The following is a 41,750-nucleotide window of genomic DNA, read 5'->3' as shown; positions in this document are numbered from 1 at the left end:
AGTACTCGGCTACGAACCGAGCGGTCGGAGGTTCGAATCCTCCCGGATGCACCATATTCTCCTTAACTATCAGCGATGATAGCGCTTCAGAGAAAACAGTTTTCTCAGTAAGCACCAGGGGGGATAACGTTGCTTCAGCAACGGCCCGTAGGGCGAGCCTTCGGCGAGTAATCCTCCCGGATGCACCATCTTTATCAATGTTGCGGCATGATGAGTGACATTGAATCAGCAGTACCTTAGTTATTCCGATGCATCCGTAGCTCAGCTGGATAGAGTACTCGGCTACGAACCGAGCGGTCGGAGGTTCGAATCCTCCCGGATGCACCATCTTCTCCCTATCTGTCAGCAATGATAGTGCTTCAGAGAAAACAGTTTTCTCAGCAAGCACCAGGGAGGATAACGTTGCTTCAGCAACGGCCCGTAGGGCGAGCCTTCGGCGAGTCATCCTCCCGGATGCACCATCTTTATCAATGTTGCGGCATGATGAGTGACATTGAATCAGCAGTACCTTAGTTATTCCGATGCATCCGTAGCTCAGCTGGATAGAGTACTCGGCTACGAACCGAGCGGTCGGAGGTTCGAATCCTCCCGGATGCACCATCTTCTCCCTATCTGTCAGCAATGATAGTGCTTCAGAGAAAACAGTTTTCTCAGCAAGCACCAGGGAGGATAACGTTGCTTCAGCAACGGCCCGTAGGGCGAGCCTTCGGCGAGTCATTCTCCCGGATGCACCATCTTCTCCTCACCTGCCTTTCTGCTGTTCCCAAAATCCTGATCTTCTTTCAACCACTTGTTTCATATTGGCATCTTCCTCCTTCCAGGCTAATTTATATCTGTCATTCTTTTGTTTTCAGGTAGCAAGGAGAGAAATCCATGAAATGGTTCAAAGCTGTCTCTGCATTCTGTGCAGCCCTCATCGTTAGCGTATCTCTCGCAGGCTGTGCGGGATCCTCCACCAAGGAAAGCACCGGTGGCTACATTGACGACACCGTAATCACCACTAAGGTGAAATCCGCGCTGTTCAGCGACAAAGACGTGAAATCCTCAGAAATTAGCGTGGTGACCTTTAAAGGGCGCGTACAGCTAAGCGGCTTTGTCTCTTCGCAGAAAATTGCCAATCGTGCGGTGGAGATCACCCGTAACGTGACGGGCGTACGCGTCGTTGAAAACGACATGCAGGTGAAATAAAACCACTTGTTCAACGTCATAAAGGCACCTTTGGGTGCCTTTGTTGTTTTTAGCTGACGGCGACAATGATGACTTTTTTACGTTAAAATAACGTTTCGATATCCAGTGAGTGAGGACATGATGTACGAGCGTTACGCAGGGCTGATTTTCGACATGGATGGCACCATCCTTGATACTGAACCCACTCATCTGAAGGCATGGCATGAGGTTCTCGGCCGTTACGGCATGCGCTACGAAGCGCAGGCTATGGCGGCACTTAATGGCTCACCAACCTGGCGTATTGCGCAGTCGGTCATTGAAATGAACCAGGCCACGCTCGATCCTCACCAATTAGCGCGTGAAAAAACGGATGCGGTCAAGGCGATGCTGCTTGATACCGTGCGTCCTCTGCCGCTGATTGACGTCGTAAAAGAGTGGCATGGCCGTCGTCCTATGGCGGTTGGCACAGGGAGCGAAAGCGCGATGGCTGAAGCATTGCTGAACCATCTGGGCCTTCGTCAATACTTCACGGCCGTCGTTGCCGCCGATCATGTTAAACACCATAAGCCGGCTCCGGACACGTTTTTGCTGTGCGCCGAACTGATGGGTGTTGCGCCCGAAACCTGTGTGGTATTTGAAGATGCTGAATTTGGTATTCAGGCTGCAAAAAGCGCAGGTATGGATTTTGTGGATGTACGGTTGTTGTGAGTGATGCGCTGCCGCTCCTCTCCCTTTTTGCCAGCAGCTTTCTCAGCGCCACGCTGCTCCCCGGCAATTCAGAAGTTGTGCTGATAGGGATGCTGCTGGCGAGCGTCAGCCATCCCTGGCTCCTGGTATTAATAGCAACAATGGGTAATAGCCTTGGGGGGGTAACTAACGTTATTCTTGGGCGTTTATTTCCGCAGCGTGATAATTCACGCTGGCGGGAGAAAGCGGTGGGCTGGCTAAGGCGCTACGGGGCAGCCACACTGTTACTGAGCTGGATGCCGGTTATCGGCGATTTGCTCTGCGTCCTTGCAGGATGGATGCGTCTTTCCTGGGGACCGGTGCTTTTTTTCTTATGCCTTGGCAAAGCGTTGCGCTACGTGGCCATCGCCGCGGCAACGCTTCAGGGTATGACGTGGTGGCACTAATTGGACTGATTGTGACCTTTACTCGTCAACCATGACAATTATGCTTAATAAAATGATTTCGACAGGCGGGAGGTCAATTTGATCCCGGACGTATCACAGGCGCTGGCCTGGCTGGAAAAGCATCCTCAGGCAGTACAGGGCATTCAACGCGGTCTTGAGCGTGAAACCCTGCGCGTGAACGCTGATGGCTCATTAGCAACAACCGGCCATCCGGAAACGCTGGGCTCAGCCCTGACCCATAAATGGATTACTACAGACTTCGCCGAAGCGCTGTTGGAGTTTATTACGCCGGTAGACGGCGATATCGACCACATGCTGACGTTACTGCGCGATGTGCATCGCTGTACCGCGCGTCATATTGGTGACGAGCGTATGTGGCCGCTCAGCATGCCTTGCTATATTGCGCCGGGCCAGGATATTGAGCTGGCGCAGTACGGCAGCTCAAACGTCGGGCGCCTGAAAACGCTCTATCGCGAGGGATTGAAAAATCGCTACGGCGCGCTGATGCAGACTATCTCCGGCGTGCACTACAACTTCTCGCTGCCAATGGCATTCTGGCAGGCGAAGTGCGGCGTGGAAGATAAAGAGCAGGGTAAAGAGGCGATCTCAGCAGGTTATTTCCGCCTTATCCGCAACTATTACCGCTTCGGTTGGGTGATTCCTTATCTGTTCGGTGCGTCTCCGGCGATTTGTTCCTCTTTCCTGCAGGGCAAACCGACCACGCTGCCGTTTGAGGAGACCGAAGGCGGGATGTACTACCTGCCATACGCGACGTCGCTGCGCTTAAGCGATCTGGGCTATACCAATAAGTCGCAAAGCAATCTCGGTATTACGTTTAACGATCTGCACGAATATGTGGCAGGATTGAAGCGGGCGATCAAAACGCCGTCGGAAGAGTACGCGAAAATCGGCCTTGAGAAAGATGGTAAGTATCTGCAAATTAACAGCAACATTCTGCAGATTGAGAATGAGCTGTACGCACCGATTCGTCCGAAACGCGTGACCCGCAGCGGTGAAACGCCATCGGACGCGCTTCTGCGCGGCGGCATTGAGTATATCGAAGTGCGCTCGCTCGACATTAACCCGTTCTCACCGACTGGCGTTGACGAGCAGCAGGTTCGCTTCCTCGATCTGTTCATGGTCTGGTGCGTGCTGGCGGATGCGCCGGAGATGAGCAGCGACGAGTTACTCTGTACCCGTACCAACTGGAATCGCGTGATTCTGGAAGGACGCAAGCCGGGCCTGACGCTGGGCATAGGCTGTGAAACTGCGCAGTTCCCACTGGCAAAAGTCGGTAAGGATCTGTTTGCGGATCTGCGGCGTGTGGCGCAAACGCTGGACAGCATTGAAGGCGGGGAAGCGTATCAGAAGGTGTGCAATGAATTAGTCGCAAGCTTTGATAATCCGGAATTAACTTTCTCTGCCCGTATTTTGCGTTCTATGCTTGATACTGGCATTGGCGGTACCGGCAAAGCGCTGGGTGAGCAGTACCGGACGATGCTGCGCGAGGAACCACTGGAGATTTTAAGCGAAGCGGATTTTGAAGCAGAGCGGGAAGCTTCATGGGCTCGTCAGCGCCAGATTGAGGCATCAGACACCGAGCCGTTCTCTGAACTGGTTGCGCGTCACGCCTGACAGAAAAGAAAAAGGCCACAATCAATGTGGCCAAACTTTCATCTCTGAAATACAGGGATGATGATAACAAATGCGCGTCTTTCATATACTCAGACTCGCCCGGGAACAAAGAGTTCAGTTTATTTTAAAAAAAATCACACTCTTCAGCGTTTTTTCCTCGCGGCCCTGATGGCACAAGAGGAAGCGAAGAGTTCGGAGGAGACAAAATGCCGTTATTAGATAGCTTCACTGTCGACCATACCCGAATGGAAGCGCCTGCAGTTCGCGTCGCCAAAACCATGCACACGCCGCACGGTGATGAAATCACCGTATTCGATCTGCGCTTCTGCGTACCGAACAAGGAAGTAATGCCAGAGCGCGGTATTCACACCCTGGAACACTTGTTCGCAGGCTTTATGCGCGATCACCTGAACGGTAACGGCGTGGAGATCATCGACATTTCCCCAATGGGCTGCCGCACCGGGTTCTACATGAGCCTGATCGGTACGCCAGACGAAAGCCGCGTTGCGGAAGCATGGAAAGCGGCGATGGCGGACGTGCTGAAGGTGAAAGAGCAGAACCAGATCCCGGAACTGAACGTCTACCAGTGCGGGACATACACTATGCACTCGCTGGAAGAAGCTCAGGAGATCGCCCGTCACATTATCGATCGCGGCGTTCGCGTCAACAGCAACGACGAGCTGGCGCTGCCGAAAGAGAAGCTGCAAGAGCTCCATATCTAGCCACCCGGCGGTACTTTGTTTGCCAGGCCTACGGTTTCGGTAGGCCGGATAAGCGAAGCGCCACCCGGCAACAAATAAAAAAGCCAGTTCGCGATGAACTGGCTTTTTTGTCAGTGAGCGCCTCCGCCCCCGCCGCCCGCACCAAACGGTGGTTTGGCAAGCCAGATAAGCCCCAGCAGCACAATAAAGATCCCCGCAGACATCCAGAAGATCTCGTTCGCCGAGATAATCAGACCCTGGTTAGTTATCTGCTGCGCCAGCCAGCCGGAGGCCTGCTGCTGCGTCATCCCCAGACCCTGCAGCTGATCGTACATCTGCTGAGCGTTCGGGTTATATGGCATAACCGATTCGGTGAGCTGCGCGTGGTGCATCGCTTCGCGGTTCGTCCACATCGTCGTTGTAATCGACGTCCCGATGGAGCCAGCAAGCGTACGGGTAAAGTTTGAGAGGCTCGATGCTGCGGCCATTCGTTCCGGCGGTAAGCCTGAAAGCGTAATGGTGGTTAATGGCATAAAGAAGCATGCCACCGCAAAGCCCTGAATAAACTGCGGCCACGCCGACGCACCAAAGTCCATCCCCGGTTCGAAGGTGTAGGCACGCCAGTAGAAACATACCGCGTACATAATGAAGCTGAACGTCACCAGACGGCGCATATCGAGCTTATGCGCAAAGCGACCGATGATCGGCGACAGCACTACCGGCAGCAGGCCCACCGGTGCAGAGGCAAGACCCGCCCAGGTGGCCGTGTAGCCATAAACCTCCTGGAGCAGCTGCGGCAGCAGAACGATCGCGCCGAAGTAAAGCATGTAGGCAAGGCTGATACACAGGCAGCCGATAGTGAAGCTTCGCGACTTAAAGAGCGACAGGTCGACTATCGGGTTATCGTCCGTCAGCTCCCAGACAATCAGGAAGCTGATGGCAACCACCGCCACGATCGTCAGGACCACCACCTCAGTGGAGTTAAACCAGTCGAGCTCTTTCCCGCGGTCGAGCATCACCTGCAGGCTACCGATACCGATCACCAGCAGCGCCAGACCAACGCCGTCAATGCGGCGCTGTTCGGTGCGGGTTTCCCGGCCACGCAGGCTTTGCAGGGTCAGCATCACCACCAGTGCACCAATGGGAACGTTGATGAAGAAGATCCAGCCCCAGTGATAGTTGTCGCTGATGTAGCCGCCGAGGATCGGGCCACAAATCGGTGCGACGATCACCGTCATCGACCACAGCGCCAGCGCTATGGCACGTTTGGCTGGCGGATAGTTGTTCAACAACAGGCTCTGCGACAGCGGGATCAGCGGCCCGGCGACAATCCCCTGAATGACGCGGAAGAAAATCAGCATCGTCAGGCTGCTGGAGACGCCGCACGCCCAGGAGGCGATGGCGAAGGCAATCGTGGACCAGGTAAAGAGCTTTACCTCACCCACGCGCTTGGCAAGCCAGCCGGTAATTGGAATCGAAATGGCGTTCGCCACCCCGAACGAGGTGATTACCCACGTCCCCTGGCTCAGGGATGAGCCCAGGTTACCGGCAATCGTCGGGATAGCGACGTTGGCGATCGTCGAGTCCAGCACCTGCATAAACGTCGCCAGGGACAGCGCGATGGTCATAATGACCAGCTGCGCGCCCTCCAGCGGCTTCTGCGGTTGTTGCTGTTGCATTACGCTCACCCCTGATTAGTCGGCGTTAGCCTGCACGATGTCGTCAATCAGTTTGTTCACCGGATCGAGGTTGATCTCGCGGGCGTTACTTTCGTAAGCCGGGCTGTTACGTACCTGATTGGCCAGCATTTCACCGCCGCGGTCAGAGGTGTCCACTTTGACCAGCGTTGACAGACCGATGCGCAGCGGATGGTCGGCGAGCTGTTTCTCATCCAGCTCAATACGTACAGGCAGACGCTGAACCACTTTGATCCAGTTGCCGGTGGCGTTTTGGGCAGGGAGCAGAGAGAACGCGCTGCCGGTCCCCATATCGAGGCCGACCACTTTCCCGGTGTACTTCACGTCGTCGCCGTAGATGTCGCTGACAATCGTCGCTTTCTGGCCGATGCGCATATGCGCCAGCTGGGTCTCTTTGAAGTTAGCATCCACCCACAGATTAGTCGCCGGAACGACTGCCATCAGCGGTGTGGTCGGGCTAATTTGCGCGCCAGGCTGTACGGAACGGCGGGAGACGTAGCCGGTCATCGGGCTGACGATTTTGGTACGCTGCAGGGCAAGCCAGGCGTTACGGACTTCCGTCGCGGCCTGCTGAACGGCAGGCTGATCTTCCAGCTTCGTGCCCAGCACCATCGCCTGGTTGGCGTTGTACTGCTGCACGGCTACGTTCAGCTGCGCCTGTGCGCTGGCGACTGCGTCGCGGGCGTGTTGCAGCTCTTCACGACCAATCAGGTTGGCCGCGCCCAGTGGGATACGACGATTGAGGTCGGTCTGTGCCTGGTCGAGTGCGGTTTTTTTGACGTCGATGCTTGCCTGCAGCTGTTTGCTGTTGATCATCAACTGGCGGGTCTGACGCACGCTTGATGCCAGCGCCGTCTGCGCTTTTTCAAACGCCTGCTGCGCATCGGTCTGATCGAGAGTGACCAGCACATCGCCTTTCTGAATAAAGTCAGTGTTATCGGCCCAGACTTTCGTCACGCTGCCCGACACCTGAGCCATAATTTGTACCTGGTTTCCCGCCACGTAGGCGTCATCGGTATCTTCATAATGACGCAGTACTAAAAACCAATAAATCCCATATGCCACGGCAATAAAAATAAAGAGCAAAGTCAGCAGCAGAAGGGCACCTTTACGTTTGCCTTTTTTGCTGGCCGGTTGCTGCGGGGTTTGAGTCTCCGCATTCGCGCTCATGTTTTTCTCCACGATCTTATTATGTCACATCGGCTGAGCCGACCTGTTTGTCAGAAAGGCCAGCAGTTTGCGCTGCTGGCCTGTCGGTTTTATTTTTCTTAAATCAGGATGTTGAGCGATTCACTGCCTTAGCGCAGCGCATCCAGTACCACGCCATCTTCGTCCATCTGATCAAGACGGGTCAAAAGCTTGCGAGTGATCTGCTCAAGGCTTTCTTTTTCGGTAACGCTTAACGAAGACCAGAGCTGGTGCAGGCAGTTGTGCTGCGGCGGTAACACCTCGCGCAGGAACTGATGACCTTTCTCGGTGAGTTGCAGATGCAGGCAGCGACGGTCGTTGTCGCTTTCGCGGCGCTCAATCCAGCCGCGTTTTTCCAGCTCATCGGCGATACGGGTGGCGTTCGTACGGGAAGATCCCAGCGCGCAGCTCAGTTCAGATGGCTGAATACTGTGATTCTCCTGAGACTCCAGCGTGATGAGCGCCATAAATAACGTCTCATTAATCCCCTGAGCTTTCAGCATCTTATTGCGGTTTTCCAGCAGCTTGCCCTGCATGTGCATGCACAGGCGGGTCAGCAGGATCTCCTGATACGGAAAGTCCTCGTGGCGGCTGGCGCGAAATTTTAGCATTTGTTCAATGGGGGTAAACGAACTATCCATTTGGGCATGACCTCATTAATTACAGTCGATATAGTAACGACAGTGACAAATAATGTAAATGAATTAATTCTCCGAATTGATGTGGGGGAGGATTAAATTTAAAAATGCCGCTGGCAACGCGTGCGCTGCCAGCTTCCGGGAGATCTCAATGCGAGAGGGAATGGTTTAGCTCTGAAACTGTTGCCCGGCTAATCAGGTAGATAACCTTATCAGACAAGGGGAGGTCTTTATACCCCAAAGCCGCAATAAGGCCCTGAATGCATAGCCTTTTCAGACAGCGGCCTCCTGGCGGTGGAATCCTGCCCACCAGACCAGCAGGTTGAGTGCTGCCATTGTGGCTCCGGCGACGCAGACTCCGGTCCAGTTCCAGTGCTGCCAGGCATAGGCGGAGAGAAGCGAACCGGCCGCGCCGCCGATGAAGTAGCTGGTCATGTACCCGGCGGTTAAGCGGTTACGCGCTTCCGGCAGCACGCGGTAGATGACCGTCTGGTTGGTGATGTGAACGCCCTGCACCGTCAGATCCAGAATCAGGATGCCGACAATCAGCGGCAGCACCGCGATATGCCCAAACCAGATAGCCACCCAGGAGAGCAGCAGTAGCGTCAGGCCTACCGTTGTGGTGAGGTGCGATTTGCCTTTATCAACCAGTCCGCCCGCCGGACGCGCGCCCAGCGCGCCAGCCGCTCCCGCCAGGCCGAACAGGCCAATCATCGCTTCGGAAAAGTGGAAAGGCGCGCCTGCCAGCAAAAAGGCCATTGACGTCCAGAGAATGCTGAAGTTGGCAAACGTCAGACAGCCGAGCAGCGCGCGGGTACGCAGCAGCTTATCGCGAGCGAAGAGGCTGAATATCGAGCCCAGCAGCTGTGGGTAGTTCAGATGCGTTTCGTGCTTCACTTTCGGCAGCCAGCGCCACAGGGCAAGCGCCATCAGCGCCATCAGAACCGAGGCGACCCAGTAAACGGTGCGCCAGCCGCCGAGCGAGGCCAGCAGCCCGGAGACCGTACGGGCGAGAAGAATGCCGAGCAGAAGTCCGCTCATGATAGTGCCGACCACTTTGCCGCGCTGATTCGGGCTGGCAAGCGTAGCGGCCAGCGGTACCAGAATTTGCGCCACTACCGAAAATAGCCCGGTAAGCGCGGTCCCGACAATCATCATGCTGAGCGAATGGCTGGTGACGGTGATCAGCATTCCGCCTGCGGCAAGGAGCGTCATGCTGACGATCAGCGCCCGACGTTCGAACATGTCGCCGAGCGGCACGAGGAACAGCAGCCCGAAGGCATAGCCAAGCTGCGCGGCGGTGACGATAAATCCGGCCTGACCGGCGCTAATGGTAAACGCGCGGGCGATGGTTTCCAGCAGCGGCTGGGCGTAATAGTTGCTGGCAACAACAAGGCCGGTTGCCACCGACATCAATGCAATCAACGCGGGGCTGAGTTCATGGGGTTTTTGAGTCATGTGCAGATCGTTCATCGGGTGATTATTTGGCAGGGATGAATGATAGCGGCAAATGGGGGGGCGGGGGAATGATTGCGTAGCAGGCTGTGCTCATTCATCGAGAAAGCAGGCCCGGTAAGCGTAGCGCCACCGGGCAATAAATGCCGGATGGCGGCTGACGCCTTATCCGGCCTACAGTCAATCCAGATTTATTTCTGCGCCGCCAGCGCGTCTTTCACCCAGCCGTCAAACTGTGCCTGGTGGGCTGCGATCCAGCCGTCGACGTGGCCCTGAATGTCGGCCTCGGAGGCGTGACCTTCATGCATCATCGCGTTCTCGGCGTTGATATCCGCAATCGGCAGCTTCATCAGCGAGAACAGCTTCGCTGCCGCCGGGTTTTTCTCCGCCCAGGCTTTGTTGGCAACGATATGCATGGTGTTCACCGGGAAACCATAGTTGGCGCCGTTCGGCAGCTTAGTGTCGATATCTTTCTGCTCGCCTGGCATTGAGGAGAACGGCACCTGCAGCCAGACGACATCTTTACCTGGCTTCAGCACGTCGCTCACCCAGTACGGCGTCCAGGTGTAATAGAGCACCGGTTTGCCTTCTTTATAGCGGGTGATGGTATCGGCCATCATTGCCGCGTAGTTCCCCTGATTGTGAACCACCGTCTTGCCCAGGCCGTACGCGTCAATCTGGTGATTAATCACCGCTTCGCAGCCCCAGCCCGGCGTACAGCCCGTCAGGTCTGCTTTGCCGTCACCGTTGGTGTCGAACAGCTTAGCGATCTTCGGATCTTTCAGCTGATCGATTTTCGTAATGTGATACTGCTCGGCGGTTTTCTTGTCGATCAGATAGCCCTGCGCCGCACCGGTGACGAATACGCCTTCCCGGTAAAATTTCTTATCGCCGCCCGCAGCAGAGTACATATCGTCGTGCAGCGGCTGCCAGTTCACGGCGGTGAATGTCGCATCGCCGGAGGCGATCGAGGTGTAGCCGACGTTGTAATCGACTTCACTGGGTTTGTTGACGGTATACCCGAGTTTCTCCAGCGCGCGGCTAACCAGCAGCGTCTGGAAGGTTTCTTCAGAAATGGTGCTCTGGACTGGCTGCACAGAAATGCCTTTGCCCGGCAGGTCAGCAGCGATTGCGCTGGTGGAGACAAGGGTGGCAAACGCTGTGGCAAAAAGTACGCGATGTCGCATCGTTGTTCCTTTATTTGAGAGGTTTTGTAGGCCCGGCAAGCCTGGTGCCGCCGGGCAGAGGGAAATTATTTAACGAAAGGGCGGGTTAATAAACCCAACGGGCCCGTGGTATACCAGCGGCGGTTGCCGCGGCTACGGGAATCCTGCCCGACGGCCTGAGTCAGGCGGTCAAGAATAATGGCGAGGATCACGATACCCACACCGCCGACGCTCGCAAGGCCCATATCAAGACGGCCAATCCCGCGCAGCACCATCTGGCCGAGGCCGCCTACGGCGATCATCGAGGCAATAACCACCATCGAGAGCGCCAGCATCAGCGTCTGGTTCACGCCTGCCATAATGGTTGGCATCGCCAGCGGGAGCTGAACTTTGAACAGCATCTGGCGAGGGCTGGCACCGAACGAGCGTGATGCTTCGATAAGATCGGCTGGCACCTGGTTAATGCCGAGGATCGTCAGGCGCACGACTGGCGGTAGCGCGAAGATGATCGTTACCACCACGCCCGGCACGTTGCCGATACCAAACAGCATCACAATCGGTACCAGATAGACGAACGCAGGCGTCGTCTGCATGGCATCCAGCAGCGGGCGGATAATCTTCGATGCCCGCGGGCTGCGCGCCAGCCAGATACCGAGCGGCAGGCCGATGACCACGCAGAACAGCAGAGCGGTCAGCACCAGCGCCAGCGTCACCATCGCCTGAGACCACGCGCCAATCGCACCTATCAGGATCAGTGAAATCAGCGAGGCAATGCCCATACCCGCGCCGCCGATCTGCCAGGCAATCAGTGCAAATACCGCAATCGCCACGGGCGCAGGCATCCCCAGCAGCAACTGCTGGAAACCACCCAGAATGTAGTCCACCGGAATGCGAATACCCTGGAACACCGGGCGGAAGTGCAGTACTACCCAGTCGATCCCATGCGTCACCCAGCTGTCGAGCGGGATCAACGTCTTGTGGAACGGATCGAGAATGTCAAAATGCTCCGGCTTGGGTGCCGGGGCGCTGTTCAGCCAGTCGGCTCCGCCGCTGGTGGTGGGCGCTGACGCCGGTGTTCCCCATGCGTCAGCCGACTGTGCAGCGCTGTCTGTGGCGGGCGCGCTGGCCCACGGGTTTGATTGATCAGCCATTGATGGTGGTCTCCCTGTCTAAAGCCTGAAGCAGCATGCTTTTGGAAATGATGCCGACGTACTGTTGTGCTTCGTCAATGACCGGCACGGCGCAGGACGCCTGGCCGACATGCGAGAGCAGCTCGCTGAGCGCGGTCTGCGCATCCACGCTTTGCGGTGCGTCAAGCAGCGCGGCGTCAATGCCCTGACCTTCGGCCAGCGCGACCTTCAGGGAATCAATGGAGACAATACCGACAAACTTATTTCCACGCTCAATGACGTAACCGTATTCGCGGTCTTCATCCTGCAGCAGCTTAAGCGCAGAGCGGGGGCCAAAACCGGGAGTTTTGCGCAGCAGCCCCTTCGGTGCCCGGCGTGCGATATCTTTAGCGCTGAACACCTGGCTGATATCCACGCCACGGAAGAACGTGCGTACGTAATCATTCGCCGGGTTATTCAGAATTTCATCCGGCGTACCGACCTGCACCACTTCGCCATTCTGCATAATGGCAATCCGATCGCCGATGCGCATCGCTTCGTCGAGATCGTGGGAAATAAAAACAACGGTACGCTGTTGACGCGACTGTAATTTCACCAGCTCATCCTGCATCTCGGTACGAATTAAAGGATCGAGTGCAGAGAAGGCTTCATCCATTAATAAAATATCCGGGTTAATGGCTAATGCACGGGCAAGCCCGACGCGCTGGCGCATCCCGCCGGATAATTCATCCGGATAAGCCTGAGCATAATTTTCCAGTCCTACCTGACGCAGCGCGTCGAGTGCTTTTTCCTGCCGTTCTGCCGGAGCAATACCCGCTAATTCCATACCGAAAGCAGTATTATCCAGCACGTTCATGTGAGGCATCAGCGCAAATGACTGGAAGACCATCGCAATTTTCTTACGACGCACTTCACGAAGTTCGGCATCGGATATTTTGGCAATATCGATGCCGTCGATAAGTACCTGCCCGCGGGTGGGTTCAATCAGGCGATTGAGAAGGCGTACCAGGGTGGATTTTCCTGAACCGGATAACCCCATGATGACAAAAATCTCGCCTTCTTCAATGGCCAGACTGGCGTCAATAACGCCAAGTGACAGCCCGGTCTTTTCCAGAATATGTTCTTTGGAATGCCCTTTCTCGATATATTTGAATGCACGCTGTGGGTGCTCGCCAAATATCTTATAAAGATTTTTAACTTCTAATTTAATTGCCATGCAATAAACAAATTCCTGTTATTTGATTATGTCGATATGCTACCTGATGAAAATAATTGACTGGCCATACCCTAACATACTCAGATTCTGGGGCAACCCTTAATGCTCTGCTGAGACAGGCATTTCATGCAGTCAATTACGCTGAGCCTCCCATGATATAAGGGCTGGGCACAGGCAAAAAAACAGAGATATTTTTTGTCAGCGAAGCGGAAATTGAGTTGAATCAGGTGGATTCACCTGACTGGAGTGATGAAATTATCGAAATCACTGAAAATAATATTTGGTGTGAAATGATGGGCATCAGGAAGGAATATCCGCGAAGGAAATAAGGATATATTTCCTCCGCGAAAAAGATCAGAAACTCCAGTCTTCGTCCTCGGTTTCCACCGCCTTGCCCATCACGTAAGAGGAACCTGAACCGGAGAAGAAATCGTGGTTCTCATCGGCGTTAGGTGAGAGTGCCGAAAGAATGGCCGGGTTCACTTCCGCCATCTCCGGCGGGAAAAGCGCTTCGTAACCAAGATTCATCAGCGCCTTGTTGGCGTTGTAGCACAGGAAGGCTTTCACATCGTCTTCCCAGCCCGTTCCTGCATAAAGCGCTTCGGTATAGGCGAGTTCGTTGTCGTATAAATCCATCAGCAGATCGAGGGCAAAGTTTTTCAGTGCCTCACGCTCAACCATGCTGACGCGCTCCAGCCCTTTCTGGAATTTATAGCCGATGTAGTACCCGTGTACCGCCTCATCACGAATGATAAGGCGGATAAGATCCGCAGTGTTGGTGAGCTTGCCCCGGCTGGAGAAGTACATCGGCAGCCAGAAGCCGGAATAGAACAGGAACGATTCCAGAAACACGCTGGCGATTTTCTTCTTCAGCGGCGCATCGGCGGCGTACTGTTCGAGCATCAGCGCAGCTTTACGTTGAAGCGGCGGGTTTTCTTCACTCCAGGCATAGGCGGCATCCACGTCTTTGGTCTGGCAGAGCGTCGAGAAAATCGAGCTGTAGGAGCGGGCGTGGACCGCTTCCATAAAGCTGATGTTCGACATGACCGCTTCTTCATGGGGCGTCAGCGAATCCGCCATCAGGGCCGGGGCGCCGACGGTGTTCTGAATGGTGTCGAGCAGCGTCAGCCCGGTAAACACGCGGATGGTCAGCTGTTGCTCCGCCGGGCTTAGCGACTGCCACGCCGGAATGTCGTTCGACAGCGGCACCTTTTCCGGTAGCCAGAAGTTGCTGGTTAAGCGGTTCCAGACCTCCAGATCTTTGTCGTCCTCAATCTTGTTCCAGTTAACGGCGCTGACTCGTGATAAACGGTTCATCCTTTTCTCCTCACAGCGCGCAGGACACGCAGCCTTCGATTTCGGTGCCTTCCAGCGCGAGCTGGCGCAGGCGAATGTAGTAGAGCGTCTTGATACCTTTCTTCCACGCGTAAATCTGCGCTTTATTGATGTCGCGGGTGGTGGCGGTATCGGGGAAAAACAGCGTCAGGGACAGCCCCTGATCGACGTGCTTAGTCGCTTCTGCGTAGGTGTCGATGATTTTCTCCGGGCCGATCTCGTAGGCATCCTGATACAGCACCAGGTTGTCGTTGGTCATAAACGGCGCCGGATAGTAAACGCGGCCGGTTTTGCCCTCTTTGCGGATCTCAATTTTCGACACGATCGGGTGAATGCTCGACGTTGCGTGATTGATGTAAGAAATGGAGCCAGTTGGCGGTACCGCCTGCAAATTCTGGTTATAGATACCGTGCTCCATCACGTCGCTTTGCAACTGCTGCCACATTTCGCGCGTGGGAAGAGCGATGCCCGCATTGGCAAAAAGCGCGCGGACCTTCTCCGTTTTCGGCTGCCAGTCATTTTCCAGATACTGACGGAAATACTCCCCGCTGGCGTAGCGCGACTGTGCAAACCCGGCGAAGCGCTGCTTGCGCTCACGAGCGAGCCTCATCGACGTATTCAGCGCATGCCAGGTCACGGTGTAAAAGTAGAGATTGGTGAAATCGAGTCCTTCTGCACTGCCGTAAGCGATTCCTTCACGTGCCAGATAACCGTGCAGGTTCATCTGCCCAAGACCAATGGCGTGCGAGGCCGCATTGCCCGCTTCAACCGACGGCACGGAGCGAATATGGCTCATATCTGAAACTGCCGTCAGGCCGCGAATAGCGGTTTCCACCGTCTGCCCGAAATCCGGTGAATCCATCGCCAGGGCAATATTCAGCGAGCCCAGGTTGCAGGAGATGTCATGCCCGGTGGTGGCGTAATCGAGGTTTTCATCGAAGGTGGAGGCGCTGTTAACCTGCAAAATCTCTGAGCAGAGGTTGCTCATGTTAATGCGCCCGGCAATCGGGTTTGCACGATTCACGGTGTCTTCATACATGATGTACGGGTAGCCGGACTCGAACTGAATCTCGGCCAGCCGCTGGAAAAAGTCGCGGGCATTGATAAACGTTTTGCGCACGCGCTCGTCGGCCAGCAGATCTTCATACATTTCACTGACCGCGATATCGCCAAACGGCTTGCCGTACAGACGTTCCACGTCATACGGGGAAAACAGCGCCATCTGCGCGTTGTCTTTGGCTAACCGGAACGTCACGTCCGGGATCACGACGCCAAGCGACAGCGTCTTAATGCGAATTTTTTCGTCGGCGTTTTCGCGCTTGGTGTCGAGAAAACGCAAAATATCCGGGTGATGAGCATGTAAATAGACAGCCCCTGCGCCCTGACGCGCGCCAAGCTGGTTGGCGTAGGAAAAGGCATCTTCGAGCATTTTCATCACCGGAATGACGCCCGATGACTGGTTTTCAATGCGCTTGATGGGCGCGCCCGCTTCGCGCAGGTTTGAGAGCAAAAAGGCCACGCCGCCGCCGCGTTTGGACAGCTGTAGCGCAGAGTTCACCGCCCGGCCAATGGACTCCATATTATCTTCAATGCGCAGCAGGAAGCAGGAGACCAGCTCGCCGCGCTGCTGTTTGCCCGCATTCAGGAACGTCGGTGTGGCAGGCTGGAAGCGCCCGGAGAGAATCTCATCGGTCAGATGACGGGCGAGGGTTTCATCGCCCTGGGCGAGACTTAACGCCACCATCACAGCGCGATCTTCAAAATGCTCCAGAAACTGTTTTGCGTCGAATGTCTTCAGCGTGTAGCTGGTGTAAAACTTCCATGCGCCGAGGAACGTTTTGAACTCAAAACCGCTGGCGTGCGCATGGGCAAAGAGATCGACCACGAAGGCGCGATCGTAACGGGCGAGGGTGCGGGCGTCGTAATAGCCTTCGGCAACCAGCCAGTCAAGCTTCGCATCCTGATTGGCAAACGTGCGGGTTTGTGGCCTGACGTGGCCCTCGATAAAGGCGCGCACCGCCTCGGCATCTTTTTCAAACTGAATGCGGCCCGCCTTGTCGTACAGGTTCAGCATCGCGTTCAGCGCATGATAGTCCGGGGCGCTGTGGGTTACAGGTTCTGCGGTTGTCGTTGCCAAAATTCGCTCACTCCTTTTCGCACGTTGTCGATATCACGCGAGGTGCCCATCAGCTCAAAACGATAGAGGTAAGGCACATCACATTTCTGCGCAATCACGTCTCCCGCCCGGCCAAAGGCCTCGCCGAAGTTGCGGTTGCCCGAGGCGATCACGCCGCGAATCAGCGCGCGATTGTGCGGATCGTTTAAAAATCTGATGACCTGACGCGGCACTGCGCCTGCCGTACCGCCGCCGCCGTAGCTCGGCACCACCAGAATAAAGGGCTCATTCACCTGGATGCGTTCACGCTCATTGAGCGGAATACGCACCGCCGGCAGCCCCAGACGCTCGATAAAGCGCAGCGTGTTTTCGGAGCTACTGGAGAAAAAGACGAGGGTGCTCATGCGCGCGCCGCGGGGGCCTCAGCGCGCAGGCGATTGATCATGTCCGGGCGGAACCCGGACCAGCTCTCTTCGCCGGCAAACACGACCGGCAGGGAGCGGAAGCCCTGAGCGCGCAGCGTATCGGCGGCGGCGGGATCGTGATCAACGTTCACCATTTCGAAGGCAAAGCCCCGGGATTCCATCGCGCGTTTGGTCGCATGACACTGTACGCAGTCGTTTCGAGTGTAAATAGTAATGCGCATGATTCGTATTTCCATTTAAAATGACAAAGCGGCGCAAAAATCAGCGTCGGTCGTTGGGTGTCTCTTCAAAAGGAATACTAGATGTAGTTGCGTTAAACATCAACCATACAATATATAGATATTTTGAATTGATTTACCCCCGCTGACGAGCGCAGCGAGGGGGAAGGTTTTTGCCTGCAATTACATCCGCATACTGACGGCGAGGCGGTTGAACGCGTTCATCAGGCTAATGGCAAACGTCAGATCGCTGATTTCTGCGGCGCTGAAATACGCCAGCAGGGGCTCATACACGGCGTCTTCTGCACGAGTGCGGGCAATGTCGGTCACATCTTCCGCCCAGGCCAGCGCCGCGCGCTCACGATCGCTGAATTGATGGCTTACGCGCCAGCCCGCCAGCGCATCCAGTTTCACCTGATCCATGCCGTGCTTGCGCAGCGCTTTGCTGTGCATCTCCAGGCAGAAGGCGCAGCCGTTGATCTGCGACACGCGCAGATATACCAGCTCAATCAAAGGCAGATCCAGCTCGCAGTTCTCCAGCGCTTTTTTCGCCTGAATAAAGGCAGCATAGGTCTGCGGGCTGAGTTCATAGTAAGGCTGACGTAGTGTGGTCATGGGGTTTCTCCTCTTAACGATGACGAAATTCTGGCACTATAATGGTCTGCACACGAGAGCCATATTTTGAGTGAAAAACCAGACCATGAAGGATATTTCACGCGGGCCACGCTATCAACAGCTTGCTCGCCAGCTTAAATCAGCCATTGAACAGGGCGAACTCCAGCCCGGGAAGAGGTTGCCCGCCAGCCGCGTGTATGCGCAGGAGCTCGGCGTGTCACGCGCAACGGTGGAAGCGGCGTATGGGGAGCTGGTGGCGCAGGGCTGGCTTGAGCGGCGCGGGCAGGCGGGAACTTTTGTCAGCGCAGGTGTGGTGCCAGGTCCGGCGGTCACGGAGCCGGTGTGGTACGGCGGCGAACAGCCTGAACCTCAGCCGTTTCAGATGGGGCTCCCCGCGCTCGATCTCTTTCCGCGTGTACTATGGGCCAGAGTGATGGGACGACGGCTGCGCACGCAAACCCGCTTCGATCTGGCGCTTGGTGACGTGTGCGGTGAAATAGCGCTGCGCTCGGCGATTGTCGAATACCTGCGCTTTTCCAGAAGTATTGAGTGTCTTCCGGAACAGGTCTTTATCACCACCGGTTTTGCGGCTTCAATGACGCTTATTCTGCAAACGCTAGGCAGGTTGGGGGATAAGATCTGGCTCGAAGATCCGGGTTTTCCACTGATTCGCCCGCTGATTGCGCGTCAGGGAATGGTCTGTTGCCCGGTGCCGGTGGATGACGAAGGGCTGTGCGTGGAGGAAGGCGTCAGAACGGCAACCGATGCACGTTTTGCGCTGTTAACGCCTGCTCACCAGAGCCCGCTTGGCGTGGCGCTGTCGCTGCCTCGTCGACACCAGCTTCTGGAGTGGGCCGCACAGCGCGAGGCGTGGATTATTGAAGATGATTATGACAGCGAGTTTCGTTACCAGGGCAAACCGCTGCCGCCGATCAAAAGCCTCGATGCACCGCAGCGGGTGATTTACGCCGGAACGTTCAGCAAGGCGATGTTCCCTGCGCTTCGCACTGCATGGCTGGTGGTGCCGCTGCCTCAGGTGGCTGCGTTCCGCGAACAGGCTTCGCTGGCGGCCTGCGGCGTGCCGTTGCTGTGGCAAATGACGCTGGCGGATTTTATGCGCGAGGGCCATTTCTGGCGCCATCTGAAAAAAATGCGGCTGCATTACGCGCAGCGCAGGCAATGGCTGGAGCAGGCGCTGACGGAGCAGGGTTTCAGGGTGAAGCCACAGCAGGGCGGCATTCAGCTGGTGATGCCGGTTGACGGCGACGATCGTGAACTGGCGCAACGCGGTCGCGAAGCTCGTCTGGCGGTGCAGGCGCTGAGCGACTGGCGAATGAACAGCGTGGGTGAAAAAGGATTACTCATGAGCTTCACCAATATCGCAAACCTGGCGATGGCCCGACAGCAGGTGCGGATGCTGGCGAACGTCATCGCCCAGGCAAAATAAAAGCCCCGACAGACCAGAAGCCTGCCGGGGCGGACGCGTATTTATTATCAGCATTACGCTTTAATTATCGACGCAAACTCAGTAAAGCGCCAATAAAGATGCCGATGGCGGCCGCAGCCCCCACGCTCTGCCAGGGTTTGTCCCGTACGAAGGTGTCCGCGCAGCCTGCTGCGTCGCGGGCAGCCTGATGCACACGGGTACGCCCCTGCATTCTGGCGCGCGTTTCGCGCAGCAGCGATTTTGCTTTGCGCTGTGCGGCATCCGCTTCATCCTTGGCATCGCTGCCCCAGGATTTGAGTACCTCTTCAAGCGAATCAGCCAGCTGGCTGACGTCGTTATGAATATCCTCAACGCCCTCGTCTACATCATTACGATTAGGTCTGTTAAACATGGGATCCTCCCTTGGTGAACGATGACATTAAGCTTAGGACAGATTTTATTCCCCGGAGGTGAATCACGCCTTATCACGCCGTTTATGGATTTTTCTGAAAGCGATGCTATTGCTGAATACTGTAAGGTGGCGTGGCTGTACAGGATAACGAGGAAAGCATATGTATTTACGACCTGATGAGGTGGCGCGCGTTCTTGAAAAAGTCGGATTCACGATGGACGAAGTGACGCAGAAAATTTACGGCTATCGCCGTGGCGATAATTATGTCTATGTGAATCGCGAAGCAAGGATGGGCAGAACGGCGCTGATTATTCATCCGGCACTCAAAGAGCGCAGCTATTTGCTGGCAGATCCGGCTTCAGAAATTAAAACCTGCGACCATTATCAACAGTTTCCGCTCTATTTAGGCGGCGATGCGCAGGAGCATTATGGAATACCGCACGGCTTCAGCTCGCGTATTGCGCTCGAACGTTTCCTGAATGGATTGTTTGGCGAAGGACAATAAGCCGACGACTGGCATCAGGCCAGTCGCGGTACTTAGCGTCAGGCGTACTGGCTGACGCGAAACAGACGACGGCAGTAATCGAGGAAATAGCCGTATACGGCTCCCATCATCATCGACACCAAAAAGTTCGAACTCACCGCCGCGGCAATCTGATGCCAGTTCGCCCCGATAGCAAGCAGGATCACGACATAGACCGGTGACTGAAAGGTGACATAGGCCAGCACATCGGCAAGGCTCTTCATCCACTTTTCCGGGCTGATACGACGGGCGAGACGCATAACCCAGTCACGGTAAAAACCGTATGGCCATGCAATCAGGACGTTGACCGGAATGGCGACCAGACGCGAAGAAAGTGACTGCTCAAAGCTCATACCGGAGAGAAATATTTCAATCAGCATGTTCACGACGGAACAGTAGACCACCATGGCGAAAGTGTCTGCTGCCGCATGACGCAGGCGAGACTGCGCAGAGAACATCGGTATGCTCCTTGATAGAAGGAAAAACAGGGAATCGGGCTTCTCAACAGTGCTTTGGGTTGGCTCTGATTTCTGGCATAGAATATCTGTCTGCATTGCAAGTAACAACTAGCTAAAGATTTTTATTTATCGCCTTTTTTTCAATAAAATCCTCTGTTGCGATAACTTTTCTCTTTGCGACGCTATTTTTGTTGTCATTGTTTAATTTATTTATATTTATCAGTCAGTTGTGAGTTTTTATGAAAGTGACTGGCTGTGCTCAGAATGGTTTACTGGAGCGGATCTGTCATGGATGGTGGTTTTAGTGTAAGAATCTTATTCTTGTTGTTTTTAAGGTTTTTTATGCTGCTTTGTTGTTTGATTTTCCATTCTGTTTTTGTGACTATTTATGCGGTGTGGCGCGTGGCGATAGGCGGGCTAACCGCCTGACAAAGAAGAAAGAGTTTGCCTTCGATGCGGGATTAAAGAAATTTCTGCCCGGGATCATTTATTCAAATTAAGAATAGTCTGTGAGCCGATATTTAAAAAAACGAACAAAAATGTTGTAGGGGATATATTTAATTAAAAATGTAATTAGAGGGTGTTAGCCTGCTGTCGGTGGAAAAATAGCGTTCATTATAATATAATCATTTCGCTAGTATCATTTTTTAGCCAGCGGAAAGGAATTTAAAAACTATATGTCTGTTATGTTACATAAACTCAATAATATTCGTACACTGCGCGCCATGGCGCGAGAATTCTCCATTGACGTTCTTGAAGAGATGCTGGAAAAATTCAGGATCGTGACTGAAGAAAAACGCAGTGAAGAAGAAACTTTACGTGAAAGTCTGGCTGAGAAGCAGGAGAAAATCAACAGCTTGCTGGAGCTTATGAAAGCGGAAGGGATTTCTCCTGACGAGCTACTGGGGGATGCCGCGGCACCAGCGGCTGCAGGTAAAAAACGTGCGGCTCGCCCGGCAAAATACCGTTTCACCGATCTTAACGGTGAGCAGAAATCCTGGACGGGTCAGGGCAGAATGCCAAAACCGATCGCTCAGGCTATTGCCAATGGCAAATCTCTCGACGATTTTCTGATTTAACGTACGCGACGGTGAGGTTTCCCTCACCGTTTTTTCAGCACACGCCAAAATCCCCGTCTTCCTGATAGGGTGCAACATCTACCGCTTTCAGAGTATATTTTTGCCCCTGTTCATCATTCGCCGCCACGGCAACAATCTGATCGCCATGAACGTCGATTACTTTCATTTTTGGGCCGCCCATTTTGGGCTGCACCAGATCGCCAACGGAATACATTGTGCTCTCCTTTTTTTAGGGGGGTGACGTTATACCTTAGCGCATATCAGGGCCAAAGGTAAAAGAGGGTAAACGCGATGGGCGAAAATGGCGATGCGGGCGACAATGGCTACGCTTAAAGTCATTGTTTTTGGTATTTAATTGCATGGAGTTTGTATGGGTTTCTGGCGTATCGTTTTTACTATTCTGATCCCACCGCTTGGCGTATTGCTCGGCAAAGGTTTTGGCTGGGCGTTTATCATTAATATTGTGCTGACGCTGCTCGGCTATATTCCGGGTTTGATCCACGCATTTTGGGTGCAGACTCGCGACTAAGAACAGAAAAGGGATCGCTTATGCGATCCCTTTTTCACTGACCTTCGACCTTAATACCCGACCTTAAATACCTGCCCGCTTTGAATGCCTTCCACGCTGCGACGATAGGCCATTGCCGCACGCGCTGCCGGAACGCTTTCGAATCCGGGGAAAAAGGCGCCGTAGTCGGCTTCAGATTCGGTCAGCATTGTCGGGCTGACCAGGTTGATGCGCAGCCCTCGCGGTAGCTCACAGGCGGCCGCTTTTACAAAACCGGCGAGCGCGGCGTTAACGGCGGTGGCGTTCACCCCCTGCGCAATGGGTTCATCGGCAATAATGCCGCTGGTTAAGGTGATGGAACCGCCGTCATTGAGCACGTGCTGCCCTTTGAGCGCCAGGCGTACCTGGCCGAGCAGCTTGTCCTGCAGGCCCACGGAAAAGTTTTCTGCGGTCATCCCGCTCAGCGGGCCAAAGAACACGTTGCCCATCGTCGCGATAATGGCATCGACTTTTCCGGTGTAGGCGAACAGCGCGTCTACGCTGGCTTCGTCGGTTAAATCGACCTGAAGATCGCCATGATGGCGGCCCACGCGAATCAGCTCGTGCTCGCCCTGTTTTTCCAGTTCGGCTGCTACCGCGCGGCCAAGGGTTCCGCTGGCACCCACAATCACAATTTTCATTATCAGCTCCTCATTTTTGTTCCCGGGGTTATTCTTTCCTGAATCATCTGTGCGATAAACTGTCTGTCAGTTCATTCATTCTTAACCCGTGGTTAGTAATATGGATAAGCTTCGCAGTATGGAAATTTTCGTGGCGGTCGCCGACTGCGGGAATTTTACCGGCGCGGCGGCATGGCTGGAGATTTCCGCAGTGATGGTCGGGAAATATATCAGCCACCTCGAATCGACGCTGAACGTGCGCCTGCTCGACAGAACCACCCGCCGCCAGAGCCTGACGGAGGCCGGACGCGTTTACGTGGAGGAGTGTCGACGGGTGCTGGAGCAGGTCGCTGCCGCTGAAGCCTCCGTCGAACGTCTTCGGGCGGCGCCTTCGGGTACGCTGCGCATCAGCGCGCCCACCTCCTTTGGTGCCTGCGTGGTGGCTCCGGCGGTGGCTACTTTTTTACAGCGCTACCCGGATGTGCGGGTGGAGCTCGACCTCAGCAATCGGGTGGTCAATCTGCTGGAAGAAGGATTTGATTTAGCCGTGCGCATTGGCGATCTGCGCGACAGCGACCTGGTGGCAAAACCGCTGTGCCAGTACAGGATGGCAATATGCGCTTCGCCGGACTACCTTGCCCGCTATGGCGTGCCGAAAGCGCCTGCGGATTTATCCGCGCATCGTTGCCTGTCCCACATGATCTGGACCGCCAGAACTGAGTGGCACCTCACGGGTTACGAGGCGGAAACCCCATGGCGACGCGATCCGGTGCTGGCCTGTAACGACGGGCTGGGACTGAAAATGGCGGCGATCGCCGGGGCGGGCCTGCTGCTGCAGCCGGAAATCTTGCTCAATGAGGACATTCGTGATGGCCGTCTGGTGCGCGTGCTGGACGACTGGTTACCCGCCCCGAGGCCCGTGACGTTGCTGTATCGTCAGGATTTACACCCGCTGCCAAAACTGAGCGGATTCATTGCTCATCTTCGGGAGGAAGTGGCCGCGCAGCGTCATTTACGCTAAATGGCGATGGCGGGAGAATTAACTGCCAGCGAAGAAGGCGCTCTCCACTGGCAAAAGATTACGCACGAATGTCGGCGTATTCCGGCGTGGTGTCGAACTCATGTTTGGCGAACGGGCAAAGCGGAATGATTTTGCGGTTTTCACGGCGCATACGTTCCACCACTTTTGCGACCAGCTGCTTGCCAATGCCCTGGCCCTTCAGACTTTCATCCACATCGGTGTGCTCGATGATTGTCAGATGCTCGCCAGTGGGCACGAACACGACTTCGGCGACCCGATTGCCGTCGGCGTCGTTAACGTAAAAACTGGTGTTGCTTTCCAGAATGTCCATGGTTCCCTCAGCTTATTTCAGACGGTATTTCAGCGCCCCGCTCGGGCAGGTATCGATTACGCGCTGTACGGTTTGGGTATCGACGTTGTCCGGCATGATCCACGGTTTACGCTTCAGGTTAAACAGCGCGCTGCTGCCCCGCACGCAGTTACCGGAGTGTTGGCAAAGGCCGGTATTAAAATAGACGTCAATTTTCTCACCGGTATACAAACGGTAGCCCGCATCAATTAATTCTTTATCCACGACAATGCCTCTGTTTTTTATTCGTCACTTCAGCGGTAAGCATAGACCTGTTGTAGTGGTGATGCGGAAAGGATGCAGATCAAGGCGTGCATCAGGATACCGAACGGGTTGAGATAGCGCTGAATAAGTTTTATGCGGTAAAGTGAGCAACCTTTGACGGCAGGCGGGTAAGGAAGCAGCCATGGCAGCACGCATCGATTACCAGATTGAAAAATACCAGTTCACCGAAATCAATGAAGCGCCACGGCTTGCTCAGCAGTGGGCGGAAGTGCTGGACGAGTGTCGCCAGGAAAAGGCCGGCAGCGAAGCACGCCTGCGTCTGGCGCTTCTGAACGTGGACTACGTGACCAGCTTCGAGCTGCCTTTTCGTTTGCAGCTCATCCGTGCACCGCAGCTGATCGACCGCCTGCGCGCTGAACTGCTGCTCAGCCGCAAAGCCGTGACCATCAGCGATAACCGCTATGGCTGCGTTTACAGCCTGAAAACCGATCTCAGCCAGATCCCTGACGCCTTCCGCTATCGCTTTTCAAACCGCATTCGCCGCGTGACCTCAGGCGAGACGACGAATACGCCGTATCAGGAGATAGCCCGGCAGGTGAAGCCCCCGCGCGAGCGCCTGAAGCTGGCGCTGGAGAACGGGCTGCAGGTGACCGCGCTCGACGGCCTGTTCTGGTTCGGCATGCAGCGCATCGCGGCGGACGTCTCCACCTTGAGAAAATCCGGCATGAGGATTGCCACCGCCGAAGTGGACGCGTTCGATTCGCTCACAGGAACGACGCGCAGGGTGCCGGTTTATCGGCGCGTCAGCGAATAATTGTCGGACCTCGATATTTGCCGGAAAGGAATATCCGCCCATGAAAGTTAATTATCTCTGTTATGGTTTGCTGCTGTTGGCGCTCCTGCTAAGCCTGAACGTGGCGCATTCTGCGGTGGCCTGGTTTCTGTTAGCCAGCGTCGTCACGCTGGTCATTTACGGGGCCGATAAATACGCGGCGCGTAAAAGCTGGCAGCGCGTACCGGAAAAAACGCTGCTGCTGTTTGGCCTGGCGGGCGGCTGGCCCGGTGCGCTGCTCGGCCAGCAAATGTTTCGCCACAAAACGCAGAAACAGCCATTTAAAACCTGGTTTATGCTGAGCGTGGTCGTCAACGTGCTGGCTGTGGCAGGGTTTGGCTACTGGAGAACAACGCAGGGAATTTAGCGAGGGTGGCGAAACTGCTTATGTTACGCATCTCTTACTGGACAGTTGCAGTGTGATCTTTATCATAACAATACGCATACAACATGAGAGAAGGTGCTATGCAGCATATCATCGAAGGTTTTCTTAACTTCCAGAAAGAGGTTTTCCCGCAGCGTAAAGAGCTGTTCCGCAGCCTCGCTTCCAGCCAGAACCCAAAAGCGCTGTTTATTTCCTGTTCCGACAGCCGTCTTGTGCCGGAGCTGGTCACGCAGCAGGAGCCAGGCCAGCTGTTCGTGATTCGTAACGCAGGGAATATCGTTCCTTCTTTCGGCCCGGAGCCGGGCGGCGTTTCCGCCACCATCGAATATGCCGTAGTCGCACTGGGTGTAACGGATATCGTCATTTGCGGACACTCGAACTGCGGCGCGATGAAAGCGATTGCGACCTGCCAGTGTCTGGATCCTATGCCTGCCGTGGCGCACTGGCTGCACTATGCAGATGCCGCCAGAGCGGTAGTCGAGAAGAAAACCTGGGATAACGAAACCGATAAAGTTAACGCGATGGTGGAAGAGAACGTCATCGCTCAGTTGAACAATATCAAGACGCATCCGTCAGTGGCTGTGGGCCTGCGCGACAACGCCCTGCGTCTGCACGGCTGGGTGTACGACATTGAAAGCGGCGTGATCCGCACCCTGGATAAAAACAGCAAGACCTTCGTCTCGCTGGCGGACAATCCGGACGTTTGCTTCGAATAAACCCGCTTTAGTTTAGTGCGCCTTTGCCCCTGATGGGCAGGGGCGTAGCGTAGGCCGATTCTGAATCGCTGTTTTCCGTAATAATCTTCTGATGGCTTTTCTGTATTTATGAGCATTATGATTTTGCTGTGATTTATTTATAACGGTTTTGGATGGAATACTCTTATTGCAACCGGCCTGATTTCGCGAACATGCTGATATAAGAAGTGATAAAACTGCTCAAAGTCATGGTATTGAAGTTGCGTTCCACCCTGTTTAAATCGATAAATAATTAATGGCTTATATAACTTGTTTATTTAACGATGTGTCTTGTTGATTTTATAAGTTACATTTTATTACATATATCTCCTTCCGGTATTAATTCTCAGCCTGTAAAACTCAAATTGCCTTTATGGAAAATACAATAAAGTACAATGGTGAGCTTCTTTATGGGAAAGTTTTTATATTTCTTGGTTTATTTACTTCTGTTTGTTGTCGGATTTGGATTATTAAAGTTCGCTAACGTTATGGATGTGGATAATGGACCCAAAAGCGAACTGTTAGCGAAGTTCTTGGCTATGATAACCGCACTTATTGCCGTAACCCGGTGTGGCCTTAACATCTACCTTCGACTTTTCGGGCGAAAATTTAAATAGGGATGGGCGGTAATACCCTGAGCCGCCATGATCAGGATATAAAAAACAATAATGAGCATCTTCAGAAAAGAAGCCATTGAGCACAGTAATGATGTGGCGCATGGCGACATTATTATCCCGTCATCTTCTGTCATGTGCGGTAGCGCCATTGCCACTTTTATTTTGGCATTAGGTATTGGGTTCTTTATTTACTCTGCCAGCTATACCCGCAAAGCGCATCTCTCCGGCATTGTTATGCCTTCCTCCGGGCTGGTAAAAATAACGCCGCAATATAATGGCTACGTGACAAAATTAACGGCGTCAGAAGGGCAACGCGTCGTGGCTGGTGAGCCTCTTTACCATATCAGCGGCGAACACTATAACGGGCAGGGCGCTGGCACGCTGGCGGCCATGAGCCTGTCCCTGAAAATGCAGTATGCCATGCTGGCTTCTCAGCAGGCGCTGGAGTCGCGTGATAACCGCCAACAGCAGGAAGCAATACAGCAGCGAATAGCTGCTTTGCTGCCGCAGATGAAAAGTGCAGAGCAGCGGCTGCTGCTTGCTGAGCATCAGGTCGCGCTGGCTACGTCCGTCATGGGGCGTTATCAAAAGCTGGCGGGCACGCATTACGTCTCTAAGGTGGAGTATCAGCAGAAACAAATCGAGGTTTCCGCCGCCCGGCAAAATGCTGAAGATCGGCGTCAGGGGCTTTTGCAGCTGCATACCGCCATGAAAACCGCTGAAGACGATCTCCAGCACCTTATTGTGCAGGGGGAAAGCCGCAGGGCAGAGCTGGACAGGCAGTTGCAGGCCATCGGGCAACAGCAGGCAGAGCTGGCAGGACAGGAAAAGTTTACGCTGACCGCGCCCGTTTCCGGCACCGTTGCGGCGGTACTGGTCAGGCAAGGTCAGCCCGTCAGAACGTCAGTACCTGTGATGACGCTGATGCCCGATAACGCACGTCTGCAAATCGAACTCTATGCGACCAGCAAACATGCAGGCTTCATTCGGCCTGGGCAAAGAGTGGCACTCCGGTTCGCTGCATTCCCGTACCAGAAGTTTGGCGTTCAGTACGGCGCTATCCGTGAAATCAGCCGCACAACGCTGGCGCCTGCGGATTTACTCACTTTATCTCCCGTGACATGGAAAGAGGATGAGGGTCACTATCGCGTCATCGTTGAACCCGAAAGCACGTTTATCCTGGCCTATGGAAAGAATGAGCCCCTGCGCCCTGGCATGACGCTGGAGGGAGACGTCAGCCTGGATACCCGCCATCTTTGGGAGTGGCTGACGGAGCCCATCTGGAGCCTGAAAGGAAAACTGTAATGGAAGCACTAAAATGGGCAGGGCGAAAACAGCTTCCCGTCATCCGGCAAACGGAGTCAGCAGAATGCGGTCTGGCATGCCTGGCGATGATGGCCTGCTGGCATGGCTTACAGACGGATTTACCCACGCTACGCGAGCGCTTCAGCATCAGTACGCAGGGGATGACGCTGCGCAGGCTGATTGAATGTGCGGCCGTTATCCGGCTCTCCGCACGGGCAGTCAGCCTGGAGCTTGAAGAGCTGAAATCACTCTCTCTGCCGTGCATTCTCCACTGGAATATGAATCATTTTGTGGTGCTGCATAAGATTCGCGGGAACAGGCTGGAGATCCACGATCCCGACAAGGGAAGGGTGACCATTTCCTTGCAGGACGCAGGGAAGCACTTCACCGGCGTGGCGCTGGAGCTGACGCCAGCCAGTGATTTCACGGTCAGGGATGAGAGGCAGAGAATTCACCTGCGGCAGCTGACCGGCAAGACCCCTGGCCTGCTGCCCGCCCTGCTTCGCATCATTATCTTTGCGCTTGTGCTGGAGCTTCTTGCGCTCGGCGGACCCCTTCTCAACCAGCTGGTGATTGATGAGGTGCTGGTGGCCGCCGATCGAAGTCTGCTGGTCGTTATTATTATTGCCCTGCTGCTGTTATCCCTGACTCAGATGCTGCTGTCGCTGGCCCGGCAGTGGGCCAAGATTACGCTGTCTGTGAATTTCAATATGCAGTGGACGGCCCGGGTTTTCCATCATCTGGTTCGCCTTCCTCTCGCCTGGTTTGATGCCCGCAGTAAAGGAAGCGTGAATGCCCGTTTTGACGCAGTGGATAACATCCAGCAGGCGCTGACTACGCAGGTTCTGGAAGGGATTCTGGACGTATTGCTCGTTGTCACCGCACTTTGCATGATGCTGCTCTATAGCACGGAGTTGACGTTGATAGCGGTATTGGCCGCCGTTATCTATGGCCTGCTAAGAGCGTTGTGGTACCCGGCTCTGCGACGCTCTGCGGAGGATGTCTGGGATGCCGATGCGCGCGAGTCCGGGCATTTTCTGGAAACGCTCAACGGTATCATGAGCCTGAGAATTAACGGCGTGACGGCGCACCGCGAGGCAGCCTGGTTGAATCTCAACGTCATCCGCAGAAATACGCAGCTTCGCCAGAGCCGCTTGCTGATGTGCTATGACATTGCGCATACCCTGACCAGCAGCGTGGTATCGGCGGTTATTTTGTGGAAAGGCGCAGGCGAAGTGCTGAACGGCACCTTTACCGTCGGCATGCTGGTTGCCTATCTCTCCTATCAGGGGCGCTTTTCATCCAGCATCAGCACGCTGACGGACAACTTTTTCTCCTGGCGTATGCTTGATGTTTATAACGAACGCCTGGCCGATATCGTTCTGACGCCAGCCGAGGGTCATCAGCCGCCTTCGACGGAGGATAACAGCTCCTCTGTGGTTCCTTTCGTCTACAGGAACGTTGGGGTTGAAGATGTGCATTCTTCACTCTCACTTGAGCACATTGTTTTCTGCCACAAGGGCGGGAATAAACCGATAATCAAAGGATTGTCGCTGACGCTTCATGCCAGTGAGGTCGTGGCCATTACGGGTAAATCTGGCTGTGGCAAATCGACGCTGGTGAAGCTCATTCTTGGCATTCACACCCCTGATGAGGGAACGATTCGGACTTTGGGTATACCGCATACGCATCCGGATTATTTTCAGGTTCGCCAGCGAATCGGGACCGTGCTGCAGGATGATTATCTGTTCCGCGGTTCTGTTGCCGATAACATTATTTTCTTCAGCGACGATCGCAACCATGAATGGATGATCCAGTGCGCCAGGCTGGCGCTTATCGACGGCGATATTATGGCGATGTCGATGGGATACCAGACATTAATTGGTGAAACCGGCGGAGGGCTTTCCGGAGGGCAAAAGCAGCGTATTCTGCTGGCCAGGGCGCTGTATAAGAAGCCGGGGTTACTGCTGCTGGATGAAGCGACCAGCCATCTCGATGTAGAAAGTGAGATCCAGATAAGCCAGACGCTGCGCCGGCTGGGGCTTCCCGTTCTGCTGATTGCCCATCGCCCGGAAACTATCGCTTCTGCGGATCGGGTTGTGTATCTGGAGGAGGGGAGTTTTAGGGAGCTGAAGCGGCAGGACATTATTGATGAAGTGTTTTTATAGTTTTTTCCCATTTTGATGAGAAAAAGGAAGGTGAGACAGGGCGGAAGGTTGGGCTGACTCGCCACGACAGACGAGTCAGCCCAACGTTAACGACATTCAGGATGAGCATAAATCTTTAAGTATGTCGGGTCTGTCAGGCTTGATTTTTGCGTCCTGCCATTAATAACAGCGCCATAATCACCGACAGCGCAACGGCCCCGGCACTCGCCAGATAGACTGCGTTAATGCCCCATTTTCCCGCCAGTGCACCCGCCAGAGGCGCGGTGATCCCTAAATGAGATATCCAGGAAAGCGACATACGCGCCTGTATTTTTACATCACGGATCCGCAATTTAATATTTGGGAATTTTGCTCACTCTGAAATCCCAAAGTTTATAAAAACACCCGTTTTATACTGCTCGATTGTTAAGATTCATTCTCACTTTGGGGTGTCTAAAGGCTTTTAATATGGATCTTATTTTAAACTCAGGAAGTAATTAAAATTATTTTTTAATTATGGCTAAACTCGAAGCCGATCGCTTATTGGATACGGCTAAAAGCGTGGCTGTAAGGTATTTTAAAGATTTTTTATAAGCGATAGGTTTGAGTCTGAAATCAGGTTTTTTATCAATGGGAACTTAAGGGCAATTGAAAACGCAAAAACAGATAACGAACGAAAAGAATTTCTTCGGAATATAAAACAAGAGACTGAAAATCTTAAGGAACAGGATAGTCGGCTACGCCATGGAATGGCCAAAATTCATACTTCTATTACGGTTAAACATGAAAAAGGCGTCTGGAGCTATGTTGTAGATGGCATAAGCATCGTATCGGGCACGCTTCAGATAGTTGGTGGTGTAGCAGTTGTTTTTGCATCTGCTCCGGGAAATATAATAGGAATGGCGTTTGGTTCTATGCTTGTTCTACATGGCGCTAATGCAATTCATGAGGGAATCGTTAACATTGTTGGAAGTAGGGATGATACCGTTGGTTTTATGAAAGAAGGCTACATTGCCGTAGCCGAGTTTGCTGGGTTTCAGACATGGGCTGGCGCAACGGCTTTCAGCGTGATGGATCTTACCCTGTCGGGTTATGGACTCGCCAGGTTAACTCTTAAATCCAGCTCCTGGCGTTTATTCCATTATATTCCCAGTGACTATGTCCGTGGCCTTAAAAAGATGAGTAGAGCGGATTTAGTTCTTGAAATGTATAATGACGGTATGGCATTAAAATCAATCAAAGATAACCAGTAAGTTTGTGTTTTTTTAAAAAGCGGACAGACTTAAATGTCAGCCTGAATGGGGCTGCTATGTACAGAGCAAATGCGAAGAGTAGCAATATAAAAGAGAACGCTATAATTGAGCTTTTATCGCCAGTCACTAATGAGTAGCCCCATTTTATCGCAAGCAGGGAATAAAGTAATACCATGATATAAAACCCACGCTTTAGTCCTTTTAATTGATAAATAACTGTTCCTTTATCATCTCGTTGCTGATAGTCGTGAAATTTTTTGAGTTCTTTATCAGTGAACCCAAATTCTCGAATTTTAATTTCGATATCATCCATGATTGATTTCTGGCATAAGTATTGGAACTCAATTCTATTATGAACAATCTCCAATACAAGTTTTTTTCAGCGGTCGTTAAGTACCTTGCTATTTTTATTCAGGCAGGAGCGGTTGGTTTATTTTGCAGAAGGTCCTGAGAAGCAGATACCCTTAATGTGCTTATCTCTTTAACTGGAAGGGTGGCAGGACAGACTATGGAGGGGGGGCTGATATCAGTTGGCCGTTACTGCCAAAGAAAAAAGGGACTGCTATTTAACATAACACATTGTTTTATTTAATATACTGATCTTTTTTTCTTGCCATGGATAGTCTCTATGCGTTTAGGCCCAACGAAAACAATAAAGCTCTATGAGGTGCCTAACAAGGTACCTAAAAGGTTCGGATTTAATTAGTTGGAATCAGACTTCGCGGGACAAATTGAGGGCACAAAAAAGCCCGCAGGGCTTGCGCCGTGCGGGCTCTTAGGACTTCATCGGGCTGGCGTCCTTGTAATTAGTTATTCAATCCAATGATTTATATATTTATTTTGACTTTTTATTTTATTGGTGGTTCTAAAAAGGAACCATAAATCTTAATGGTATGAGTTCTCACGATTAGCTGATTGGCAAATTGTATCAAAAGATAACCAATCCTCAGTTCAACTACCAGTTGGTAGCTGAACTGCGTAAGCAGGATCTGCTTTCCACCGATTAGTGTATACGGTAGTTTTTCAGCATAACTGAATTGTACCCGTAGGACAGTACTAGCATAGGTGGAGAATGAATTTTGAACAATTGGTCACCAGAGCATACAAAAGACATCAAGAGTTGGTTTAAGATTGATACATATCGTAAATTTGAAGACCTCTCATTGATCCAGTTCTACCATGAGATATGGGCCCGAAACTTGTTCTTTAAGGAGTATAGAGAAGAGTTTGAGAGCAGAACTCTTATGGGTTACTTCTCAAAGATATTCAGCGGCAACCCTTTTTTAATCGAAGAAGGGCAACTGGGATACATGACTCCTGCTAACAAACTTTTCCAGCCACCCCATTTTTTTCTAACAACCCTTGATCGCCTTGCTGAAACGAGCATTATTGCAATGCAACGTGGAGGTTTTCTTTGGCATGAAGGTGACAATTATTCTATAAATGCAGAGCTTCGAGAGGAATCACTTTCAGACATTATGCCAGATCAGTTTACACGAACAGTCATGTTCGAGATTGATTTGGCAAGTGGCACAGACGAAGAGATTGCAGAGTCGCTTAAAGCTGCATTACCGCAATGGCGTAAAGTAAAGGGTATTGATGAAAACCCATTGGAATCTGTTCGTTTTGGATACGGAACTATCAAGAAACTCATCAGTTATCGTGTAATACCTATGCTGGATATCCTGGTGTGGGCAGCCGTTAAAAAAATCCGTGTCTCTGACGACAGGTTATCCAGACTACTATATACAGACGATGACGAAGAAAGCGAAATGAGGCAGTCCAGCCAAATCAAAGATACCGACAGGCCTTTGGCTCTTAAATCCTGCACAACTGACTTTATCCGACAATTCCATTACTTCATGAACAAAAATAGCCATTTGAAGCAAATGAAAGTCGCTGATGTAATGAAACTATCGGATTAGTTTATATCCATAACCGTTTGTTTTTCTTTATAAAAAGAAACTCAAAGCATCATTTTAAATGATGCTTTTTTTGCGATTTTTACTTTAAACCGACCATTTTGCCACTTGCTATAAAACAGGGGAATTTCAGCTACTCTCAAGTTCCCCTGTTCTGTACGGCACCAACTTCGAGAGAACCATCCTGCATAGCAGCAAGGCACCTCCGCTTCAGGAGTCTCACTCCTTTCTTTTCCCAAGTGTTCGTATAGTGACTTCACCGCAACGACAAGGGAAAACAAAATGAACAATCAACCAACCCGCCTCATACGCCTACCAGAAGTTCTCGAACGAACTGGCTACGGAAAAGCATGGATCTATCGTCTGATCAACGATGGCAAGTTTCCTGCTCCTGTCAAAATTGGAAGTCGTGCAGTAGCTTTCGTTGAAAGTGAGATTGATACCTGGATTCAGTCTGTAATCGAAACAAGTCGAAATAATGTTGCTTAGTTAATTTTGGGAGACATGTTATGAATATCGAAGAATTTGTGAGTGAAGATAACCATATGTGTAATCTGGGCCAGGAACTTTTCTGTAAAATCTTCGAACCCGGAGCGATTTACGATTTACCTGATAATGAATTTAACAGAAAGATTGTTTACTGGTTAAGCCAGTATTTAGTGGGGAATCTAAGAGAACCGTTAGATTCGATCTCTGAGCTTAATATCTTCGAACAGTTTTATGTGTATGAAACATGGTTCTCGCTAATTAAATGTCCCGTTGAAATGAAAAATCTTTCAAAGCGAGTAATTCAATATCAGATTGGGCTGAAAACTCTTTTGTAAAAATGTAAAGTTTTGCCCCATATTTTTGCTTAAAACCTTACAAAATAACTTACATTATTTTGGTTGCCGTTTATTAGCAAGGCAGTGAGATAGTTTTCGAAGTATTAGGTGTACATAATATAAACTAGATCTACCAGATGATAATTTGACAAGAATAATCGTCTATCTCACTGTTTTAATTTAAATAAATATCTTAATCGGTCCAAATAAATTTGTAAATCTACGAAATGCTTATTATTAATATATTGGAATTATACTTTTTGTAAAGTTTAGGAGGAAAATATGTGCAGTATTTGTGTGGATTCTTTTATGCTCGAAAATGGTGAGAGATATTGTCATGTCGTAAATAAAGATACTGGTGAGCCATTGTATTATCCAAACTTGTATATAACAACACAAGTCAGGAATCGGTCAGAGTCTATATCAACAATGAAGGTTATTGCCGGTAGCATTTCATTGTTATATCGATTCTTTATGAGAAAAAATATCAATATTGATGAAAGAATCCAGAAGAAGCTGTTTCTCGCTCCTCATGAAATTGAGGATTTGATTGAATTCACTTCATTAAATTTCCGAGATGGAGGGGATGGTAATTTTAGGGTTTCAAATGTCAAAAAACCAACTAAGTATTTTCGCATTACAACAGTCGCTAACTATCTTGAATGGTTGTGCAAAATACTTCTTTCACATGCAGGGCAGAAAAATACTCTCAGGGAAGTAATGGCTTTCATTAATAACATAAAAAGAAAGAAACCAAGGAATAATGATAAATATAATATGGAAATCGAAAAAAGCTTAGACAAAGCACAACTAGATTCTTTGTTCAGCATACTTTCGCCAGGGAGTAACTTGAACCCGTTTACGGAAAAAGTGCAACAAAGAAACAATCTAATATTCCTTCTATTACATTGCTTTGGTTTGAGAGCAGGTGAACTTTTGAATCTGCGTATTGGCGATATTGATTTTGCAGAATCAACAATCGCAATAAGAAGGAGAGCAAATGATAAAACAGATCCACGAGTTTATCAGCCATTAGTGAAGACGTGTGAGAGAAAATTAATTGCTGACACAAAACTTATATATGAAATTTCGGATTATATTTTGAATGATCGTAGGAAAGTTAAAAATGCTAATAAGCATGATTTTCTGTTTATTACCTATAAGGAAGGGAAGACCCAAGGGCAACCTCTGTCATTTTCCTCATACCATAAGATAGTGAGTGTTGTTCGTCAATCATCCTCACTTCTAAGTGGATTAACAGGTCATAAATTACGACACACATGGAATTATGAGTTCTCAAAAACAATAGACAATGCCCAAGATATATCCGATGAAAAAGAACAGCAAATCCGTTCTTATCTCATGGGATGGCGACCTGGTTCAGATACTTCAATAATTTATAATCGCAGACATATTTTTGAGCTATCGAAAAAAACTGCACTTGAACAACAAGAGCAACTATTCAAAGGAGGATTTGATGAATAATTTAATTAAATATAACTCTGATAAAATGTCTTTGCATGAACATAAAATCGTCAGTTCGATTGAAAACAATGGAATCAACATTAGAGAATTGATATGTGTTATGAATGAAAAATTGGTTTGTGGATTTGTATATACAGTACAATATTATTTTAATAGCAACAGCTATTTGTATGTGAAAAGTATTGTTAGAAATATGGAGAGTCTTATCTGTAAACTATCTCCTACTCATATAGATGATAAGGTTCTAATTGAATATCAAAATAAGCAATTATCAAAATCCCCAGCATCGTTTCGTGTTTTACGACCATTTTTGATTAAATGGTTTGAGTTTGGATATCCTGGAATAGATGAAAGTGCAGTAGAACTGTTAAAGCATTTGGACCTAAAAATAAAAAAAGCTGGTCAGTCTGTGTTACAAGATGATCCAACAGGGGGCCCACTAACTAAAGAGGAACATACTTCCCTGATCAAGGCTATGAATCATGCATATAGAATAGGTGTACTGTCACTGTCAGATTATGCAATATCGCTGTTAGTGAGTCTGACAGGCAGAAGACCTCAGCAGTTAGTTATGTTGAAATATAAAGACCTTCTTCAAAAGAACTTAGATAATGGTAAAGTAGAATATTTAATTTCAGTACCACGAGTTAAACAACGAGGTAAACAACTACAATATCGAGAACTGGCAATGATCTCAGAAGTTGCATCAATTATTCAACTGCAAGCTAATCAATCCGTGAGGTTTGTTGAGCAAACCCTTGGTAAAACTCTTGATGATTATACCAAAGGAAAGGTTCCAGTTTTCTTGAACGAGGAAAAACTGCTTGATTTAGCCATAATAGATTCTGATTTCCTTGAGTCTAATAAAATATTTGCAAAACCAACAATTGCTAAGACAGCATTAAAGAATATTGTTATTACTGAGAACTTAATTTCAAATCGTACAGGTTCTCTACTCAATGCTACTCCTCGCAGGCTTCGCTATACGATAGCAACTATGCTGGCTAGGGAGGGACATAATGCCAATACTATAGCTGAATTATTGGATCATTCTTCTACTTCAAGTACTGGTATTTATATTAAAAATCTTGCTGGGAGTGTTGAAAGGATTGATTCCGCTGTTTCAGAACAATTGTCATTTGTCGCTGATATTTTTATGAATGGAATAAAGTCTAAAGAGAAAAAACATTTCAAATTTTGCTCTTCGAGAAAATGCGAAAGTCAGAATTTAAATGTAAGTTTTCCTTGTGATAAATGTGCTTTCTTTATGCCAGTTGATATTGATGAGGTAAATGCCCAATGAACAATATTATTTTATTTAAGTCTAAAAAACAACTTACGGCAGAAAACAATTATAATGAATTCATAAAATTTTGTCGCTATCAACTATCTGGGCTAACCCAAACTCAGGATTGGGAACAATATGTTTGGAAAGGGTATGTAACCTTTAGAAAGATAGGGGTTGGACATAAAGTATTTAACTCCAAAGATGCAATGCATGAAGATTTCCTCGATTTTGCCAAAGCATATATTAGATATCAGCACTCATTGAAACCCTTGAAAAATTATGGGGCCATAATGATGGCTTTGAGATGTCTCGAACAGGCTCTTTTGCAGGTTCTGAATAGTGGTCTCATTTATAATGTTACAGCCGTTGTTTTTGATGAGGCAATGCAGATCGGAAGTAGATATTTTGAAGGTAATGTTCTTGCTCAATGTGGGATACAGCTTGAAAAATTATCAAAGTTTATATGTGAACATAACCTTGTAAAATCAGGATACATATCCTGGAAAAACCATGTGAAGCAGAAGGTCAAAAACAACTATCTTCCTGAGATTGAGGACTATCACAGAAACGATAAGTTACCAGATGAAACAGCATTACTTGCGATTGCTGATATTTTTTCTAAAAATGATGAGCTACTGAGTCCAAGGGATAAATTCACCAGTGCAGTATTTGCACTCCTGCTTTGTTGTCCGAGCAGAATTTCTGAGATTTTAGCCTTACCTGCTGATTGTGAGATTACACAAAAAGATGAGAAGGGTATCGAAAGATATGGTCTAAGATTCTATTCGGTTAAGGGGTATGGCCCTAATATCAAGTGGATTCCACAGGTTATGATACCAGTTGCGAAGAAAGCGATTAGAAGATTGCTTTCCTTATCACAAAATGCAAGGGCATTTGCTCAATGGTGCGAAAAATACCCTGATAAATTTTACCGACATGAACTTTGCCCAAAAGTTGATGAAAAATTAAAGTTGACAGTTTTACAGGTTTGTCATGCACTTGGCTACCCTTTACATGATCATAAATCATGCGTTCTAAAAATTAAAAGAACGAGTTTGGATGGTGGGAAAAGTTTCTTAAACTCCAATGATTATAACTATTCATTGAGTGAGCTATGGGAAATGATTAGCTCTGGTTTTAGCAGAGACTTTCCTTGGTATGATAAAGAAAAATCTATAAGATTTAGTAATGCATTATGTTTATTGAATCCTCGCCAATTTTCTTTATCCCAAATGAGTGATATCTATTCATTATACAAACCTACCAAAGGATTCTTTTTTAATGATATACAAAATAAAATGCGTAATGAGTCTGGATTTAAAAATATTTTCGCCCGATACGGATATTATGATATTGAAGGTAAGCCACTACTTATCCGGTCACACCAACCACGGCACCTTTTAAACACAATAGCTCATTATGGTGAAATGTCTGAACTGGATATTGCTAAATGGTCTGGTCGTGTCAATGTGAATCAGAACAGAGTTTATAATCACGTATCGGAAGAAGATATGTTAGATAAAATCAAAGCTATTAAATTGAATAGGAATAATTATTGTCAAAGGGACTCAATACCCACAAATGAATTGACAATTGATTTTAATAACCTTAAACAAGGTGCAATACACTTAACAGAATTTGGTTACTGTGTACATGATTATTTAGTTAAGCCTTGTGCAAAAATTAATCAGTTTGTTGAGTGTGATAATGAAACACTGAACATGAAATCAATAGGTAGAATTCGACTGGAATCTATCCGAAAAAAAGTAATGCAATTAAAGAGAATAACTCAGATCGCTTATGAAAATGGTGATTATGGTGCAGACAAATGGTTGCAACACCATGAAAAAAATTTGGAAAGAATTAATAAGCTTTTGAATAATTAAAACAGGAGATACTTATGGCAAAACATTTGAACAGGAGTGAAATAAAGGCAATTAAACACATTATACTGACTTGGGATGGTAAAATCACATGGAGTGATTTATGTGAATCAGTTTATAAGAATCTAAACAGAACTATCACAAGGCAATCTTTAAGTGCGCATGATGAAGTTGTTGAAGCATATAGAACAAAGAAAAATTTGTCCAATTTGAAAAAATCTGGTCTAAAGAAACCAGCTAACTTAACTATTGCGGCACAACAAATAATAAACCTTAAAGCCGAAAACGAAATGTTGAAAAAACAGAACAATAGATACAAAGAGCAATTTAGCTATTGGCAGTATAATGCTTATAGACATGGCCTTTCTATGGAACAATTGAATAGACCGTTTAATAAAAAATAACAATTGATAGGTTACACCTATTGACAAGTTAAATAAATGCGATAAATATAGATGTATGGTCAGGAAGACTATTTCAATAATGCAAGGACGCATTCTATGGACAAACAAAAAAACTTTCCAGTGGAACCACTGGAAGAACAGCTTATTATTATCGTTGATAAATTTATCTCTAAGCGATATCAGCCGAATGATAAAAGTTTCTCATACCAGCTATACCTGCTTTTTGTTGGCTATCATTTAAAGTATTTCTATCCTAAACAAAAATATACTCGTTCTAATAGAAATATAGACAACATTATGACGATGTTCAGTACTGTATACAAATGTCTTACAAGTACTTTGTTACAGCGATTAAACAATAAGGAGGCTGTTATCAGGGAGCTAAATTCTCTCGTTAACTATATTGATAACAATCAAGAAAAAGCTGAAGAAATCTATGCTACTGTCAGAGCACAATATGAAATGAAAGTAATTGAGGGAGAGTTAACCCATGAAGTTCGCGTGAGAGCCGTCAGGTTATAGGCAATAAAAAAAGCCCCTATGCAGGGGCTAAAAGAGACTTCTTGATATAGAATACTACTGAACTTCTTTCCAGACACCATCAGTTTTCACAAGCTTAACAGGCTTTGTCTGTTTCATATTGCTGATGGATGCATCAACAATGCAGTTATAAACATTGTTTGCTTCTTCTGTGCAATTTACTTTCTTCACATAATCGATTCTTAAAAGATCTTTTTCGGGAATACTTGAGTTCAGAGCTTTCATACTTGCATTTGATCTATCTACAACACTTTTGAAAGCATTGTATATGTCTTTTTTAGAAGGTTCGGAATTACAGGCTGTTAATAGAAAAGTAGAAAGGAGAACTGCGAGAATTGAGTATGTTTTCATTTTCTTATCCAGGAAACGATTAATTAAGAATGCCAGATTTTGTATTGTTATTATCAGTAGAGAATGTCCATTTGCTTACGGTTTCTCTATTGAAGTCGATTTCGAGAGTTTTAGACTGAGTCTGGGAACCGCCAGTTAGCAAACCGACAACAGGGATAAAAGTCGAGGCATTGAACTGATTGTTATACATGAAATATCTCCATTGCTCGTTGCCATCGTCAAGAGTCGTTCTGGTATCAGGCTCACCAAGTTGAGCAAGTAGCTCTGCCTTAGTTGTTTTGTTTTTAATTATTTTTGATTGTAGGCTCTGTGCCGTTTCATTTTTGATTTTTTGGTTGCCGGATGTAGAACAGCCAGAAATTGAAAATATTGCAATGAAAAAGGAGGTGACAATAATTTTTTTCATTTTATTTTCCTTATTATATTTGGACAGGGTTAACTTTTATGTGTGAAAACGGCTCTGTGTGCAAATTTCTTACGTAAATAAAATCTTAAAAAAATTGCTGATGCAAAATAGATAACGACAGTTAATATAAAACTTTGACTGATAGCGAATATGAGGAAAGCAATCGCTAACAGCACAATTCCTATTAGTAAAGCAAGCCACGGTGAAACAACACCATAGTTAATTGTTGCGTGACAGCCAGTGCAGACACGTACTCCGAACTGGCTCTCTTTAAAGCAAAATGGACACTTTATTATTTCGTTTTTCATAGCTATCCCAATCTGGAAGATTAAATGCTGTTTGTAGGGATTCTCGATGACCGGCTCGCTTTAGTAAAATTGCTTGTACCGATCGATGATTGTTGCTTGATAGGTCTAGTCTATCATAATTACATTATCGATCTGTAATAACGATCAATATTTTCTTGACTAAACACAAATTTATTACTCTGTAATAGAGTGCGTTTACGAGGGGGGGTGTAATTGACTGTCTATAAACGAATTTTTCTCGCCTTGTTTAAAGGTTGGATTACATGAATTTTTGAGAAGTGTGTGTGGGTTTTGTGAAGAATGGACTTCCCATAGCTTCTGAGAAGCTCTGCGAGCCTTCTGAGAAATGGAATCCAGCCGATAAGCCTGAGATGCTTTTGCTGTTGTACTGAGTTTTTTTGAAGAATCTTTTCTACGATTTCGTTTCTTCTGTCTTCTTTGAGTCGTAGTTCGAGTTCAGCAATTTTTTCACTGATACTTTCCTTTCTCTCAGTGTTTTTCAAAACTGTTGCAGGAGCAGGAGCAGGAGCAGGAGCAGGAGCAGGAGCAGGAGCAGGAGCAGGAGCAGGAG

General features: G+C 49.8%; 47 protein-coding genes, 2 tRNA genes and 1 pseudogene. 26 read left to right on the top strand and 24 right to left on the bottom strand.

Annotated features, from left to right (window positions below):
- Positions 1-250 precede the first annotated feature (250 nt).
- The 7 genes from RTU33_RS13090 to luxS all read left to right on the top strand — a co-directional run bounded on the left by RTU33_RS13090 (position 251) and on the right by luxS (position 4,657).
- Positions 251-327, top strand: a tRNA-Arg gene (locus RTU33_RS13090).
- Between the two features lie 196 nt (positions 328-523).
- A tRNA-Arg gene (locus tag RTU33_RS13085) sits at positions 524-600 on the top strand.
- Positions 601-873: 273 nt separating this feature from the next.
- Entirely contained in the window at positions 874-1,188 is a 315-nt protein-coding gene (locus tag RTU33_RS13080) for a BON domain-containing protein (RefSeq protein ID WP_312627910.1), read from the top strand.
- 120 nt (positions 1,189-1,308) lie between these two features.
- Positions 1,309-1,875: a fructose-1-phosphate/6-phosphogluconate phosphatase gene (yqaB, locus tag RTU33_RS13075; RefSeq protein ID WP_312627921.1), complete on the top strand. Its 567-nt coding sequence runs from the start codon at positions 1,309-1,311 to the stop codon at positions 1,873-1,875.
- A complete protein-coding gene (locus RTU33_RS13070; RefSeq protein ID WP_312627909.1) occupies positions 1,872-2,300 on the top strand; it encodes a YqaA family protein in 429 nt (142 codons plus the stop codon). Before yqaB ends, RTU33_RS13070 begins: the two co-directional genes overlap by 4 nt.
- Positions 2,301-2,378: 78 nt before the next feature.
- Positions 2,379-3,935, top strand: a complete 1,557-nt coding sequence (gene gshA, locus RTU33_RS13065) for a glutamate--cysteine ligase (RefSeq protein WP_312627908.1) — start codon at positions 2,379-2,381, stop codon at positions 3,933-3,935.
- Between the two features lie 206 nt (positions 3,936-4,141).
- Entirely contained in the window at positions 4,142-4,657 is a 516-nt protein-coding gene (gene luxS, locus RTU33_RS13060; protein WP_312627906.1) for an S-ribosylhomocysteine lyase, read from the top strand.
- 110 nt (positions 4,658-4,767) lie between these two features.
- On the opposite strand, the gene emrB is transcribed toward luxS, so the two are convergent.
- The 12 genes from emrB to RTU33_RS13000 all read right to left on the bottom strand — a co-directional run bounded on the left by emrB (position 4,768) and on the right by RTU33_RS13000 (position 17,835).
- Positions 4,768-6,315 carry a multidrug efflux MFS transporter permease subunit EmrB gene (emrB, locus tag RTU33_RS13055; protein WP_312627905.1) on the bottom strand — a complete coding sequence of 516 codons (1,548 nt, stop codon included), beginning with the start codon at positions 6,313-6,315 and terminating at the stop codon, positions 4,768-4,770.
- Between the two features lie 15 nt (positions 6,316-6,330).
- On the bottom strand, positions 6,331-7,503 hold the full coding sequence (emrA, locus tag RTU33_RS13050; protein WP_312627902.1) for a multidrug efflux MFS transporter periplasmic adaptor subunit EmrA: 1,173 nt from the start codon (positions 7,501-7,503) through the stop codon (positions 6,331-6,333).
- Between the two features lie 128 nt (positions 7,504-7,631).
- Complete coding sequence (gene mprA / locus RTU33_RS13045) at positions 7,632-8,162, bottom strand: transcriptional repressor MprA (RefSeq protein WP_097164711.1); 531 nt, start codon at positions 8,160-8,162, stop codon at positions 7,632-7,634.
- A 270-nt stretch (positions 8,163-8,432) separates the two neighbouring features.
- A complete protein-coding gene (locus RTU33_RS13040; RefSeq protein ID WP_312627900.1) occupies positions 8,433-9,617 on the bottom strand; it encodes an MFS transporter in 1,185 nt (394 codons plus the stop codon).
- A 188-nt stretch (positions 9,618-9,805) separates the two neighbouring features.
- Positions 9,806-10,801 (bottom strand): glycine betaine/L-proline ABC transporter substrate-binding protein ProX, encoded by a 996-nt coding sequence (proX, locus tag RTU33_RS13035; protein ID WP_312627899.1) that lies wholly within the window; start codon positions 10,799-10,801, stop codon positions 9,806-9,808.
- A 65-nt stretch (positions 10,802-10,866) separates the two neighbouring features.
- Positions 10,867-11,931: a glycine betaine/L-proline ABC transporter permease ProW gene (proW, locus tag RTU33_RS13030; RefSeq protein WP_312627898.1), complete on the bottom strand. Its 1,065-nt coding sequence runs from the start codon at positions 11,929-11,931 to the stop codon at positions 10,867-10,869.
- On the bottom strand, positions 11,924-13,126 hold the full coding sequence (gene proV / locus RTU33_RS13025; protein ID WP_312627896.1) for a glycine betaine/L-proline ABC transporter ATP-binding protein ProV: 1,203 nt from the start codon (positions 13,124-13,126) through the stop codon (positions 11,924-11,926). The genes proW and proV overlap by 8 nt, the downstream gene beginning before the upstream one ends.
- 354 nt (positions 13,127-13,480) lie before the next feature.
- A complete protein-coding gene (gene nrdF / locus RTU33_RS13020; RefSeq protein ID WP_312627895.1) occupies positions 13,481-14,443 on the bottom strand; it encodes a class 1b ribonucleoside-diphosphate reductase subunit beta in 963 nt (320 codons plus the stop codon).
- A 10-nt stretch (positions 14,444-14,453) separates the two neighbouring features.
- Positions 14,454-16,598: a class 1b ribonucleoside-diphosphate reductase subunit alpha gene (gene nrdE, locus RTU33_RS13015; RefSeq protein WP_312627894.1), complete on the bottom strand. Its 2,145-nt coding sequence runs from the start codon at positions 16,596-16,598 to the stop codon at positions 14,454-14,456.
- Positions 16,571-16,981: a class Ib ribonucleoside-diphosphate reductase assembly flavoprotein NrdI gene (gene nrdI / locus RTU33_RS13010; protein ID WP_312627893.1), complete on the bottom strand. Its 411-nt coding sequence runs from the start codon at positions 16,979-16,981 to the stop codon at positions 16,571-16,573. The genes nrdE and nrdI overlap by 28 nt, the downstream gene beginning before the upstream one ends.
- A complete protein-coding gene (gene nrdH, locus RTU33_RS13005; protein ID WP_312627891.1) occupies positions 16,978-17,238 on the bottom strand; it encodes a glutaredoxin-like protein NrdH in 261 nt (86 codons plus the stop codon). Before nrdH ends, nrdI begins: the two co-directional genes overlap by 4 nt.
- Positions 17,239-17,403: 165 nt before the next feature.
- Positions 17,404-17,835 carry a carboxymuconolactone decarboxylase family protein gene (locus tag RTU33_RS13000; RefSeq protein ID WP_312627890.1) on the bottom strand — a complete coding sequence of 144 codons (432 nt, stop codon included), beginning with the start codon at positions 17,833-17,835 and terminating at the stop codon, positions 17,404-17,406.
- Positions 17,836-17,920: 85 nt separating this feature from the next.
- On the opposite strand from RTU33_RS13000, the gene RTU33_RS12995 reads away from it, so the two are divergent.
- Positions 17,921-19,282 carry a PLP-dependent aminotransferase family protein gene (locus RTU33_RS12995; protein WP_312627889.1) on the top strand — a complete coding sequence of 454 codons (1,362 nt, stop codon included), beginning with the start codon at positions 17,921-17,923 and terminating at the stop codon, positions 19,280-19,282.
- A 64-nt stretch (positions 19,283-19,346) separates the two neighbouring features.
- Here the strand turns inward: RTU33_RS12995 and RTU33_RS12990 are convergent, their stop codons facing one another.
- Entirely contained in the window at positions 19,347-19,673 is a 327-nt protein-coding gene (locus RTU33_RS12990) for a DUF883 domain-containing protein (protein WP_312627887.1), read from the bottom strand.
- Positions 19,674-19,833: 160 nt separating this feature from the next.
- Between RTU33_RS12990 and RTU33_RS12985 the strand changes: the two genes are divergently transcribed.
- Positions 19,834-20,178 (top strand): DUF2002 family protein, encoded by a 345-nt coding sequence (locus RTU33_RS12985; RefSeq protein WP_312627885.1) that lies wholly within the window; start codon positions 19,834-19,836, stop codon positions 20,176-20,178.
- Positions 20,179-20,216: 38 nt separating this feature from the next.
- On the opposite strand, the gene alaE is transcribed toward RTU33_RS12985, so the two are convergent.
- Positions 20,217-20,654, bottom strand: coding sequence for an L-alanine exporter AlaE (gene alaE, locus RTU33_RS12980; RefSeq protein WP_312627883.1), 438 nt, complete (start codon positions 20,652-20,654; stop codon positions 20,217-20,219).
- A gap of 677 nt (positions 20,655-21,331) precedes the next feature.
- Here alaE and stpA point away from each other — a divergent pair.
- A complete protein-coding gene (stpA, locus tag RTU33_RS12975; protein ID WP_312627881.1) occupies positions 21,332-21,733 on the top strand; it encodes a DNA-binding protein StpA in 402 nt (133 codons plus the stop codon).
- 34 nt (positions 21,734-21,767) lie between these two features.
- Here the strand turns inward: stpA and RTU33_RS12970 are convergent, their stop codons facing one another.
- Positions 21,768-21,947 carry a hypothetical protein gene (locus RTU33_RS12970; protein ID WP_312627879.1) on the bottom strand — a complete coding sequence of 60 codons (180 nt, stop codon included), beginning with the start codon at positions 21,945-21,947 and terminating at the stop codon, positions 21,768-21,770.
- Between the two features lie 156 nt (positions 21,948-22,103).
- Here RTU33_RS12970 and RTU33_RS12965 point away from each other — a divergent pair, with 156 nt between their 5' ends.
- Complete coding sequence (locus tag RTU33_RS12965) at positions 22,104-22,262, top strand: YqaE/Pmp3 family membrane protein (protein ID WP_312627877.1); 159 nt, start codon at positions 22,104-22,106, stop codon at positions 22,260-22,262.
- Between the two features lie 50 nt (positions 22,263-22,312).
- Here the strand turns inward: RTU33_RS12965 and RTU33_RS12960 are convergent, their stop codons facing one another.
- Positions 22,313-22,921, bottom strand: coding sequence for a short chain dehydrogenase (locus RTU33_RS12960; protein ID WP_312627875.1), 609 nt, complete (start codon positions 22,919-22,921; stop codon positions 22,313-22,315).
- 100 nt (positions 22,922-23,021) lie between these two features.
- On the opposite strand from RTU33_RS12960, the gene RTU33_RS12955 reads away from it, so the two are divergent.
- The gene (locus tag RTU33_RS12955; protein WP_312627874.1) at positions 23,022-23,921 is read left to right on the top strand and encodes a LysR substrate-binding domain-containing protein; all 900 of its coding nucleotides are present in this window, start codon (positions 23,022-23,024) and stop codon (positions 23,919-23,921) included.
- 58 nt (positions 23,922-23,979) lie between these two features.
- Here the strand turns inward: RTU33_RS12955 and RTU33_RS12950 are convergent, their stop codons facing one another.
- Complete coding sequence (locus tag RTU33_RS12950) at positions 23,980-24,252, bottom strand: GNAT family N-acetyltransferase (RefSeq protein ID WP_312627872.1); 273 nt, start codon at positions 24,250-24,252, stop codon at positions 23,980-23,982.
- Positions 24,253-24,264: 12 nt separating this feature from the next.
- Complete coding sequence (locus RTU33_RS12945; RefSeq protein WP_312627870.1) at positions 24,265-24,495, bottom strand: (4Fe-4S)-binding protein; 231 nt, start codon at positions 24,493-24,495, stop codon at positions 24,265-24,267.
- A 181-nt stretch (positions 24,496-24,676) separates the two neighbouring features.
- On the opposite strand from RTU33_RS12945, the gene RTU33_RS12940 reads away from it, so the two are divergent.
- From RTU33_RS12940 to RTU33_RS12920, 5 genes are all read left to right on the top strand, one after another.
- Positions 24,677-25,309 carry a DNA-binding protein gene (locus RTU33_RS12940; RefSeq protein ID WP_312627869.1) on the top strand — a complete coding sequence of 211 codons (633 nt, stop codon included), beginning with the start codon at positions 24,677-24,679 and terminating at the stop codon, positions 25,307-25,309.
- Positions 25,310-25,349: 40 nt separating this feature from the next.
- Positions 25,350-25,694, top strand: a complete 345-nt coding sequence (locus tag RTU33_RS12935) for a DUF1294 domain-containing protein (RefSeq protein WP_312627868.1) — start codon at positions 25,350-25,352, stop codon at positions 25,692-25,694.
- A 98-nt stretch (positions 25,695-25,792) separates the two neighbouring features.
- A complete protein-coding gene (locus RTU33_RS12930; RefSeq protein WP_312627866.1) occupies positions 25,793-26,428 on the top strand; it encodes a carbonic anhydrase in 636 nt (211 codons plus the stop codon).
- A 686-nt stretch (positions 26,429-27,114) separates the two neighbouring features.
- Positions 27,115-28,368, top strand: coding sequence for an HlyD family efflux transporter periplasmic adaptor subunit (locus tag RTU33_RS12925; RefSeq protein WP_312627864.1), 1,254 nt, complete (start codon positions 27,115-27,117; stop codon positions 28,366-28,368).
- Positions 28,368-30,536: a peptidase domain-containing ABC transporter gene (locus RTU33_RS12920; protein WP_312627863.1), complete on the top strand. Its 2,169-nt coding sequence runs from the start codon at positions 28,368-28,370 to the stop codon at positions 30,534-30,536. Before RTU33_RS12925 ends, RTU33_RS12920 begins: the two co-directional genes overlap by 1 nt.
- Positions 30,537-30,669: 133 nt before the next feature.
- Here the strand turns inward: RTU33_RS12920 and RTU33_RS12915 are convergent, their stop codons facing one another.
- Positions 30,670-30,834, bottom strand: coding sequence for a hypothetical protein (locus tag RTU33_RS12915; protein ID WP_312627862.1), 165 nt, complete (start codon positions 30,832-30,834; stop codon positions 30,670-30,672).
- A 271-nt stretch (positions 30,835-31,105) separates the two neighbouring features.
- Between RTU33_RS12915 and RTU33_RS12910 the strand changes: the two genes are divergently transcribed.
- Entirely contained in the window at positions 31,106-31,768 is a 663-nt protein-coding gene (locus RTU33_RS12910) for a DUF4225 domain-containing protein (protein ID WP_312627919.1), read from the top strand.
- Here the strand turns inward: RTU33_RS12910 and RTU33_RS12905 are convergent.
- Positions 31,752-32,081 carry a hypothetical protein gene (locus tag RTU33_RS12905; RefSeq protein ID WP_312627861.1) on the bottom strand — a complete coding sequence of 110 codons (330 nt, stop codon included), beginning with the start codon at positions 32,079-32,081 and terminating at the stop codon, positions 31,752-31,754. The two genes, RTU33_RS12910 and RTU33_RS12905, sit on opposite strands and share 17 nt — an antisense overlap.
- 766 nt (positions 32,082-32,847) lie before the next feature.
- On the opposite strand from RTU33_RS12905, the gene RTU33_RS12900 reads away from it, so the two are divergent.
- The 8 genes from RTU33_RS12900 to RTU33_RS12865 all read left to right on the top strand — a co-directional run bounded on the left by RTU33_RS12900 (position 32,848) and on the right by RTU33_RS12865 (position 40,096).
- Positions 32,848-33,693 carry a DUF6387 family protein gene (locus RTU33_RS12900; RefSeq protein WP_200025804.1) on the top strand — a complete coding sequence of 282 codons (846 nt, stop codon included), beginning with the start codon at positions 32,848-32,850 and terminating at the stop codon, positions 33,691-33,693.
- A 279-nt stretch (positions 33,694-33,972) separates the two neighbouring features.
- Complete coding sequence (locus RTU33_RS12895; protein WP_038875572.1) at positions 33,973-34,179, top strand: AlpA family transcriptional regulator; 207 nt, start codon at positions 33,973-33,975, stop codon at positions 34,177-34,179.
- 20 nt (positions 34,180-34,199) lie between these two features.
- Positions 34,200-34,514, top strand: coding sequence for a hypothetical protein (locus tag RTU33_RS12890; protein ID WP_057173734.1), 315 nt, complete (start codon positions 34,200-34,202; stop codon positions 34,512-34,514).
- 282 nt (positions 34,515-34,796) lie between these two features.
- Complete coding sequence (locus RTU33_RS12885; protein WP_210905278.1) at positions 34,797-35,999, top strand: tyrosine-type recombinase/integrase; 1,203 nt, start codon at positions 34,797-34,799, stop codon at positions 35,997-35,999.
- Complete coding sequence (locus tag RTU33_RS12880; RefSeq protein ID WP_312627858.1) at positions 35,992-37,302, top strand: tyrosine-type recombinase/integrase; 1,311 nt, start codon at positions 35,992-35,994, stop codon at positions 37,300-37,302. Before RTU33_RS12885 ends, RTU33_RS12880 begins: the two co-directional genes overlap by 8 nt.
- Positions 37,299-39,173, top strand: coding sequence for a DNA-binding protein (locus RTU33_RS12875; RefSeq protein ID WP_210905277.1), 1,875 nt, complete (start codon positions 37,299-37,301; stop codon positions 39,171-39,173). The genes RTU33_RS12880 and RTU33_RS12875 overlap by 4 nt, the downstream gene beginning before the upstream one ends.
- Before the next feature lie 14 nt (positions 39,174-39,187).
- Entirely contained in the window at positions 39,188-39,574 is a 387-nt protein-coding gene (locus RTU33_RS12870; protein ID WP_102649932.1) for a hypothetical protein, read from the top strand.
- A 96-nt stretch (positions 39,575-39,670) separates the two neighbouring features.
- A complete protein-coding gene (locus RTU33_RS12865) occupies positions 39,671-40,096 on the top strand; it encodes a hypothetical protein (RefSeq protein WP_312627852.1) in 426 nt (141 codons plus the stop codon).
- Positions 40,097-40,150: 54 nt separating this feature from the next.
- On the opposite strand, the gene RTU33_RS12860 is transcribed toward RTU33_RS12865, so the two are convergent.
- The 4 genes and pseudogenes from RTU33_RS12860 to RTU33_RS12850 all read right to left on the bottom strand — a co-directional run.
- The gene (locus tag RTU33_RS12860; protein WP_312627851.1) at positions 40,151-40,465 is read right to left on the bottom strand and encodes a cell wall-binding protein; all 315 of its coding nucleotides are present in this window, start codon (positions 40,463-40,465) and stop codon (positions 40,151-40,153) included.
- A 19-nt stretch (positions 40,466-40,484) separates the two neighbouring features.
- A complete protein-coding gene (locus RTU33_RS12855; RefSeq protein WP_181562441.1) occupies positions 40,485-40,871 on the bottom strand; it encodes a hypothetical protein in 387 nt (128 codons plus the stop codon).
- 29 nt (positions 40,872-40,900) lie between these two features.
- On the bottom strand, positions 40,901-41,179 hold the full coding sequence (locus tag RTU33_RS21880) for a hypothetical protein (protein WP_001419297.1): 279 nt from the start codon (positions 41,177-41,179) through the stop codon (positions 40,901-40,903).
- Positions 41,180-41,400: 221 nt separating this feature from the next.
- A pseudogene (locus tag RTU33_RS12850) lies at positions 41,401-41,750 on the bottom strand (relaxase); the annotation flags it as partial.

Origin of the sequence: Scandinavium sp. (assembly GCF_032012665.1) — a bacterium.
Taxonomy (GTDB): domain Bacteria; phylum Pseudomonadota; class Gammaproteobacteria; order Enterobacterales; family Enterobacteriaceae; genus Scandinavium.
The sequence above is the reverse complement of the archived record's forward strand: the minus strand, read 5'-3'. Positions and strand labels throughout refer to the sequence as shown.

Bases quoted from the DNA above. Each gene is read 5' to 3' on its own strand.
- RTU33_RS12885 (WP_210905278.1), top strand. From the start codon at position 34,797: ATGTGCAGTATTTGTGTGGATTCTTTTATGCTCGAAAATGGTGAGAGA.
- nrdF (WP_312627895.1), bottom strand. From the start codon at position 14,443: ATGAACCGTTTATCACGAGTCAGCGCCGTTAACTGGAACAAGATTGAG.
- RTU33_RS13080 (WP_312627910.1), top strand. From the start codon at position 874: ATGAAATGGTTCAAAGCTGTCTCTGCATTCTGTGCAGCCCTCATCGTT.
- RTU33_RS12955 (WP_312627874.1), top strand. From the start codon at position 23,022: ATGGATAAGCTTCGCAGTATGGAAATTTTCGTGGCGGTCGCCGACTGC.
- RTU33_RS12880 (WP_312627858.1), top strand. From the start codon at position 35,992: ATGAATAATTTAATTAAATATAACTCTGATAAAATGTCTTTGCATGAA.
- alaE (WP_312627883.1), bottom strand. From the start codon at position 20,654: ATGTTCTCTGCGCAGTCTCGCCTGCGTCATGCGGCAGCAGACACTTTC.
- stpA (WP_312627881.1), top strand. From the start codon at position 21,332: ATGTCTGTTATGTTACATAAACTCAATAATATTCGTACACTGCGCGCC.
- RTU33_RS12985 (WP_312627885.1), top strand. From the start codon at position 19,834: ATGTATTTACGACCTGATGAGGTGGCGCGCGTTCTTGAAAAAGTCGGA.
- RTU33_RS12930 (WP_312627866.1), top strand. From the start codon at position 25,793: ATGCAGCATATCATCGAAGGTTTTCTTAACTTCCAGAAAGAGGTTTTC.
- RTU33_RS12875 (WP_210905277.1), top strand. From the start codon at position 37,299: ATGAACAATATTATTTTATTTAAGTCTAAAAAACAACTTACGGCAGAA.
- emrB (WP_312627905.1), bottom strand. From the start codon at position 6,315: ATGCAACAGCAACAACCGCAGAAGCCGCTGGAGGGCGCGCAGCTGGTC.
- RTU33_RS13000 (WP_312627890.1), bottom strand. From the start codon at position 17,835: ATGACCACACTACGTCAGCCTTACTATGAACTCAGCCCGCAGACCTAT.
- yqaB (WP_312627921.1), top strand. From the start codon at position 1,309: ATGTACGAGCGTTACGCAGGGCTGATTTTCGACATGGATGGCACCATC.
- RTU33_RS13040 (WP_312627900.1), bottom strand. From the start codon at position 9,617: ATGACTCAAAAACCCCATGAACTCAGCCCCGCGTTGATTGCATTGATG.
- RTU33_RS21880 (WP_001419297.1), bottom strand. From the start codon at position 41,179: ATGAAAAACGAAATAATAAAGTGTCCATTTTGCTTTAAAGAGAGCCAG.
- RTU33_RS12965 (WP_312627877.1), top strand. From the start codon at position 22,104: ATGGGTTTCTGGCGTATCGTTTTTACTATTCTGATCCCACCGCTTGGC.
- RTU33_RS12995 (WP_312627889.1), top strand. From the start codon at position 17,921: ATGAAGGATATTTCACGCGGGCCACGCTATCAACAGCTTGCTCGCCAG.
- mprA (WP_097164711.1), bottom strand. From the start codon at position 8,162: ATGGATAGTTCGTTTACCCCCATTGAACAAATGCTAAAATTTCGCGCC.
- RTU33_RS12895 (WP_038875572.1), top strand. From the start codon at position 33,973: ATGAACAATCAACCAACCCGCCTCATACGCCTACCAGAAGTTCTCGAA.
- RTU33_RS12925 (WP_312627864.1), top strand. From the start codon at position 27,115: ATGAGCATCTTCAGAAAAGAAGCCATTGAGCACAGTAATGATGTGGCG.
- nrdI (WP_312627893.1), bottom strand. From the start codon at position 16,981: ATGAGCACCCTCGTCTTTTTCTCCAGTAGCTCCGAAAACACGCTGCGC.
- RTU33_RS12935 (WP_312627868.1), top strand. From the start codon at position 25,350: ATGAAAGTTAATTATCTCTGTTATGGTTTGCTGCTGTTGGCGCTCCTG.
- RTU33_RS12915 (WP_312627862.1), bottom strand. From the start codon at position 30,834: ATGTCGCTTTCCTGGATATCTCATTTAGGGATCACCGCGCCTCTGGCG.
- emrA (WP_312627902.1), bottom strand. From the start codon at position 7,503: ATGAGCGCGAATGCGGAGACTCAAACCCCGCAGCAACCGGCCAGCAAA.
- RTU33_RS12855 (WP_181562441.1), bottom strand. From the start codon at position 40,871: ATGAAAAAAATTATTGTCACCTCCTTTTTCATTGCAATATTTTCAATT.
- RTU33_RS12920 (WP_312627863.1), top strand. From the start codon at position 28,368: ATGGAAGCACTAAAATGGGCAGGGCGAAAACAGCTTCCCGTCATCCGG.
- RTU33_RS12970 (WP_312627879.1), bottom strand. From the start codon at position 21,947: ATGTATTCCGTTGGCGATCTGGTGCAGCCCAAAATGGGCGGCCCAAAA.
- RTU33_RS12905 (WP_312627861.1), bottom strand. From the start codon at position 32,081: ATGGATGATATCGAAATTAAAATTCGAGAATTTGGGTTCACTGATAAA.
- RTU33_RS12950 (WP_312627872.1), bottom strand. From the start codon at position 24,252: ATGGACATTCTGGAAAGCAACACCAGTTTTTACGTTAACGACGCCGAC.
- RTU33_RS12860 (WP_312627851.1), bottom strand. From the start codon at position 40,465: ATGAAAACATACTCAATTCTCGCAGTTCTCCTTTCTACTTTTCTATTA.
- proX (WP_312627899.1), bottom strand. From the start codon at position 10,801: ATGCGACATCGCGTACTTTTTGCCACAGCGTTTGCCACCCTTGTCTCC.
- proW (WP_312627898.1), bottom strand. From the start codon at position 11,931: ATGGCTGATCAATCAAACCCGTGGGCCAGCGCGCCCGCCACAGACAGC.
- RTU33_RS12865 (WP_312627852.1), top strand. From the start codon at position 39,671: ATGGACAAACAAAAAAACTTTCCAGTGGAACCACTGGAAGAACAGCTT.
- RTU33_RS12960 (WP_312627875.1), bottom strand. From the start codon at position 22,921: ATGAAAATTGTGATTGTGGGTGCCAGCGGAACCCTTGGCCGCGCGGTA.
- RTU33_RS12870 (WP_102649932.1), top strand. From the start codon at position 39,188: ATGGCAAAACATTTGAACAGGAGTGAAATAAAGGCAATTAAACACATT.
- nrdH (WP_312627891.1), bottom strand. From the start codon at position 17,238: ATGGAAATACGAATCATGCGCATTACTATTTACACTCGAAACGACTGC.
- RTU33_RS12940 (WP_312627869.1), top strand. From the start codon at position 24,677: ATGGCAGCACGCATCGATTACCAGATTGAAAAATACCAGTTCACCGAA.
- RTU33_RS12890 (WP_057173734.1), top strand. From the start codon at position 34,200: ATGAATATCGAAGAATTTGTGAGTGAAGATAACCATATGTGTAATCTG.
- luxS (WP_312627906.1), top strand. From the start codon at position 4,142: ATGCCGTTATTAGATAGCTTCACTGTCGACCATACCCGAATGGAAGCG.
- proV (WP_312627896.1), bottom strand. From the start codon at position 13,126: ATGGCAATTAAATTAGAAGTTAAAAATCTTTATAAGATATTTGGCGAG.
- RTU33_RS12990 (WP_312627887.1), bottom strand. From the start codon at position 19,673: ATGTTTAACAGACCTAATCGTAATGATGTAGACGAGGGCGTTGAGGAT.